This is a genomic window from Embleya sp. NPDC059237 (assembly GCF_042754105.1).
Classification (GTDB): domain Bacteria; phylum Actinomycetota; class Actinomycetes; order Streptomycetales; family Streptomycetaceae; genus Embleya.
Genome location: NZ_JBHZAE010000018.1, coordinates 1 through 57,671, shown reverse-complemented (window position 1 = coordinate 57,671; position 57,671 = coordinate 1). Strand labels below are relative to the sequence as shown.

Genomic DNA, 57,671 nt, shown 5'->3' with positions numbered 1-57,671 from the left:
ACCGGAGCAAGATCACCTCGCCGCTGCACCTCGAGGGCGACCGGGTGTACTGGTGTGCCGGGCACCTCGACGACGAGTTGGGCCGGCAGGTCCTGGACGTCACCGACACGATGCCGTGGACCAAGCCGCTGAAGTCGCTGTGGCTGGGCAACGAACTCACCTCGGTGAGTTCGGTGGACGGCGTGGTGCGGATGTCCGGCGTGATCGTCAATCCGGTCGAACGCATCGGCCCCGACGCGAAGTTGTCCGCGCACTTCGAGTTCCTGCCCCGGCGCAAGAAGCTCGCCCCGCTCGCGGTGCGGCGCCCGGTGCAATCGATCCGGTACACCCCTGAGGGAATCGTGTGGGAGGCCGAGGTCGACCTCGCCGACACCATCCATCCCATCGGGCTGATCGACCCGGTCTGGGACGTCCGGCTGATCATGTCGGTGGACGGCGAGAAGGTCACCACCCGGATCTTCGGCACCTCGATCCCCGAGCACGTGCAGTCGTTGCCCGCCCGACCCCGGCTGAGCCGACTCGCCGGGGACCAGTTCTCCCTGCACATCACGTCCAAGGGGCACCTGGCCTTCGAGCTGATCGCCGAGGGTTCGGCCGCACGGCGCAGCGACGAGTTGTTGACCAGGGCGGTGCAGAGCCGGGCCGGCGTCAAGGCCCGGGGCATCCTGCGCACCCAGTTGCGCCAGACCGGCGCGCGCAAGCGCAAGCTGCTGCGGATGGGCCGCGAGGTGCTGGGGCAGTTGCCGGTGCGCAAGGGCACCGCGGTGTTCGAGAGCCACCTGGGCAAGCAGTATGGCGACAGTCCGCGCCACATCTACGAGGAGTTGCGCCGCTCGGGCGCGCCGATCAAGGTGACCTGGGTCTACGCGGAGAGCAAGGCCGGGTTCCCGGCCGACGCAACGCTCGTCAAGCGCGGTTCGTGGGCTTACTACAAGGCGCTCGCGCAGGCCGAGTTCTGGGTCGACAACCAGGGCTTTCCCGGGGACGCGGTGAAGAATCGCGGCACCACCTACATCCAGACCTGGCACGGTTCGGCGCTCAAGCGCATGGGCTTCGACATGCCCTCGGTGAAGCACTCGGGCGAGGCCGAGCAGCGGCGTCTGCAGGAGATGGTCGATCGGTTCGACCACTTCGTGGTGCGCTCGGAGCACGACGTGCGCACGCTGGTCCGGGGCTACCGGCTCAAGTGCGAGATCCTGCGGATCGGGTATCCGCGCAACGACGCGCTGATCGACGGCGAGGCGAACCGCGCACAGGTCGCGGCGCTGCGCGAGCAGTTGGGCCTGGCGGGCGACGAGCGTCGGGTGGTGCTGTACGCGCCGACGTTTCGGCAGGAGGAGGACGGTTCGATCACGCCGTTCACGCTGCCGTTCGATCCGGCCCGGTTCGTCGAGGAGTTCGGCGATCGTTTCGTGTTGCTCGTGCGTACGCACTATCTGAACACGGTGATGTTGCCGCCGTCGCTGGCCGACCACGTCAAGGACGCCTCGACGGTGCCCGACGTGACCCAACTGCTGCAGCTGACCGACGTGTTGATCACGGACTACTCGTCGCTGATGTTCGACTACGCGTTGCTCGACCGGCCGATGGTGTTCTTCACCTACGACTACGACGCGTACACCCGCCAGTCCCGGGGCGCGTACTTCGACCTCGCCGAGACGGCTCCCGGGCCGCTGGCGTACGACGAGGACCAGCTCTTCGGGCATCTTCGCGAACTCGACGCCGCCGCCCCGGAGTACGCGGAGCGTCGGCGGGACTTCGTGGAGTCCTACGGCGAATACGACCACGGCACCGCGGCGAAGACCATCGTCGAACGTTTCTTTCTCGGCAAGGAATCACAGTGAGCGACGTCGAGACCGTGCGAGCGCACCCGTCGCGGGACGTCTTCATCGTCTGCAACAACATCGAGGAACTCGGCGGGTTGCAACGTTGGGCGCACCACACCGCCGCGATGTTGACCGAGGCCGGGCACACCGTCACGCTGATCGGCGTGGTGCACCCGGAGCAGATCCACGACTACGGCCGGGACCTGCCGTACCGCACGATGTACCTGCACGAGGAGCATCCGCCGTCGGCGTGGAGCCCGCGCACGGTGCGCGACCGGTTGAACGTGGGCGCGCAACGCCGTGAGGCGCTGCGCAAGGCGTCGGTGCAGCAGGCCGCGGACCGGCTGACCGGGCTGTTCCGCCGGGCCCGGCCGGGCGGCATCGTGATCGTGCCGCAGGTGTGGGCGATGGAGTGGGTCGGCCTCAGCGACACCGCCGGGCTGCGGGTGATCGGGATGAGCCACGAGTCGTTCGAGGCGTCCGCCGCCTCCTCCCGGCACCGGCGGGTCAAGAAGTACTTCGCCGGGGTCGACCGGCTGCTGCTGCTGACCGCCGAGGACGCCGACGCGTGGAGCCGGGACGGGCTCAACAACACCGACTTCATGCCCAACCCGCTGCCGATAGAGCCTCGGGAGTTCACCCCCCGGTCGAGCCGGGTGGTGGTGAGCCTGGGTCGGTTCTCCTTCGAGAAGGGCTACGACCTGCTCTTGGAGGCGTGGGCGCTGGTCGCGCCGCGGCATCCGGACTGGACACTGCGGCTGTACGGCGCCGGTCCCGAGGACGCCCGGCTGCGGGCGCAGACCTGGACGCTGGGCGTGCACGACAGCGTGGAGTTCCCCGGGCGCACCTCGGACATCGAGGGCGCGTTGGCCGACACCTCGGTGTTCGCGCTGTCCTCCCGGGCGGAGGGGTTCCCGATCTCGCTGCTCGAGGCGATGGCGATGGGTGTGCCCAGTGTCGGCTTCGACTGCGCGCCGGGTGTGCGGGAGATCATCACCGACGACGGCAACGGCCTGCTGATCCCGCGTGGGAACACCGAGGAGTTCGCGCGCGGCCTCGACCGGCTGATGAGCGACCAGAGCCTGCGGGATCGGCTGGGCAAGCAGGGCCTGGCGGACGTCCTGCGGTTCTCCCCCGAGGCGATCCTGGAGCGCTGGGAACAGCTGTTCGTCTACGTCTATCGCTGAGCCGGATCCGCCGCGGACCTCAGGGTGAGGCCCGGCGGCGCCGGATCCGGGCGTCCAGCACCTCGCGCACCCCGCCCACGCCGCCCGCGAAGCGGATCGCGAGCGAACCGCTCGCGGTGGCGTAGAACTGGGCGAGCGCGAGCCCGTGCCGCAGGTCCGGCTGGACCCGGCGGCCGAGCCCGGCACCGGCGGCGACCTTGGTCTCCAGGTGGGTGCCGTCGCGCAGGTGGACCACGGCCCACACGTCCCACACGGTGAACGGCTCGCCCGTGGACAGCAGCGTGTTGTCCAGGCCGATGGTCGTGCTCCAGGAGCCGCCGTCGGGATCGACCGACTCCTCGTGGAGCACGCCCGTGCCGGCGCCGGCGACCCGCACGGCCTCGCCGTGTCGGTCGCGCAGTTCCAGCTCGATCCGGTGCGGACGTCCCGGACGCAGGCGCTCGTACAGGTCGCGCACGCTCACGTCGAGCACGCTGCGGCGGCCGGCGTGCACCGTGGCCCGTACCTCGACGGGCAGTTCGGCGGTCGGGATCGCGGCGAGGCCGTCCAGTTCCACCGCGGGAGCGCGGTCGTCCCACACCGGCACGCCGTCGCGCTCGCGCAGCGGACCGGTGAGCCGGGGCGGGTCGGCCGCGAGCCGGGACAAACGCAGCAGGTCGACCGGCTCCTCCCGCGCGCGCACCACCGCCGCCGCCCAGCGCGCGGCCGGCCGGGCGAGGGCGAGCGCGCGCGGGTCGAACCCGGCCAGGTGGGCGCGGGTGGAGGACCACCACTCGGCGCGATACGCCTCGTCGCGCGCGTGCAGGTCGCGCAGGTAGAGCGGCAGATCGTGGTCGACGAACTTGGTCTCCGCGACGAGCCGCAACTCCGGAACGGGGTCCAGGATTTCGAGCACCTGGCGGTGTGCGTCCAGCCGGTCGAGCCAGTTGCGCACCCGGTCCCGGCGCAGCGAGATCGACGGGTCGCCCGCCGCGCGTCGCACATGCCAGGTGTAGACGTCGTCGGTGATCACCACGAAGCGCGGCCCGGCCGCGTACACCCGGGCGGTGAAGACGAAGTCCTCGTAGTGCGCGGCGCCGTCGGGGAAGCGGATGTCGTGCTCGATCAGGAACGCGCGGCGGTACGCCTTGTTGACGGAGAGCGTGTCCCACACCGTCCGCGGTCGGCCCGCCAGGCCGTCGAACACGCCGGGGCGGGCGAACAGGTCCGGCTGCCACGGCACGTCGCGCACCCGCGGCAACTCGCGGCGTACGCACCGGCCGGCGACCACGTCGGCACCCTCCCGGACACCGGCGTCCACCAACGCGGACACCGCGCCGGGCGGCAGTACGTCGTCGCTGTCCAGGAAGACGATCCAGTCGGCCCGTGAGGCGTCGACGCCGTCGTTGCGCGGGGTGCCGCAGCCGCCGCTGTTGACGCTCCGTCGGATCACCCGGACCCGGGAGTCCTCGGCGGCCAGGCGGTCGGCGACGGCCGCCGAGGCGTCGGTGGAGGCGTCGTCGACGATGGTCACCTCGGTGACCGCCGGGCCCTGGGCCAGCGCCGAGCGCACCGCGTCGGACAACAGGGCCGCGTCGTCGTAGACGATCACCACGACGCCGACCCGGACCTGCTCGACCATGGTGCTACTCCCTGTCCGGGTTGTTCGTCGGGTTGGTCACCGGCACCTGTACCGGGGCCGGGGACTTGGCCTTGGACTTGCACCCGTTCGCGGGGAACGGGATCACCGGCACCGGGGCGGGCTCCTTGCCGGGCGCGGGCGCGGCCACCGGCTCGAAGCGGTAGCCGCATCGGGTCGGGTTGCTGAACAGCACGTCCAGGCCCAGCTCCGGCCGGTCCCGGCGGATCCGCTGCACGGTGTCGAGGGTGACCGGGTCGTTGGTCATCACCCGGATCGGGGTGCCCGGGAACTGCCGGGTGATCCGGTCCTTGAGCGCCGCCGGGCTCTCCTGGGTGCCCAGCGGCGGCTTGACCGGCCAGGCGACGCCGAGGTTGCGCTGCATCACGTCGACCCACAGGGTGCCGTAGTAGTTGGCCTCCCAGTCGTTGCGCATCTGCAGGATGGTGGCCTTGCCGTCGGGATCGGGCTGGGCCTGGACGGCGGCGAGCACGGCCCGGGCGAGCTTGGGGTGGTCCATGCCCTTGAGGAAGTAGCTCACGCCCCAGCTGTAGTCCTTGCCCGGCTTGCGCCACACGTAGCGGTCGGGGTTGGCGTTGCAGGCGATGGTCACGGTGACCGCCAGGGCGAGTGGGACGGCGGTCCACGCGTTGGCGAACGCCGGCCTCGGCCGCCGGCCCGGGCGGAAATATCCGGGCTGGTAGCGCGGCACCACCAGCCAGGTGGCGCCGAGGCACACCAGCGCGACCACGAACAGCTGGTGGAGCAGCTTCTCGTAGTAGTAGGAGGTCTCGCCGATCACCGCGGTCTGGTACAGGAACATCAGCGCGACTATCCCGACGGCCCCGAGCATCCACAGGATCACCCGCCGGCGCACCGGGTGCCGCCACGCGTACCTCGACGCCAGGCCGAGTCCGACCAGGAAGACCAGCAACATCAGCAGGTGCCGGTTGGTGGGGCTGATCCCGCCCGCGGCGTTGACCGCCTCCGACTTGCTCGCGTACTTCCAGTTGACCACCGGCACGATGAGCGCGCCCACGGCGGTGATCACGGCGACCACCGCGGTGAGCAGCCGGCGCTCCAGCAGCTGCTTGCGGTAGCCGATCAGCCAGACCAGGAGCATGGCCCCGGCCAGCGGCAGGAACAGGTAGTAGGTGAACGACAGCGCGATGGTCAGCGAGGCGAGCACGCACAGTTGCTCGCGCAACCGCGACAGCGGGCGGGCGACCACCGCGACCAGGATGGCGAGCAGCGCGAGCCCGGCGAACTCGCTCGGGAAGCCACGCAGGAACATCGCCATGCCGTCGCCGAAGTACAGGTAGGCGGCGGCGGCCGAGGCAAGCACGAGGTAGCGCCACGGGGACAGCGCGGTGCCGGCGACCCAGCGCATCGACCACATGACCGCGAAGATCATCAGGACGAAGGTGGCCGCGTAGAAGTAGACGAAGTGGTTCATCGCCTCCTGGCCGGAGCCCGCCCCGGTGCCCGCCCGCCAGAAGTTGTCGAACAGGCCCATCGCGAAGTGGCTGCCCTGCGGGTACGCGGTGAGGTCGTCGGTCAGGCCCGCCTTGAGGTCCGGGCGGTGCATGAACGTGTAGCCGCCGGCGGTGCGGATGCCGTCGTAGAGCGCGAAGTGCCGGCCCAGGTCCTCGGCGACCGCGATCAGCGAGATCCTGCCGACCAGACCGCGGCCCAGGTAGGGCCACAGGGTCAGGAAGGTGATCACCCCGGTCAGCCCGACGGTGAGCAGGTCGGGCAGGGTGCCCAGACGCGGCAGCTCGGGACGGCGCCGCAGCAGTGCGGCGACCAGCACCAGGACGCTGAAGCCGAGCCCGGAGACCGGCACCGGGTGCAGCCCCCACGGCCATGCCGAGAAGAGCAGGCCGGCCACGCACATCGCGCCCGCGGTCAGCGCGAACGCGAGCACCAGGCGGTCCAGGACGGTACGTCCGGCCCGCAGCAGCGAGGCGACCAGCGCGAGGAAGACGAACGGCAGGACGATGGTGGCGTGCGCGGCGTACGCCGCGAGCGGGATCAGCCAGGACAGGGCCAGTGCGACGAGCACACCGATCGCCAGGCGCCCGCCGCCCACCGGGGACGCACCGCGCGGCGCGGCCGGTGCAGGCGTCGACAGGCTCGTCCTCGCGCTCTCTGAGACGGTCACGGATCCTCATTCAGGGCTTGCGGAAGATGACGGCTGGGCTGGGCACAGCGTATCGAGTGGGGCACGCCGCACCGAATTCACACCGGGATGAAATCCCATTTCTGCAACGGACTCTTGTCGCTCGGCGCCTGGACCACGTCCGCGCCGCCCTGTCGGGAAGCGGTCAACGCCATACCGGAATGCGCGAAGAGAAGTTCGAATCCGTCGGCGACATCACCGTGTACACGCAGCGCCTGGGCGGCGTCGAGACTGCGTTCCACCAGGCGCGCCGGGTGATTGACCTCCTTATCCGAATCGGGCATCCCGACGATCAGCTCCCCGCCGATCGGCGCCAGTCCCCAGCCGAACCTGATACCGAGCAGTTTGAAGACATTGCCCGGGGTCGACTTGGCCGGTGTCAGGGTCAACGGCGCGTTCTTCCCGTCGGCCCGTACGGCGAGTTCGAGCCGGGTCGCACGATTGACGATGCGAAAGCCGGTTCCGACATAGGGTCGACCGGCAACCTTTTCCCGGCGATCGGGCACGGGCAGCGGAATGACGAGATCCCCGCGCCATGCGTCGTTCACCTGGTAGGTCTTTCGCAGCCATGGTCCGTACACTTTGCTGCGCTTGGCGTCCGGGTCGTATTCGGTATACGTCCGAAACGCCTTCGACTTCGCCTCGATCCCGGCCGGCGTGAGGTTCGCGGGCTCCGACTCGATGGTGTAGTCGCGGAAATAGTGGACGGGCGTGGGCACGGTGTCCTGCTCGAGCGCGTACATCACCATCCGCGACACGGCCACGTGGTCCTGGTGGAAACCGCCCTCGGGCTCGGGCCTGCCGTGCAGGTCGGCAAGCGGGTCCAGGGTGTTGACCCGGTCGGGCCGGACCTCGTCGCGCACCGCGCGCAGGAACGCCACCAGCGCGTCCCGATTGAATTCCTGGACCGGAAACGTGTCCCCGGGACGGGTCTTGATCTGCATGTTCTCGGAATACAGTCCCCACATGCGCTTCGCGCCGAGCGGAGTCTTCATGAAACCGTCCGGGATCCGGGTCTCCAGCATCGAGACCCGGTCGCCGAGCGTCCACAAGGTGGCCTGTACGCCGCCGTGCTCGTAGGGCTGTTTCTTCCACTGCCCCGGCTTCATGCCCAACGCGTCGGCATAGACCCGGCGCAGGCCGGTCTCCCGATCCTGCATGAACTTCGGATAATTCGAATAATCCGAGGCCATGAAATAGATGGTGCGCACCGCGGCGCCGGCCCGCAGGTTGTCCAGGAGTTCGGGGCTCAGGAAAAGCAGGTCGTCGTCGTGATGGGCGACGACATTGAGCACCCGCTCCGCCGAGGAGGCAGGCGGCGGGGACGCCGGATGCGACGCGCCCTCATCGTCGTCCCGAAAGAATTCATAGGCGCCGCCCACACCCACGACGGCGACCAGGCCGCATCCCGAGGCGAGCACCGCCCTGCGCGAAACCGACGGCCGGGAATCCGAGTTTGTTCCCATATGAGAGAATTGTCGACCCTTCTCAATAGATCCCGTCGGGGCGTCGGTGAGTGTTCCTTCGCACACGCAGGCGGATCATGGATACCACGATCCGGCGAAAGGATTCGATTCACGCGACGTGCATCGGATCCATGGGCGCCGGCCACCTTCCGGACAGGCGATAGCGCTATTGTATGTGGCGCCCGACGGCGGCCGACTCCGTCCCCCGATGGTTCGGTTCCCCATACCTGTCGGCCAAACGGATTTACCGACATCCGGTCGACTTCGAAGGTCGCGGATGTCGCGAGAGACCATCCGGGGCGAACCCGACGATTCCGTCCGGTAAACAGGGAGAACAATCCCCATGCCAGGGTCGATCCGCGCGGGTGCACCGGCCCGCACGCGCTCGGGGCCGGGCGATCGCACTCGGGTGCACCACGCCGAATCCGCGCCGGACGCGGACGGCGAAGTCGACGACCTCCTCCGCCGGATTCGTCCAACCGGTCGATTCGCGTGCCCGCTCCCGCCCGTCGGCCGACCGTTCGACTCCTCCGACGATTCCATAGGATCCGCATTGAGCCCAGGTATCGGAAGCCCGCCCTCACGCCCCGGCGCCGGCATGGCGGCGACCGCGACGACGCACGGAATCAGCGAGAGAGAGCCCTCATGAGCAGCACCTTGAAAACGGACACGGAGGAGCGGCCGACCGAGCCCGTGCCGACTCCGCGTGCCGGCCGGCCGCCGAATTCCAAAGCCGTGCCGATGTTCGCGGGGCTCTTCGTGGGCGCCTGGGCACTGCCCGCGCTGTTCCATGTGGCCCGCCTCGACTGGTTGTCGCTGTTGCTGCTGTTCCTGGGCACCGCGTCGCTGGTGCGCGCGGGGGTCGCGCTGTTCGACCGGCTGATGATCGCGGCGCTGTTGCTGATGGGCGAATTCATCGTCGCGGGGCTGCTGTTCTCGGTCTGGCCGTGGGGCCTGAACCCGTTCGCGATGTCGGGCACCCTCCTGTCGGTGACGCTCGTGGTGGCCCTGGTCACCGGCCGCCGGCCGGTGCTGCCGCGCCGCGCGGCCTGGACCGACCTGATCGCCCCCGGCGCGGCCCTGTACGCCATGTACGAGCTGTACAAGCCGCTCTCGGGCAAGTCGCTGACCCAGCGCCTGGCCATCACCGTGATGACCGAGGACAAGCCCAGCCACTTCTCCCTGTTCGACGCGATCCACCGGGTCGGCGGTTACACCTACTTCCACGCCGACAAGGCGAGCACCTCGATGGACCCGGAGATGGCCCGGGTCTACCCGCCGGGAACCCACTTCCTGTACACGGTGCTCGACACGTTCCTGCGCTCGACCACCGACGCCGGCACCGGCACCGCCGCGTACAACCGGTACTTCCTCTACACCATCCTCGGCTACGGCTTCCTGGTCCTGGCCCTGGTCTGGGCGGCCCGCTGGATCGCCGGACCCAACCTCGCCGGCTGGCGCATCGCACTGGTGTGCTCGACGGTCGGCGGGCTCGCGGCGACCGGGCAGATGATCAGCGTGTTCACCCTCGGCCACGACTCCGCCGCGCTCGGCGTGGCCGTGCTGGTGATGACGGTAGCGGTGCTGGTGCGGCCCGCCGGGAAGGTGCGCGAACAGGTTCTCGTCGCCGCGGCGGGACTGATCACCCTGGCCTTCGTCTACAACCTGTTCGTGGTGCTCGCCGCCTGCGCGGTCCTGGCCGCCGCGGTCGTCTACTGGTCGCGCATCCGCGAGGCCCTGCTGTTCACCTCGATCGTCGCGGCGATCACCGGCGTGATCGTGCTGATCCCGATCATCGGCCCGCAGCTCACCGGCTTCAGCCAGACCAAGCAGCTCCAGGCGGCCGGCGGCATCTACCCGATGAGCCGCAACCTCGTCATCGTGTGCGTCGTGCTCGTGCTCGCCTCCCTGCTCACCCGCGCCGGCCGGCGGTCGCCGGTGTGGCGCGCGATGTCGGCGCAGATCGTGCTCGCCGCGGTCGGTGTGGCCGCGTTCGGCGCCTACCAGGTGCACACCCTCGGAGAGACCTCGTACTACTACGAGAAGGCCGTCCAGGGCCTGTACGGCCTCGGTCTGGTCGGCATCGGGGCGATCGGCCTGCTGCTGCGGCCCAACCTCGCGCCGATCCCCGCCCCGCCCCGGCTGCGTCCGCTCGCCCGCATGGTGCCGATCCTCGCCGCGGTCCTGGCCGGCGTCACGCTCGCGGGCGCCGTGCAGTTCGGCAAGATCAACGCCCGGGCCAACGCCACCGCCCCGGACACGCCCTACTCCGCCGCCTGGGCACACGGGGTCTACCGCCACGACATCGGCGTGGTCGCCCGCAAACTGCAGTCCCAGGGACTGCTGGCCAAGGGCCCCTCGACGCTCTACCTGTTCACCGACAGCAGCACCGACAACTGGCGGGTCACCTTCCTCGACTCGATCCTGCGGCGCGAACTCGGCGGACAGATCAAGACCGTCTTCGGCATCCAGTGGTTGCGCGGACTCGCCTCGTACAACGAACTCAACGCTCGCGAACGCGTGGACACCCTCAAGGAGTTGGAGAAGGTGATCGCCGACAGCCCCAAGCCGCTGCGCGTGGTGGTCACCAGCCCCTGGCTCGCCAGGGATCTGCGCCAGTTCGCCGCGAGCGACCCGAAGCTCGGCCTGCAGGTGGTGCTGATCGAGCCCGTCGAGTAGTCGATTCACGCCGACCGCCACGACCACGAAGCCGGCCACCGACGGATGTCGGTGGCCGGCTTCGGACGCGGACTCGGCCCCCGGACCCGGGGGCGGCGGCGCTCAGGCCACCGGCACGTCCTGCGGCTTGCCGCGGAAGACCCACATGCGGTACGCGAAGTAGTTGACCACGGCGTTGAAGACGACCGTGACCAGCTTCGCCACCATGTAGAACACGCCCATCCAGGCCAACACGCTCACGAAGATCACCGTGATCGCCCAGTTGACCCCGGCCAGGATGAGGTAGCGCACCATCTGGCCGCCGACCGGGGACACCGTGCTGCCGAAGGACCAGAAGCGGTTCATCGTGAAGTTGACCGCGAAGGAGGTCGCCGTGGCCAGGAACGTGGCCGCGGGCAACCAAAGGCCCCATATCCCGTGCAGGAGATACAGCAGCCCCATGTCGATCACGACACTCGCGGCGCCCGAGACCAGGAACCGAGGAAGACTATGGGTCAACAGAGCGGCCCACCGGCTCTGCGGCTCAGGGATGTTGCCCTCGGTGGAACGCTCGGTAGCTGTCACGAAGCCAGAGTATAGAGACCTCTACGCCCGTCGAAACTCCGCCCGCAGACCAACAGGTAAGGTCTTGCCGTGACAACCGATGCCGCCCCGGTGCACACCCCGGGACCGACGCAGGACCCCCACCACGAACGAAGGTCGACCGTCTCCCGGCGCTTGTCGGGACCCGTCCGGCATTGGCTGCTCGCCTTCGTGGGCTTCCTTCTCCTGGGCAGCGCCTGGGCGCTGGCCGCACCGTACGACGGCACCCCGGACGAGATGCAGCACATCATCCGGGCGGCGGGGGTCGCGCAGGGCGAGTTCGCCCCCACTCCCACCGACGCCGACACCGGCACCGGCGCCTTCCAGAACGTACCGCGCAGCCTGGTCCGCAAGAACTGCTGGGCATTCAAGGAGGAGCAGCCCGCCTCCTGCGCCCGGGAGCCCGGCGGCGACAAGAGCCTGGAGCGCACCGCGACCCGGGCCGGCCGCTACAACCCGGTCTACTACGCCGCAGTCGGCTGGCCGCTGCGGGTGTCGCCGGACTGGACCGGCATCCTGCTCGCCCGACTGATCAGCACCACGATGGTCGCGGCACTGCTGGCCACCGCCGCCTACAGCGTCGTGCACTGGACCCGGCACCGACTGCTGCTCGCGGGCGTGCTGGCGGCCACCACCCCGATGACCCTGCACCTGTCGGGCGCGATCAACCCCAACGCGCTCGAAATCGCGGCGGGCACCGCGCTGTTCTGCGCGCTGGTGCCACTGCTCCTGGAACCGGGCGCGAAGCTGCGGCGATCGGCGCTGGTGGTGGCCGGGATCTCGGGGGTGATCCTGTGCACGCTGCGGTCGGTGGGCCCGCTGTGGCTGGTGGTGGCGCTGGCCGCCCTGGTGATCCCGACCCGCCGCACGCTGCTGAACTCGCTGCGCCGCTCGAAGCCCGCCCTGTGGGCCGGCGGCGCGATCGTACTCGCCGCCGTCGCCGGTGCCGCGTGGACGGTGGGGATGAAGGCGAGCCAGCTCGGCAGCGTGGGCGACCACACCCACATCACCTTCCGCCAAGCGGTGCGCTTCGAGATCGTCGGACGATCGGGCGACTACCTCAAGGAGATGGTGGGCGTCACCTCGTGGCTGGACATGTCCGCGCCGCAACCGGCCTACACGGTGTGGTACATGGTGCTGGGCGTGCTGGTGGTCGCCGGTGTCGCGTTCGGCTCCTGGACCGACCGCTGGCGGATGTTCGTCCTGGTGGCCGTGGTCTTCGGCTTCCCCACGCTGACCGACGCGATGGGCGTGAACAAGTACGGCTTCGTGGCGCAGGGCCGCTACATGCTGCCGATCGCCGTCGGGGTCCCGATCCTGGCCGCGTTCGCGCTCTCGCGCCGCGAGGTGTTCGGGGCCCGGCGCGACGCCACGCTGATCCGGACCTTCGCGATCGTGCTGATGCCGCTCCAGTTGGTGTTCCTGTGGTTCACCATGATCCGGTGGCAGCACGGCTGGACGAGCACCCCGCGCGGGATGACCCTGAACGCGTTCGCGGGCCCGTGGCATCCGCAGGTCGGCTCGGTGGTACCGGTGGTGTTCGCGCTCCTCGGCGGCGCCGCGATGATCGCCTACTGCTGGACGGTCACCCGGGACCGGAACCTGCCCCGCGAGGTCGCGGCCGGCTGAACGGCCGCGACCCGCAAGCGAGTTCGGCCCGTCACGCGGTGTGGCGGGCCGAACCGAAGGTGTGTCGGGCCAACTTGCGCACGCCCTCGCGGTTACCGCTGCGCACCATCATCGGCATCATCGTGAGCGCGTGCAGCCGGGACGACATGTGCTTGCGGGCGACCCGGGCCGCCTCGTGCCAGCCGTGCCGCTCCATGCGCTCCGCGACGTCCAGGAAGAAGCCCCGCTCCTCGACGAACCGGCGCCCGTCGAACGCCTGGAGGGCCGACTCGCTGACCGCGTGCCGGCGATACTGGAAGCAGACCGCGTCGGTCGCCACCAGGTCCTCGCCGCGCTGCAACAGGTCCAGGACCAGCGCGAGATCCTGGATCACGTGCAGGTCCTCGCGGAAGTTGATCGCCTTGACCGCCTCGGTGCGCCAGCACACCGACGGGAAGTAGAGCCAGTTGCCGCGCAGCAGGCTGACCGCCAGGCGTTCGCCGCCCAGGCGCCGGCTGCCCTCGATCTTCGGCGCGTACAACCGCCGCTTGGTCTGGTCGACCAGGGTCTTGGTGGGCAACCCCCGGCCGTCGATCACCTGTACGCCGGGCTGGACCATGCCCGCCTCGGGGTAGCGCCGCAGCACGTCACGGATGGTGGCGATGTAGTTCGGCAGGAAGACGTCGTCACAGCCCATCATGACCATGTGGTCCTGCTCGGCGAGCTCCACGCACTTGCGGAAGTTGCCGGTGACGCCGAGGTTCTTCTCGTTGCGCAGGTAGACGATCCGGTCGTCGTCGAGCGCGGCGAACCACTCCGGCACGCCCTTCTCCCGACCGTCGTCCACCACGGTCAGCCGCCAGTTGCGGTCGGTCTGCGCGAGCACGCTGCGCACCGCGTGCTGCATCAGCCCCACGTCGCCGTAGTACGGCATCATCACGTCGATCGTGTGGACCTGCCGTTCGTCGGCCCCTCCCTCGAGTGTCGTCTCGGCGAGACGGACGGTTTCAGAAGGGCCATCGGCGCACTCGCGCACCCTGAACTCCCGGCTATCGATCCCAACGGGCACGAGACGTCCTCGTAGGCCACCCACACGACGCGATCGATCCTACTCACCCCGCGGCGCGCCCCCGACGGGGTTCGCCACCGCCCGCACCGGCGACGCGGTACGCGCCGGCGCCGGAAAGCGCCGAGCGCCGGACCGCAACATCAGCGCCATCAGCAGGGCGGTGGCGGCGGTGGCCGCGGCGAAGGCGATCTCCACCCGGACCCGGATGTCCCCGGGCAGGCAGGTGATCGCCACCAGCACCGCGGTGCCACCGATCCAGGCGACGAGTTGGGCCCGATGGCGGTTCATCGCCATCACGCCTTGGCCCAGCACCATGGCCAGCATGTAACACAGCGTGCCCGCCGAGAACCACGCGAAGTCCAGCGGGCCCAGGACGTCCTTCGGGGCGTTGAAGAACACCCGGATGATCCACGGGCCGAGCACCGTGGCGCCCAGCCCACCGGCCACGCCCAGCGCGCTCACCACGAGGCAGGCCCGGGTGATCAGTCCGCGGAACGCGCCACGATCGCCGTCGGTGAAGGTCCGGGACAGGCCCGGCAACAACGACGCCTGGAGCGAGCCGAAGACGAACAGCGGCACCCGGGCCAGGATCAGCGCGCTGAGCAGCGCGGTGACCAGCGCGGTCTGCTCGGGTTCGAGCAGCTTGACGCTGAGCACCGCGGTGTTGACCATCAGCTGCGCGAGCAGCGTCGAGACGATCAGCAGGCCGAGGCCGCGGTACAACTCCCGCCACGCGAGCACCGCGCCGGGCCGGGCGGCACGCAGCACCGGCCGCAGCGTGGCCAGCGTGGCCAGGATCGGGGCGACGGTCAGGATCAGCGAGAACAGCAGCGGCGAGTGGCTGCCAGCCGCGCCGAGCGCGATCGCGAATACGATCCGCAGCCCGCCGTCCAGGGCCAGCTGCGTGCCGTAGGCGGTGAACGCGCCGTGTCCGGCGAGCACGCCGCGGGTGACCGAGACCACGGCCAGACCGACGAACGCGCCGCCCAGCGCCACCAGCAGCTGCCGGTCGCCGTCGAAGAGCCGGTCGGCCATCGGGCCGGACGCGGCGGCGAGCAGCACCAGCACGGCGAGCAACAGCCCGCCGGCCAGCACGGCGCCGCGCCGCAGTACCGGCGCGGTGCCCGAGCCCTCGGCGGCCCGGGCAGCGACGATCCTGGTGATCTCCTGTTCGACCGGGAAGAACAGGCCGAGCCCGATCGAGAAGATGATGGTCCACAACACCGAGACCCCGGACATGTCGTCCGGGTTCAGCGAGTGGCCCGCGATCGCCAGATGTACATAGGAAGCGCCACCGAGGACGACCATGCCGGCGCCCACGAGGAGGGTGCCCTGGGGCAGCGCGCGGATCGCCCGCAGCAGCAGCGTCTTCATCGGCGGGCGATCGCCAACAGCAGGGTGATGAACGCGCGGCCGAGGTAGATCATCGCCTTGGCGGGGGAATGGCTGGGCGTGCCGGCCTGGCGGGCCCGCATCGCCACCGGGACCTGCATCACCTTGTGCTTGAGGCGGATCACCCGGACCGTGGTCTCGACCGTGTCGCCCAGGTACTCGACCGGATACCACTCGGCGAACAGCCGGATGATGTCGCGGTTGCAGGCGCGAAAGCCCGACGTGGTGTCGGTGAGCTTGGTCTTGGCCATCCTCGACAACACGCCCGAGAGCATGACCATGGTCCACTTGCGCGGGCCGCGTACGGTGTAGTCGCCCTCGCCGGCGAAGCGCGCGCCGATGACCAGCGACGCCTCGTCGAGGTGATCCACCAGCTTGGGGACGTAGCGGGGGTCGTGCTGACCGTCCGCGTCGATCTGGATCGCCACGTCGTAGTCGTTCTCGTACGCGTAGCGGTAGCCCAGCCGCATCGCGCCGCCGACGCCGAGGTTGTACGGCAGTCGGGACACCGTGGCGCCGGCCGCGCGGGCGACCTTCGCGGTGTCGTCGGTCGAGCCGTCGTCGACGACGAGGAGGTCGACCTCGGGCAGTTCGCCGCGGACCTCGCGGATCACGTCCGCGATCGACGCGGACTCGTTCCACGCGGGGATGATGATCAGGACCCGCTTGTTGTTAATCATTTGCGCGTTCCCGCTCGGCCGACTCGGTACGGATGAGGGCGATGGCTGCCGTGCGTTCCTGCTCGGCCAGTTGGGTCCGGATCAGGGCCACCTCTTCGGCGAGCGAACGGGTTTCCTCCTCCAACCGACTCGATTCCCAGCTCAGGTGAATACACACGAGGAGCAGGAAGACGAAGCCGAGGAAGAGGACGAGGCTGACACCCGATCGCACACCCGCGGTGGTGGCCACCGAGTCGAGCATCTTCGGGAACGCGCCGAGCGGTACCACGATCAAGCCGACGACGAGCCACAACACCGCGTACTTTTCACGCAGTTGGCGTCGCCTCAGCAGTTCAAGGATGACGACGACCACCAGCAAGCCGGCAATCGCGGTGACAATCGTAAGTTTCATGACACGCTCGATTTTTGATCAGTCGGGCCGCAGGGCGACGAACCCCGGGCGATCCAATGCCTGTGCAAGCATGTCCCGCCAGTCGGCCATGGGCGACAGTCCGGCATCGGCCCACCGGTCGTGGGCGAGCACACTGTAGGAAGGACGCTTGGCGGGGCGCGTGAAGTTCTCGGATGTTGTCGGACGAACGCGGTCGGCGTCCAGCCCCGCCCCGGCGAATGTGGCCCGCGCGAGGTCGTACCAGGTCGCCTGCCCCGAAGCCGTGCCGTGATAGATCCCCGCCGGCGCGCGGCCGGACAGCGCGGCCTCGCCGAGACGGACCACCCGCTCCGCCAGCGCGGCCGACCAGGTCGGCTGACCGAGTTGATCGTCGACGACGTCCAGGGTGTCGCGGTCGGCCGCCAGTGTCAGCATGGTGGAGACGAAATTCCGCCCGTGTTCGCCGTACAGCCACGCGGTGCGGACGATGTAGCCGTCGGTGGGCAGCACGTCGGCGACGAGTCGCTCGCCGACCAGCTTGCCCCGTCCGTACGCGTTCAGCGGTGCGGTGGGCGCGTCCTCGGGATACGGCGCGGTGCCGTCGCCGCCGAAGACGTAGTCGGTGGAGATCTGGATCAGCCGTGCGCCGTGTACGGCGCAGGCCCGGGCCAGGTGACCCACCGCGGTGCCGTTGACCTCGGTCGCGGCCGGCTCGGCCGTCTCCGCGCCGTCCACATCGGTCCACGCCGCGGCGTTGACGACGATGTCGTGTCCGGCCGTCGCGGCCAGGACCGCGGCGGCGTCGGTGATGTCGAGGTCCTTGCGGGCGACGGCGGTGACCACCGCGCCGGGGACCTCGTCCAGGACGGCGAGCAGATCGCGTCCGAGCATTCCGTGTGCTCCGGTGACGAGCCAGCGCCGGCCGTCCACCGAGGTGGTCAAAGCGCCGCCTTGAGCTGCAGTGGCTCCCACCACGCACGGTTGTCGCGGTACCACGCGACGGTCGATTCGAGACCTTCTTCAAAGGACACGCGTGGAGTGTAGCCAAGCTCGTCGCGCAGCTTGTCGATGCTCAGCGAGTAGCGCCGATCGTGGCCCTTGCGGTCCTCGACGTGGTCGACGCTGTCCCAGTCCGCGCCGCACGCGGCGAGCAGACGGCCCGTCAGTTCCTTGTTGGTGACCTCGGTGCCACCACCGATGTGGTAGACCTCGCCGGCGCGCCCGGAGCGCATCACCAGGTCGATGCCCCGGCAGTGGTCCGAGACGTGCAGCCAGTCCCGGATGTTGCCGCCGTCGCCGTACAGCGGCACCCGCTTGCCGTCGAGCAGGTTCGTCACGAACAGCGGGATCATCTTCTCCGGGAACTGGAAGTGACCGTAGTTGTTCGAGCAGCGCGTCACCACGACGTCCATGCCGTGGGTGCGGTGGTACGCCAGCGCCAGCAGGTCGGACGCGGCCTTGCTGGCCGAGTACGGGGAGTTGGGCGCCAGCGGCCAGTCCTCGGTCCACGAGCCGACCTCGATCGAGCCGTAGACCTCGTCGGTCGAGACGTGCACGAAGCGGCCGACGCCGTGCTTGCGGGCAGCGTCCAGCAACACCTGGGTGCCCAGCACGTTGGTGACGACGAACGGTCCCGAGCCCGCGATCGAGCGGTCGACGTGCGACTCGGCGGCGAAGTGCACCACGACGTCGTGTCCGGGCATCAGCTGGTCCACCAGGTCGGCGTCGCAGATGTCGCCCTCGACGAACGTGTAGAGCGGGTCGGCGGCCACGGACGCCAGATTTGCCACGTTGCCCGAGTAGGTGAGCTTGTCCAGGATGGTCACCCGGGGTTTGTCCTGCGAGGTTGCGTCACCGGACAACAGATTTCGAACGAACTCGGAGCCGATGAATCCGGCTCCACCGGTGATCAGGATCCTCATGGACACGGGAGTCTACCGATCCCCGAACGCGCAGAGCCTATGGTGTTCGCATGCGCGGCATCCTTCTCGCGGGCGGCACCGGCTCCCGACTCTGGCCCATCACCCAAGCGGTATCGAAGCAACTGATGCCGGTCTTCGACAAGCCGATGATCTACTATCCGCTGTCGACGTTGATCATGGCCGGCATCCGTGAGGTGCTGGTCATCACGACCCCCGAGGACCAACCCCAGTTCCGTCGCCTGCTCGGTGACGGCTCGCGAATCGGCATGCGGCTCGAATACGTCGAGCAGGCCAGCCCCGACGGCATCGCCCAGGCGTTCCTGCTGGGCGAGGAGTTCATCGGCGGCGAGCCGGTGGCGCTGATCCTGGGCGACAACATTTTCCACGGCGTGGGCCTGGGCCGGCAGCTGCGCCAGGGGGTGGACCCGGTCGGCGGTCGGGTCTTCGCCTACCCGGTCGCCGACCCCAAGGCGTACGGCGTGGTCGAGTTCGACGCCGAGGGTGTGGTCCGCTCGATCGAGGAGAAGCCCACCCAGCCGAAGTCGCGCTACGCGGTGCCCGGGTTGTACTTCTACGACGCGCGGGTGGTCGAGATCGCCAAGACGCTCAAGCCGAGCGATCGCGGCGAGCTGGAGATCACCGGCGTCAACGCGGCCTACCTGGAGCGCGGCGAGCTGATGGTGAGCGTGCTGGACCGGGGCACCGCGTGGCTGGACACCGGCACCTTCTCCTCGCTGGTGCACGCGGCGGAGTTCGTCCGGGTCATCGAGGAGCGGCAGGGGCTCAAGATCGGCTGCATCGAGGAGGCGGCCTGGCGGGCCGGCTTCATCGACGACGCGCAGTTGGCCGCGCTCGCGCAACCGCTGCTCAAGAGCGGCTACGGCAAGTATCTGATCGACCTGCTCGCCTACGGCGGCGGCATCGCGCCGCTGCCGGACCCCGCCTGAGGCACCGGCGCTCGGCTCGGTTCGACGCGGGTCGCCGACGACCACGGCATTGCCTTCATGCTCCACCCATGTCAACCCATCCGGACCCGGCCGCCCGGGTCCGCCGGACAAGGACACGACAGATGAAGTTCCGCCCCCTCTCGATCGAGGGCGCCTGGGAGATCAACTTCCGGCAACACGGGGACGCTCGCGGCATGTTCATGGAGTGGTACCGCTTCGATCTGCTGTCCGAGGAGGTGGGACACCCCCTCCGGCTCGCGCAGGCCAACATGTCGGTGTCGGCGCGCGACGTGGTGCGCGGGATCCACTTCGCGGACGTGCCCCCGGGGCAGGCGAAGTACGTGACCTGCGTGCGCGGCGCGGTCCTGGACGTGGTGGTCGACCTGCGCGTGGGCTCGCCGACGTTCGGCACCTGGGAGGGCGTCCGGCTGGACGACACCGAGCGGCAGGCGGTGTACATCTCCGAGGGCCTGGGACACGGCTTCTGCGCGTTGACCGACGACGCGACGCTCAGCTACCTGTGCTCGGAGACCTACGCGCCCACGCGTGAGCACGCCGTGCACCCGCTCGACCCGGACCTGGCCATCGCCTGGCCGACGGTGGGCGCCGCGCAATTGTCCGAGCGGGATCTGGCCGCGCCCACGCTGGCCGAGGCCCTGCGCGACGGGTTGCTGCCCGACTACGAGCAATGCCGCCGATTCACCGAGTCGTTGGGCGAGGTTTCCCCGTAGTCGCCCTCCCGGTGGGAGCGCGCAGAGGTGGGCGTCGGGGCCCCGTCTAAACGTCTGGTGGGTGTCGTCGCGCGGCGATAGTGTCTGCGCGACGACGACCCGATGCCGCGGGGGGGGTACCCGGCCCGGATTCGTCGTTCCATCGTTGGTGATCCGACTCGACCACACCACGCGCGGAACTCGTGTCCCCGCCGGAAGTACCCGCGTGGAGATGTCGGATCACCCTCCTCGGGAGGACCTTTTTTGAAGATCCGCACGCTCCGCGGTTCCATGGCACTGCTGTCGGCGAGCGCGCTCGCCGGCGGCATGCTGGTGGCGCTGGTACCGACGTCCGCCCAGGCCGCGCTCAGCGGTGGGGACGGCGTCATCGCCGGCACCACGACATCCACGAATCACCTCGAGGCCCGTCGGGTCGACGGCACCTCGGTCGATCTCGGGCTCGGTGACGGCCTGTTCCCGTCGTACTCGCCCGACGGCAGTCACGTGACGTTCGTCCGAGGCGACCGGCTCCAGGTCGCCCGGGTCGGTGGGGCCCACCCGATCGAACTCACCGGGGCCTCCGTCCAGCAGGTCGTGATGCCTCGGTTCTCGCCCGACGGGCGCTACATCCACTTCACCGCGTCCCTCAACGGCTCCGCGCCCAAGGCGTATCGGGTGCTCTCGGACGGCAACGGCACCCCGGTGCCGGCGTTCGAGGGGCAAGCCTCCTGCGACCGCTACGTGTCGGCGAACTCGCAGTGGATGTACGTCTTCCAGCGCGGGTGCGGCACGGACACCTCGGTCTGGTCGTACAACGCGACGAACGGCGCGACCGCCAAGATCGCCGACGACGCGGGCGCTCCCGACATCTCACCCGACGGCAAGACGGTCGTCTTCGTCCGCGTCGTGGCCAACACGGGCCGGTTGTACAGCGTCGACACGACCGGTGGTCAGCCCAAGCAGCTCAGCGCCGACACCGACGCCTCCGTCTCGCTGCCCAGCTTCTCCCCGTCGGGTACCAGGATCGCCTACGGCAAGGGCAGCGACACCTGGGTGATGGACAAGAACGGCGACAACGCGAAGCGGGTCGCCGCGAACTTCTGGCAGGCCTCGTGGCAGCCCCTGCGCAAGGAGGGCGTCTATCGGGTCTGGGGCGACACCGCCCACGACACCGCGATCGCCAACTCGAAGTTCAAGTGGGCCTCGGTCGGCGACACCTCCTCGGGGCTGCGGCAGGCCGACTCGGCGGTCATCAGCCGGACGGACTACTTCTACGACGGCCTGTCCGGCGCTGCCCTCGCGGGCGCCAAGAACGGTCCGCTGCTGCTCGGCAGTTGGGGCGGACCGGGCAGTCTGTACGAGGAGCTGACGCGCACCCTGCGTCCCGGCTCCAACGTCTACATCCTCGGCGGGATCAACGCGCTGAGCACCAACTACGAGGACGATCTGCGGCAGTGGGGCTTCACGCCCAAGCGGCTTGCCGGTGCCACCATGTACGACACCGGGATCGCGATCGCCCGCGAGACCAACCCGGCCCCGAAGAACGTGTTCGTGGTCACCGGTGAGGACTACTACGACGGCCTCTCGGCGGGTGCCGCGGCCGGCGGCACCAAGGACAGCGTGGTCGTCTACAGCGCGGGCGACAACATGCCCGCCGTGACCGAGTCCTACCTGAACGCGATCAACCCCGCCACCACGAACGTGATCACCGTCGGCGGGCCGGCCGACCGCGCGCTGCTGTCGGCGAACCTGCCGTCCTGGCCGGACGGCGCGGAGTACTACGCGGTCGCCGGGAACACCGCGGCCGACACCGCGGCCAAGCTCGGCCGGTTCTGGTTCGCCGCCCCGCGCACCGTGGGTCTGGCCACCACCATGACCTGGCAGGACGCCCTCACCGGCGGCGCGATGATGGCCGGGCTCGGCCCCATCCTGCTCACCGACGAGGACAGCCTGGCTCCGGCCAGCTCCTGGTACCTCTACGACAACGGCGCCTCGCTCTCCTCCGTGGTCCTGGTCGGCGGCGAGTCGGCGCTCAACGCGCCGATCGTGGACCAGGCCGGCAACCAGATCGGGCTCCCCGGTCAGTACACCTACGTACCGATGTACAACGGCGTCGAGCCGCCCGCGGGCAAGGCGCTGCGCGCCGCGCCGGCGGACAAGCCCGGCAGCCCGGCCGTGAACGGCCCGGCGAGCGGCACCGGTCCGCAGGCCGGTTCGGACGTCGAGCGGCACACCAAGCGCTGACCGCACGACACCACGGCAACACCGCGACACACCGAGGGCCCTCGGCGGGACACGACATGTCCCGTCGGGGGCCCTCGGCCCGTCCCGGCGGCGGTGAGGCACGGGCGAAACGCCCCCGAAGCGGTCCATCCGGTTAGGGTCTCGACATGAAGTGGCTTGTCACCGGCGGTGCCGGATACATCGGAACGCATGTCGTACGCGGGCTCGTCGCGGCCGGGGACGAGGTCGTCGTGGTCGACGACCTCTCCTCCGGGGTCCGCGAGCTGGTGCCGGACACGATCCCGGTGGTGATCGGCTCCGTGCTGGACCGGGCGCTGCTCGACGAGCTGTTCGGCGCGCACATCTTCGACGGCGTGGTGCACATCGCGGGCAAGAAGCGGGTGCCCGAGTCGGTCGCGCGTCCCCTCTACTACTACGAGGAGAACGTGGAGGGTCTGCGCACGCTGCTCGCGGCGATGGTCGCGGCCGAGGTGCCCCGGATCGTGTTCTCCTCCAGCGCCGCCGTGTACGGCATGCCCGACGTGGACCTGGTCGACGAGGACACCCCGTGTCTGCCGATCAACCCGTACGGCGAGAGCAAGCTGGTCGGCGAGTGGCTGATCGCGGCCACCGCGCGGGCGCACGGGATCTCCTACGCCTGCCTGCGCTACTTCAACGTCGCGGGCGCCGGCGCGCCGGAGCTCGCGGACGCGGGTGTGTCCAACCTCGTGCCGATGGTGCTGGAGAAGTTGACGGCCGGCCGCGCACCGGTGATCTACGGGGACGACTACGACACCCCCGACGGCACCTGTGTGCGCGACTTCATCCACGTGGTGGACCTGGCCGAGGCGCACGTGGCCGCCGCCCGCCGGCTCGCCGCCGACCCGGACACCCGCCTGGTGCTCAACGTCGGCCGCGGTCGGGGCACCTCGGTCCGCGAGATGGTCGAACTCATCCGCGAGGTCACCGGTTTGCGCGAGTTCGCGCCCCAGACGCTGCCCCGGCGCGCCGGCGACCCGGCCCGGGTGGTCGCGAGCGCCGAGCGGATCGCGGCCGAACTGGGCTGGAAGGCTCGCCTGGACGTCTCCGACATGGTGGAGAGCGCGTGGACCGGGTGGCGGGCGCGGCGCGGGTGACGGGCGCGGGACGCGCCACGTGGTGAACGCCGGGCCGGCCGAACGTGTGCCGCGCGTCCTGTGCTCCCGAATCACCCCGAGTGCTTTCGTGTGCTCCGAACGCCTCGATGCGACGCCGGCCGGCGAGTCGGCGTCGCGGGGAGTGCGTGGGGTGAAGTGCGCCGGGATGAATCGGACTTGGGGCTTTTGTCCTGTGGGCCGAATCACTCCGGCTCCGAGTGCAGACGGGTGCGCCGATGGGTAATGGCGCGATTCCGGGCCCGAGACGCGCGATGCGCCTGTGACGAACGGGACTTCGGTGATCATTTTCGGGTGATCCATATGAGGCTCGATCAAGGTTCTCTGTCACCCGATCCGGCCGAATCCACCACGGAACGCCAACTACGGTCCTTTCCGTAAGGGATCATCTACATTGCGCTCAACCGCAAAACGGATAATCGGCTTCTATCCGACACAGACTTGTGATCTTCGGCGGGGCCTGCTTAGCGTTCGATCCGTCCGTATCCCACACGGACCCCGATCGCCGGTACGCCGAATCCTGTCGCCGGCCGTTCGGGAGGCTGACGAGCACCACACGACAGGAGCGGGGGAACCACAGGTGAACCGCCGCACACGGCACCGATCGAGACGGTCGGCGGCCGTGAACGGCTTGGGGTGAAGCCACGTTCTTCGGGACGTGGCCGGGCTATCGATCTCCGGCCCGAATCCGACAGCTCACCTCGTAGGCGTGGGAGAGGATCCAGCCATGCTGTCCGGAACCGGGCGTCATCGCCGTCGCAGCACCAGCAGGACCACGCGTCTGATCGCCGCGGCCGGCGTCGCCGGTGTCGGCGTCGCCATGCCGATCATCGGGGCGGGCACGGCTCAGGCCGCGTCCGTGAGCACCTGGGACAAGGTCGCCCAGTGCGAGAGCACGGGCAACTGGAAGATCAACACCGGTAATGGCTTCTACGGCGGCCTCCAGTTCACCCAGAGCACCTGGAACGAGTTCGGCGGCTCGCAGTACGCCGCCCGCGCCGACCAGGCGACCAAGAGCCAGCAGATCGCGATCGCCGAGAAGGTGCTCAAGAGCCAGGGCCCCGGCGCCTGGCCGGTCTGCTCCGTCAAGGCGGGCCTGACCCGCGGCGGTGCCGCTCCGGACCTCGACACGGGCTCGGCGGGTGGCAAGACCGCGCCGAAGACGGCCCCGAAGACGGAGAGCGCCAAGCCGGCGCCGAAGACCGAGACTGCCAAGCCGAAGATCGAGGTCAAGAGCGAGGCGCCGAAGACCGAGGCGCCCAAGGACGAGACTCCCAAGACCGAGGCGCCCAAGGCCGAGACGACCGCCAAGACGGACGCGGCCGGCGACTCCTACGTCGTGGTCGCCGGCGACACGCTGTCGCAGATCGCGAACGCCCGGAACGTGCCCGGCGGTTGGCCGAAGCTGTACGAGGCCAACAAGAGCGTGGTCGGCGAGAACCCGGACCTGATCTTCCCGGGCCAGCAGCTGAAGGTCGACGGCAAGGCCGCGCCGGCCGCCGAGACCAAGACCGAAACCAAGGACGAGCCCAAGGCCGAGGCGCCGAAGGCGGAGACGCCCAAGGCCGAGGCCAAGACCGAGGTCAAGCCGGCCGCCGCGCCGAAGACCACGGTCAAGACCGAGAGCACCAAGGCCGACTCCCCGGCCAAGGGCTCCGAGCAGGCCTCCGGTTCGTATGTCGCCCCGGTCTCCGGCGCCACCTTGACCGCGAGCTTCGGCTCGGGCGGGTCGCGCTGGTCCAGCGGCCACCACACCGGCCAGGACTTCGCCGTCTCGACCGGCACCACGGTGCGCGCGGTCACCTCCGGCACGGTCGTCTCGGCCGGCTGGGGCGGCGCGTACGGCAACGAGGTCGTGATCCGCCACGCGGACGGCAAGTACACCCAGTACGCGCACCTGTCCTCGATCTCGGTCAAGGCCGGGATGAAGGTGCAGACCGGCCAGAAGATCGCGCTCTCCGGCGCGACCGGCAACGTCACCGGCCCGCACCTGCACTTCGAGGTCCGCACCACGCCGAACTACGGCTCCGCGGTCAACCCGATGACGTGGCTGCGCAGCCACGGCGTGAACGTCTGATCCACCGCACTCCCGCGCCGAACGGCGGGCGTCCCCTTCGGGGGGCGCCCGCCGTTCGCGTGTGCGGGCCGCGCGGGCGCGGGGCGGGCGGCGGCGGGGGCAGGGGGACGCGCGGGGCGGGTGGATGGCAGTCCCGGGGCGTAGGACGACTCCGGCGCCGAGGTTCGGGTGCCGGGGGTTCAGGCGCGGGGGTTCGAGTGCCGGAGGTTCAGGCGCCGAGGTTCGGGTGCCGGGGGTTGGGGTGCCGGGGGTTGGGGTGCCGGGGGTTGGGGTGCCGGGGGTTCAGGGCAGGCGGGCCGTGTGAAGGGTGGCGGTCGGGTCGAGCCACAGGGCGAGCGGTCGGCCCGCGCCGTCGAGGGTGGTGGTCGGGCCGTTCGGGGTCGGGCGGTCGTCGAGCACGAGCGGCGTGGGGGTCGCGCCGAGCACCACCGGGCGGCCCTCGGCGTCCCGGGTCGAGGTGAGCAGCGTGCCGTCGGGGCGGGGCAGTTGCCACAGCGGCTCGTAGCCGGCCCCGGCCGTGCGCGTGGCCGTGGGCACCCACGTGTCGGGACCGGCCTCGGTCGTGCCCGCGATCTCCGCCGTCCCGGCCCGCCGGTAGCCGACCGTGACCCGGCCGTCGGCGCCCACCGACGCGGCGGGCGGCCCGACCGGGTGATCCGCCGCGATCGTGCGCGGCGAGCCGGGCCGGTCGCCGACCACGTCCCAGGCGCGGATGCCCTCGCGGGCCGTGCCGAACACGGTGACCCGGCCGTCGGGGCGGGTGACCGCGGTCGGGCCCTCGACGATCTCGGCGCCGCCGAGGTCGCGCCACGGCGACCACACCGTGCTCCCGGCGGGCAGGTACCGCGTGCCGATGCCCTTGGCCCGATCGCGCGCGAACAGGTGCAGCCCGCCCGCGCCGTCGGCTTGCACCACCGGTGGGCCCAGGCCCGTCGCGCCGCCGTCCGGGCCACCCAGGTCCTGCCAAGGGCCCAGGTCGCCGCCGGGCGCCGACTCGATCGCGGTGACGATCGCGAGCCGGTCCCGATCGGCCCGGTCCGCGCCGCCGATCCGCAGCGCGAACACCCGGATCCGCCCGTCCGCCGTGCGCACCACCGCCGGGGCCGGGGCGAGTTCGCCGTCGCCGGGGGCGCCGAGGTCGCGCGCGGCGGACCAGACGCCCGTGCCGTCCTCGGCCCAGCGGGTGATCCGGCCGCCGAGCACCGACCAGGCGCTCGATCGGCCGTCCGCGCCGAGCACGGGTCTGGGGCCCGGGTCGGGGAAGCGGTAGGTGGTGCTCTGCGGCCAGTTGCTGCGGGACGCGGTGTCGCGCACCTTGAGGTCGCCGCAGTCCGCCCGGCCCGGGCAGTGGTGCTCGCGGTCGGTCCAGCCGTAGACCCGGGTGATCGCGTCCTTGCGCTCGCGGGCGGCCGGTTCCAGGTTGTGCGGCCAACGCTCGTTGTAGTAGCCGCGATACGCGATCGCCGCGGCGGCCCCGGCGGGCCGGTCGGTGTTGTAGCGGCGCAGCGCCTCCCAGGTGAACCGCGCGGCGGCGGTGTGGTCCTGATGGTCGGAGACGCCGTGGTTGTCGGCGTGCGCCGGGTGCTTGTCGTCGTGCTTTTGGCGATCGGGGTCCGGGTCGAGCGTGCGCACCACGGTCGGCGCCTGGGCCCGCATCAGGTCGGTCAGGGACCCGATCAGCCCGTCGCGGGTGTACGCGTACGGTCCGCCCGCCGGCTCGTCGAGCGGGGCCAGCGTGTCGAGTTCGCGCTCCTGTCCGTTCCACAGGGTGCGCAGCCGCCCGTTCGCGCCGATGCCCTCCTCCTTGCGGGTGTTGAGGAACACCAGTTTGATGTTGGGCGCGTCGACGAGGCGGTCGAATTCGGCGTGCGCGCCGTCGCGCAGGCGGATGCTGTGGCGTTCCCAGCGCGCCGTGCGGTCCCCGAGCGCCATGAACGCGTAGGCGGCGCGCGAGCCGTTGTTGCGCGCCGCCGCGTACGCCCGCACATCCGGACGGCTTCCGGGGCCGTTGCGGCCGTCGGCCTCCCCCGCGGTGAGGAAGACGGTCACGTTGTCCGTGCCGGCGCGCACCGCGTGGTCGATGTCGGGGTTCATGAAGTACAGGTCGTCGTCCTGGTGGGCCACCACCTGCATCACCGCGCCGCCGACACCGGGCGCCGGGGCCAGCGCCTCGATCCCGATCGGCAGGGTCGGCGCGTACCGGGTCGGCGATCCGTAGGGGCCGGTCAGCTGTACCACCGCGGCGGTGAACGCGGCGGCCAGCACGGCGGCCACGGCGGTGAATCTGCCGGTGCCGGGGATCATCGCCATCTCGGCCGGGCCTTTCTGCCGTCGGGGCCCGTCCCGCGCAGATCGGCGGATCGGGTCGCGTCGTCTGCCCCAGGGCGGACCGGCCCCATCATCGCCGCTCGCCCGTCCCCGGCCGCACCCGGCTCGACCGCGCGGCGCGGCGAGCCCCGCCCGTCAGCGCGCGCGGGTGTCGCCCGCGGTCGCCTCGCGCGGCCGGTCGGCGGCGGGCAGTCGCGGCTGCGTCCGGGCGCCGGCCGCGCTCCCCGCCTTGCCCGCGCCCGTCGAACTCGCGTTCCCGGTCGTGGTCTTGCCCGGGTCGGCGGCCGGACTGCCCGCGCCCGAGTCGTTGTTCGCCGAGCCGGGGCTGCGGTCGGGCAGCGACTTGGCACCCTCGGGGGTGACCCGGGTCGCGCCGATGTAGTCGGGCTTGTCTATCGGGCCGAACTTGATCACCGTGCCGGTGTACGGCGCGTGGATCATCTGGCCGTTGCCGACGTACATCCCCACGTGGTGGATGCTGCGCGGGTCGCGCAGGTCGGTGGCGAAGAACACCAGGTCGCCCGGCAGGAGTTGGTCGCGCGAGGGGTGCCGGCCGGCGTTCCACTGGTCGTTGGCCACCCGGGGCAGCGTGATGCCCACCGTCTCGTAGGCGGCCTGGGTCAGCCCCGAGCAGTCGAACCGGCCGCCGTCGGCGGCGGTGCCCTCGCCGCCCCACAGGTAGGGCGTGCCGAGCTTGGTCTGCGCCCAGTTGACCGCGCCGGCGGCAAGCGCCATCGGCTGCAGCGGCGTCTGGACCACGCCGAAACTCTGTTCCAGGGCCCGGATGTTCTTCACGTAGTCCTGGGTCTGCGTGTACGGCGGGATGCCCTTGTACTGCATCACCCGGTACGCGCCCGCGTTGTACGCGGCGAGCATGTTGTTGGTGCGATCCCCCGGCACGGAGGCGACGTACTTGGCGAGCGAGCAGTCGTAGCGCGCGGCGGCCGGGATGGCGTCGGCCGGATCCCACGGGCTCGCCTGGCCGTCACCGTTGCCGTCGGTGGCCCACTCCGGCCAGGTGGTGGGCATGAACTGGGCGATGCCCTGGGCCCCGACGTTGCTGACCGCCTTCGGGTCGAAGCCGCTCTCCTGGTACAGCTGCGCGGCGAGCAGCGCCGGCGAGATCTCCGGGCACAACCGCCCCCACTTGTCTATCGAGGACGCGTACGCGGCCGGCACCGTGCCGGGGGCGAGCGCCATCGTGCCACCGGCGCCGGTCTGGCTGCCGGAGGCGGACTGCATCGCGCCGACCCCCACCGTGAGCAGGCCGACCAGACCGAAGGGAATCGCGAATACGATGCCACCGGCGACCCAGGCTTTGCGCATCGCGGATACCCCCCGATTCTCCGCGGCCGGGCGGGGCCGCGACGGACACTCCGAAGCTCATTGTGCGCGCCGTGATTGCTCTGCGCAATCACCCGTGATACACACAGTGAGCAGACACACTTGCCGAGGTGGTAGCCCGATCGGCTTCCCCACAGCACAATAAACGAACGACCCACTCCTGCCGTCGAATGTGACGACAGGCAACCAAAGCCCGACCTCGGGGGCGGTGAAAAACGTGTTTCTTGCAGAAGGCAAAGGCAACGGCGGCAACGGCGACATCAATACGATCATCGGCGGGATAGCTCCGAACTGGGGCCCGTTCGCAAGGCTGGGCGGCGAGGCCCGGATCATGGTCGAGGTGATCATGGCCGTGGCGCTGCTGCTGTGCCTGGCGATCGCGATCTGGGGCGCGGCGAAGCAGCGCATAGGAGCGACCGCGATGCGCGACACGTTCAGCGCGGAGCAGGGCAAGGGCCTCATCATCGCCGGTCTGACCGGCGTGTTCATCATCGGATCGCTCGGGACGCTGTTCACGATTGTGTACGGAATGGCGATCTAGACCGGTTCGCACCCTGCCGTCCCCAAGGTGGCGAATCCCGTGGTGTTTCATCCCGGGCGCGGCGCACTTCGGCGCGTCGTGCGCCCCGAAAACGGAATGCCCCATTCCGCATTCGGGGCACAGCAGCAATTCCGGTTCCTTTCCCGGACAATCGAGCCTGTGTTCACGCAACAGCGCGGTGCCACCGGTATGACCGCCCATCTGGGAAGATCGTTCCGGCTGCAACCGAACCCCGCGGCGCTCGGCCGTCGGGGACTGTGTTGTGCGCGCAGGTCGTCCGCAACGTCCGGCCTGCCGCGGTAAGGGGGGACAGGCCATGAGCGACGAGGAACCCGCCACGCGTACCCGCCTGCCCAGACCCACCACCTCACCGGAGGGTCCGGAGCCCAGGCGCAACCCCATACTGTCCGGGATCGGCGTCGTGGTGGTGATCGCCGTGGTCATCCTGTCCCTGCTCTTCGCCGCGAATCGCTCCGACGACGGCGACAAGGGCGGCGCGGACGACACCGCGAAAAGTTCCTCCGCCGCGCCCGAAGCCCCGGCGGGCGGACCGCCGTTGTCCGCCGCGCAGGTGCCGGAACGCACCGAGTCGGGTGTGCCCGTCGGCTATCCGCAGACCGCCGAGGGCGCCCAGTCCGCCGCGGCCAACTTCGTTGTCGCTTACGGTTCGGCGCGGATGTTCCGCGCCCAGCCGCGCACGGCGATCATCACCACCATCACCGATCCGGCCGTGCGCGACGGCCTGCTTGCCCGGGCCGACCAGGCGTTCCGGGCGCAGACCACCGTGTTCGGCCTCCAACCCGACGGCACCGCACCCAAGGGGCGCACGTTCGTCTGCCGGGCCGTGCCGATGGGTACCAAGTCCATTGCCTACACCCCCGCTTCGGCCACCGTCGAGGTGTGGAGCGTAGGCGTGGTGGGGTTGGCGGGGGCCGACTCCACCAAGCCCGTGGCCGAGGCGTGGAACACCACCACGATGCGTCTGTCGTGGGTGAACGGGGACTGGAAACTGACCGAGTTCAGCCAGAAGGAGGGTCCGACGCCGGTGGCCGGACTGCAGGATCCGTCCGGCGCCAACGACATCGCCAAGGCCGACGGGGAGTTCGGGGAATTGCGCCATGCACGCTGACCGGGAACGCCGCAGCCTTCGCACCCGATTCCTGACCGCAGGCGGGGTGTTCGCCACCCTCCAGGCCCTCCTCGTGCTCGGCGCCACCCGCGTGTGGGCCGACCCCACACCCGGCGCCACCACCTCTCCCGGCGCCTCTCCCGGCGCCTCCACGAGCCCCAGCGCGCCGGCGAGCAAGCCGGAGTGCGACCTGCTCACCGGCCCCGCCAAGGACATCTGCAACAACGGCGGCCCGGGCGCGCCGGGTTCGGGCCCGCTCGGCACGGTCACCGACCCGCTCGGCTCGATCGCCAAGGGCTGCGCCGACGCGGCCACCTGGATCATCGACAAGCTGGCCGGGGCGGTCAACGACACCACCCAGGTCGACTTCACCAACCCGGGCTTCCTGCGCCAGTACGCGGTGGTGTTCGCCGCGTCCACCTTCCTCACCCTGATCCTGTGGATCCTGGCGGTGGCCAAGCGCGCCGTGCGCGGCGTCCCGATAGGCACCGCGATCAGCGAGGCGATCGGCTACCTGTGGCTGGCGGTGATCGCCTCCGCGTTCACCCCGCTGGTGCTGTACCTGGCCGTCTCGATGACCGACGCGATCACCGCGGCCATCGCAACCGGCACCCAACAGGACACCAACAAGTTCCTCGGCGGCTTCTCCAAGGCCCTCGATCCGGCGAGCGATCTGGGCGGCGGCCCGGTCATGCTGATCTTCGTGTCGCTGCTGTCGATGGCGGCGGCGGCCGTGTTGTGGGTCGAACTCCTGGTCCGCGCCGCGATGTTGTACGTCGGCGCGATCCTGGGCACCGCGGTGTACTCGGGCCTGGTGGACAAGGCGATGTGGCACCACGTGCGGCGCTGGGCCGGGATCATGATCGCGGTGCTGCTGGCCAAGCCGGTGATCGTGATAGTCCTCGGCCTGGCCACCGCGGTCTCCACGGGCGGCAAGGACGACGCGTTCTCCGCGGTGCTCTCGGGCCTGGCGATCCTGTTCCTCTCCATTTTCGCGAGTGTGCTCATCTACCGGTTCGTGCCCAGCATCGGCGACGACATGGCCGCGCTGCACAGCAGTCGCAAGGCGATGCAGTCGTCCGGACCGGCCTCGGCGGTCAACGGACCGGCCACGTACGTGAAGCAGGGCATCCAGGCACACGCCTCGCGCGGATCGACCGGTTCCGGCGCAGGCTCTGCCCCGGTGACCGCGAACGCCGTATCGTCGGGCATTGCGGCCCATGGCACCAGGGGCGGGGGATCGGGCGGCGCTCCGGCTCCGACGCCGACCCAACCGCCCACGGCCAGTCCCGCGGCAACGCCTCACGCGAGGAACGGTAAAGAGTAATGACAACGCAACCGGTCGCCCGACGCCGGACCTTCCTGATCGGCAAGGCCAAACCCACCGCGGTCATCGGCAAGAACCGCGAGCCCGGCGAGATCTTCCTGATCATCGCGGCCGGCGGCCTCGCGCTGCTCTGGGGCCTGGTGGTGCCGATCCTGGTGCTGCGCATCGCGGGTCTGGTCGGCTTCCCGTTGCTCGCCTTCGCCGCGGTGTACATGCCGTACAAGAAGCGCACGTTCTACCGATGGTGGGAGATCAACCGGACGTACAAGCGCACCATCAAGCGGGGCGCGAAGTATCGTTCGGCGGTCACCGAGGCGGGCACCAAGCTGACGGGTCAGGGCGTCGCGGTGGGCGCACCGCCCGGGGTCGGCCGGGTGGCCTGGGCGAGTGTGCCGTTCGGTCCCGACGATCTGACCGTGCTGATGCACCTGGAGCGGCGTACCGTCACCGCCGCGATCGAGATCGAGGGCCCGGGCGTGGGGCTGCGCGACTCGGAGGACCAGGAGGCGCTGGTCGAGCGGTTCGGCACGCTGCTCAAGCACGTGGCCAACGGCGACGGCTTCGTCACCCGCCTCCAGGTGCTGGCCCGCACGCTGCCGGCCGACCCCGACGCGCACGCCAAGGACGTGGCCCGGCGCGGCGATCACCGGGCGCCGGCGTGGGTGCAGGACTCGTACGAGCAGTTGCAGTCGATGGTGTCCACCTCCTCCGAGCAGCACCGCGCCTACCTGATCGCGTGCATGCACTACACGCGCGAGCTGGCCGCCGAGGCGAACGTGATGGGCAAGGGCGACAAGGGCATCGGCGTGGTGATGGCGCGCGAACTCACCGACGTGTGCGCCCGGTTGACCGAGGCCGACATCCGGGTGCGGCAGCCGCTGAACGAGGCCAGGCTGGCCTCGCTGATCCACTCGATGTACGACCCCGAGCACCAGATCGACGCGTTCGAGGGCATGCAGGCCCGCTACGCGTGGCCCGCCGAGTTGGACGCGACGCATCCGAACTACCTGGAGGCCAAGACCCGCGAGTCGGACTCGGCCGAACCGTGGTGCCACGCCACGGCTTGGATCAAGGAATGGCCGCTGACCCCGGTCGGGGTCAACTTCCTCGCCCCGCTGCTGGTGCACACCCCCGATGTGATCCGTACCGTCGCGGTGACGATGGACCTGGAGCCGACCGACGTCGCGATCGAGCGCATGCTCACCGAGAAGACCAACGACGACGCCGACGCGGCGCGCGCGGCCAAGATGAACCGGGTGGTCGACCCGCGCGACATGGCCCACACGGGCCGGGTCGACCAGCGCGGCGAGGACCTGGCGGGGGGCGCGGCGGGGGTGAACATCGTCGGCTACATCACGGTGTCCTCGCGCAATCCGGACCAGCTCTCCCGGGACAAGCGCACGATCCGGGCCTCGGCGGGCAAGTGTTTCCTCAAGCTGGAGTGGTGCGACCGCGAGCAACACCGCGCGTTCGTCAACACGCTGCCGTTCGCGACGGGTATCCGCAAGTGAGCGCGGGCGGTTCGGCCGCGGCGAGTGCGGGCGGTTCGGCCGCCCGGGACGGGAAGGGGTGAGCGCATGCCGGGTCTGATCTCCACGTTGACCCAGGGCTTCTCCGGCATGATCTTCGGCCGGGGCGAGACCCAGCGCCTGCCGGTGCGCACGTCCACCGGCCAGGCCCAGGCGATCTACCTGCCGACCGCCGCGCCCGGGCTCGGCGACTCGGGCGTGATCATCGGGCGCGAGGTGTACTCGGGCAAGGGCTACATCTACGACCCGTTCCAGCTGTACGGCCAGCAACTGCCCGCGCCGCACTGGCTGGTGCTCGGCGAGTCGGGCAACGGCAAGTCGGCTCTGGAGAAGACGTACGTACTGCGCCAGTTGCGCTTTCGCGACCGCCAAGTGGTGGTCCTGGACGCCCAGGGCGAGGACGGCGTCGGCGAGTGGAACCTGATCGCCGAGGCGCTGGGGGTCAAGCCGATCCGGCTCGACCCGAACGACCTCTCCGGCGACGCGGTGCGGCTGAACCCGCTGGACCCGGCGATCGCGGTGACCGGCCAGCTGGCCCTGCTGCGCACGATCATCGAGGTGGCGATGGGCCACGCGCTCCAGGAGCGGGCGGGCTACGCGCTCAAGGCCGCGCACACGCACGTGATGCGCACCGTGTCGGGACGCCAGCCGATTCTCCCGGACATCGTCGAGGCGCTGCGCAATCCGACGCCGGAGTCGTGCGAATTGCTCAGCCTGGACGTCAAGGACGTCCGAGTCTGGGGCCTCGACGTGGCACTCGTGCTCGACCGCCTCACCGACGGCGACCTCAAGGGCATGTTCGAGGGCCCGACCACGGACGGCATCGACCTCGACTCGCCACTGATCATCTTCGACCTCTCACACATCGACCGGAACTCGATCGCGATGCCGATCCTGATGGCGATCGTGGGGGTGTGGCTGGAGCACACCTGGATCCGGCCGGACCGGGTCAAGCGCATCTTCCTGGTGGAAGAGGCCTGGCACATCATCAACAGCCCGTTCGTGGCCCAACTCTTCCAGCGCCTGCTCAAGTTCGGCCGACGACTCGGCCTGTCCTTCGTGGCGGTCGTACACCACCTCTCCGACGTGGTCGACGGGGCGGCGGCCAAGGAGGCGTCGGCGATCCTGAAGATGGCCTCGACCCGCACCGTCTACATGCAGAAGGCGGACGAGGCGCGCGCCACGGGCAAGGTGCTCGGCCTGCCCAGATGGGCGGTGGAGATCATCCCGACGCTGACCCCGGGCATCGCGGTCTGGGACGTGAACGGCAACGTACAGGTGGTCAAGCACCTGATCACCGACACCGAACGCCCGATGGTCTACACGGACCGGGCGATGACCGAGGACGCGGTGGAGGAACGGGTACGGGCCGAGGCGGCGTTGGCCGACGATCCGGCGGCGTAGATGGCGGGGTCGGGACGGCTGCCGGTACCGCGCGAGCCCACCCCGGGGCGGGTGCCGTCGCGGGGCGTACCGGACGGCCTGCTGCTCGCGGGGCTGCTGCTGCTCGTGGCCGGCACCACGGTGATATGGCTGTCCACGGGGCTGGCCGCGCTCGGATCCGGCAAGGACTGGCCGGACCGGGTCACGTACCACGGCTCGGCGCTGGCGGTACACCCGCTCTTCACCCACCCGGACGACCTCGCCCAAGCCTGGCCGGACACCCCACCGAGCCAACTCCCCTCCCCCACCGCATTCTGGGTGGCATTCGGCCTGCTGTGGCTGCTCCTGCTGACCGCGGCGGCGTGGGTATTGCGGTGGTGGCTACGCCGATTGCAACGGCGAGCAGAGGCACCGGCAGCCGCAAGGACGGAGAGGGCTGCGGATCCAACCCCCACGCAGCCCGCCAACACCCCACCGGAATCCCCGAATTCCCCCACCCCAAAGCGGAATCACCAGCTCCCGAACGGGGAATGATGCACCCGCACGCCCCACACGGGAAGCGCCCTTATTCGTGGCCGGGCCTGGTCGCCGCGTGGCCGTAGGGTCACCCGACGATCGGCCCGACCCACCATGCTCGCGGCCACATGGCCCCGCCGACGACTCCGGCGAGCCGCCCCCTCGGCCCCCGCCGGTTGGCCTCAAGCGCCGGCCGGGCTGAGGGGTAGGTCCCGTTCACGTTTCGACGTGCGCCCGTCTTCGCCCACGTCGGTTGGCCTCAAACGCCGGCCGGGCTGAAGGGCTAGATCCCGTCGGCTCGCGCCCGTTCTCACCTGCGCCGGGTGGCCTCAAACGCCGGCCGGGCTGAAGGGCTAAGTCCCGTCCGCGTTTCGCCGTGCGCCCGTTCTCGCCTGCGTCGATTGGCCTCAAACGCCGGCCGGGCTGGAGTTGGTCCCGTCCACGTTTGGCTTGTGCCCAGCCTCCCTCACACCGGCCGGGCCGAGACTCGCGGCCGATCTCGCTTACTCCGGGTGGCTTCAAACGCCGTTGGGCTGGGCTTGGTGCCGTTCGCGCTCTGGTGTGTGCCTGGTCTTACGCCTGCTGCGTAGCCTTGAGCGTCCTCCAGGCTGGAGATGGTGCCGTTCGTGTTTCGGGGCCGGCGCTTAAGGCCACCCGACGGGAGCGAGAACGAACGCACGCCGAAACGCGGAGGCACCCCATCCCAGCCCGGCCGGCGTTTGAGGCCACCCCACGGGAACAAAAACGGGCGCCCGCCCAAGCGCGGACGGGACCCAACCCTCCAGCCCGGCCGGCGCTTGAGGCCAACCGACGCAGGCAAGAACGGACGCACCCCAAAACGCGGACGGCACCTAGCCCTTCAGCCCAGCCGGCGCTTGAGGCCAACCGACGCAGGCGAAGACGGGCGCACGCCGAAACGCGGACGGGACCCAACCCTCCAGCCCGGCCGGCGCTTGAGGCCAACCGACGCAGGCAAGAACGGGCGCACCCCAAAACGCGGACGGCACCTAGCCCTTCAGCCCGGCCGGCGTTTGAGGCCAACCGACGCAGGCGAGAACGGGCGCAGCCCGAAACGCGGACGGCACCTACCCCCCAGCCCGGCCGGCGCTTGAGGCCAACCGACGCAGGCGAGAACGGGCGCACGGCGAAACGCGGACGGCACCTACCCCCCAGCCCGGCCGGCGCTTGAGGCCAACCGGCGGGGCCCGCCCAAGGGCCCGGCGAAGACCCCTCAGGGCCGGCCATGCGGCCACGAGCATGTCAGTCCGTCCATGTCATGCATTCCTCGCACCGATACGCCCGTGGGCCGGACTTGTATTCGACCTTGTCGGACTTTCGGTAGTACTTGCACGCGCGGTTCTTGCACACCACCGGATGCCCGTCGACCGCGTCCAAGGGCAACGGCGCCGTCTCATATGTGCAAGGCGTCGGTGGCAACTTCTTGTAGTAACCCCCCGTCGCCGGCAACGCCGTCGGGTCGAACGGGGCGTACGCGGCCCCGTCGGACACACCCTCGGATACGGCCATCCACACGCCTCCCGTGACTCCCCGCGCCTCAACGTGTCCTGGGGACGCTAGCCGAGAAACCGCCCCGGTACGGGGCCTTCGGGAGGGTTCACCCCGAAGGGTTCACGCCCGCTCGGGCCGGATCCAGTCCAACAGCCGCGCCGCGTGCGCCCGCACCGGACACGGCGAGGGCACCCCGCACACACAGGTCCCCTCCCCCGTGGGCCGATGCCGCCCCAGGGTCCGGGCAACCACCAGCCGGTAGTCCAGCAGCGCGTCCTCTGCCGACCGCGCACCACGAGGCCGCGGCGCGCGCAACACCCGCGGTGCCGGTCGCGGCAACCCCGCCGGCAGCGGGCGGTCCAGCCGCTCGATGTCCGTACGCTGTCTCGGAATACGCACTCGCATCTGCCCAGGTCCTCTTCTCGTCCGCCGGCCCGCCGCAGGCGAACCGCATCACTCCGTGTCGAGCCGCCCACCGGCGTCCGGCTGGGATTCCTCGACCCGCGCCAACATCCCGCGCAACCCCGCGGCCAGCGCGTGCCGCTCGGCCGGGCCCAGGTCCTGGAGCAGACCCGCCTCGAAGACCGCGGCCTCGCGGACCACCCGCAGCCACACGTCACGCCCCGTACCGGTCAGCTCGACGATCACCCGCACCCGGTTCTGCTCGTCGCGGGTCCGGGTGACCAACTCCTCGGCGACCATCCGGTCCAGCCGGTGGGTCATCGCCGCGGGGGTCAGCCCGAGCCGACGGGCCAGGTCGCCGGGGCTGAGCCGGTAGGGCCGGCCGACCAGGACCAGGGCCTTGAGCACCTCCCACTCGGCGTTGGTGATGCCGAGGGCGGTGAGCTGGCGACCGTAGGCCACGCTCATCCGGCGGTTGAGTTTGGACAGTGCCGCCACGATCGTCTCGACCTGCGGATCCACCTCGGGGAATTCGCGCTGGAAGACGGCGAGGTATTCCTCGATGTCGCCTTCGTCCGGCGTTGCCTGCTCGGCCCCCTCTGTCATGCGGGGAAGTATCCCACCTCCACACCCCCGGTCCGTCGCGCGCGGACCCGGTCGGCGGTAGGCGCTCGGGTCCACGCGGTCGGCGCTCGGCGGAGATTGCCGGCGCCGGGCAGTCCCCGGTAATGCATTGGACGCGAACGCTATAGATCCGTATAGTTTAGCTCTGAAGTCTTCAGGCTTGAGGACTCGGACCATCGGATCAGGCACGGCGGCACCGCCGGCGCGGGCCCGGGACACCCCCGGCTGCCCCCGGCGCGCCCGCCTCGACGCGGACCAGGCGATCCCCCTCGCCGGACACGGGCATGCCCCCGTGCCGGCACGGGCCGGATCGGTTGCCCCGTCACGCCCCCGTACCGCCGAGACCCGCCTGCGGGCCGATCCCCGCGGGCCGGAACGGCCGGGCCGCGCGACCGACAGTCGGGAGGTGTGTGGTGGCAACCCGGGGCGCTCTGCGTCGAATCCAGCTCGGTAACGCGCTCAGCGCGTTCGGCAGCGGCTTCACGGTGCCGTTCCTGTTCGTATACGTGACGCGGGTGCGAGACCTGTCCGCCGGTCAGGCCGGACTGATGTTCAGCGTGCTCGCCGTCGCCGCGCTGTGCGTGCTCCCGATGGTCGGTCCGGCGATCGACCGGCGCGGTCCGCGTCCGGTGCTCGCGGTCGGCGCGACGGTCGCCGCGCTCGGCTCGCTCACCCTGGGCCTGGCGCGCACCGGCGTGTTCGTCATGCTCGGCGCCGCGCTGCTCGGTGCGGGTATCGCCGCGATCCAGCCCGCCCTGGCCACGATGATCGTGCGGCTGACGACGGCGCCGACCCGCGCCCGGGCGTTCGCGCTGCAGTTCACCTTCAACAACCTGGGCCTGGGCATCGGCGGGTTGATCGGCGGCCTGATCGTCGACGAGTCGCGGCCCGCCAGCTTCACCCTGCTGTTCGCCATCGAGACCGCGATGTTCCTGGTCCTCGGCGCGGTGTGCGGCACGGTCCGGCTGCCCGCGGTCCCGCCGATGCCGGCCGGCACCACGCCGGGCGCGGGCTTTCGGCATCTGCTGCGCAACCGGGCGATGGTTCGGCTGTGCGTGGTGAGCGCGGTGATCTTCTTCACCTGCTATGGCCAGTTCGAGTCGGGCCTGACCGCCTTCGCGACGGAGGTCAGCCGGATCTCGCCGCGCATGCTGGGCGTGGCGCTCGCGGCCAACACCGCGGTGATCGTGCTCGGCCAGCTGACCGTACTGCGCATCACCCAGCGCCGCCGCCGCAGCACGGTGATCGCGGCGACCGGCCTGGTCTGGCTGCTCGCGTGGATCGTGACGGCGGTGTCGGGCCTGGTACACGACAACTCGGTCGCCGCCGCGAGCACGATCGTGGTCACCTTCGCGCTGCTGGGTGTGGGCGAGTCGCTGCTGGCGCCGACCCTCGGCCCGATGGTCGCCGACCTGGCCCCGGCGCACCTGCTGGGCCAGTACAACGCGGCCCAGTCGCTGGTGAAGCAACTGGCCATGGCGGCGGGCCCGGCCTTCGCGGGCGTGATGGTCGGCGCGGGCCTGTACGCCCCGTACCTGGGCGTGTTGATGGCCTGCTCGATCCTGATCACGGTCCTGGCGCTGCGCATGCGCCACAGCCTCAACCCGACCCAGAACGGCACGGTGGTCGCGGAGTCGACGATCACCCGTCAGCCGGCCACCCCGCAGGCGCTGACGGCGTAGCCGGGCCCGCCGCGCTCCCGTCCCCCGTCCCGGGATCGGGATCGCGGCGGCCCTCGCTCCGCCACCGTCCGGGCGGCGCGTAAACGGGTCGTCCGGTCCATCCGACGGGGCCGACGTGCGCGGCCTCGTCGGCCCGGTCGCCGGTCGGGGCGAGCCGTGTCCGGAGGCCGTTCGGCGTGAGGTGGCCCTCGCGTCGCAGGATCATCCGTACGTAGCCGGCGGAGAACCCGACGGTGCGGGCGATGGCGTCGACGGGTACGCCGTCGCGGTGAGCACGGGCGACCGCGACGCGGATCGCGGCGCCGGCGGCTCGGCAGTGGCTGCGGTACGCGCGCTGCTCGTGGTGCGACGTGGTCCGGGGATCCGGGTGCCGGCCGTCGAGCCGGCCGCGCTCGGCGGCGGTTGCGGCAAGCCGCGCGAGGGCGGCGCCGGGGCGGTTCACCGGCTCCTGTCCGGTGCGTGGATGTGGCGGGCGACGACGCGGTCGGCGATCGCCGCGCGGATGCCCTCGGCGGACAACCATCGGTCGAGGCGGTCGTGCAGGTCGGCGACCTGGTCGATGGTGAGCCCGGTGACGGGCATCGGGTCCAGGCACAACCGCGGTTCGGGCGTGCCGGCGGTCGGGATCAGGTCCGGTCTGTGCCGCTTGATGTCGTCGAGGAGGACCTGGCGATGGTGTTCCTGGAGGTGGACCACCGCACGCGGCTCGGGCCGCTCCCCGTCGACGGATTCGACGAAAACCCGCAACCGCAAACCGATTCCGTCCCGGATCAATACGACCCGACCGGACCCCCGATCCTGCGGACGCGGCGGTCGCAACAAGGTCTCGGCAAAGCCCGCCACATCCGTGTCGGTCAGATGAAACGCCACCCGCTGGAGCGCGTCGGGAGCGGTGAAGCACGACGACGCGATGGAAAGCCGCCACGACCGGGGATGATCGGTGGGATTCAGGTGAATGGTCCGCGCGGGCATGAACACAATCTGCCCACCCGCCTCAAAATCGATCATGTGCGCTCCAACGAGTATGTGAACGTGGACAGTTGGCAAGGGGCTGGTCCGAAACCGCCCGAGTGGCGCGTCACCTGGGCATCGCGAATCCGGCCACGAATGCCTGGTAGCCACCGCGCCGACGTTCGCACCGGAACGTGGTCGTCAGCGCGCGCGTGATCAGCAGCCCCCGCCCGGACTCGGCATCGGGATCCTCGACGGACGGCGGCAACTCCACCGGAGCCTGCCGGGCGAACACGGTCACCCAGAACACGCCGTCGGCGATGTGCGTGGACACCACGACCGGACTCGTCGGATTCCCGTGCACGAACGCGTTGGTGGCCAACTCGCCGACCACCTGGGCAACATCATCGGCGTCGACACCGGCGATCCGAGCCCCGGCGGCGGCGTGTTCGCGGGCGGTCCGCACGGGCCGAGGGCCCCGCAACCGCAGGACGGAAGGAACTTCGCAAGCGTTGGCAGCAGGCACGACTGTCCCCTGACTCTGCGGGGTGCGGGCTGACGATCCTGTGCGCCGTCCGTGAGTCTGCGACCTCATCGGGTGACTGATTCGATGAAACACAAGCGAAATCGCATATGCAAGTAGCTTTGCCAAAGATCCTCCCGACGAGTGCAAGACGGCCCCCGGAGTGATCGGTTGGTGCAGACTGACCCGCAGAAAGGAGGCCCATGGCGTCCCACACGCGAAAGCGCATCCGCCTCGGCCGCAGGCTGCGGGAGTTGCGCGAGGCGCGCGGCATCACACTCGCGACCGCAGGCGCGGCCATCCAAGGCGACGGCCCGAAGGTGAGTCGTCAGGAGCACGCGAAGGCATACGTCAGCCCGCACGATCTGGCGACGTACTTCCAGCTCTACGAGGTCCCGCCGGAAGCACAACCGGAGCTGCTCGACCTTCTCGTGCAAAAGCGCATCCGCCACTGGTGGCAGGAGTTCGCGAACGACGTCAACGCGAACCTGGCCGAGGTGATCGCTCTGGAGGACGACGCCGAAGAGGAGTGGGAGTATCACCCGAACCTGATCCCGGGACTTCTCCAGACCAAGAACTACGCGAGCGCGATCATCACGACCGGCTTCAACGCCTATGGCGTCGATCAGGTGGAAGCGTTGGTCACCGTCCGGGAAATGCGACAGCGCCTCCTCCGCGACGAAGAACCACTGACGTACCACGCAATCACCACCGAGGCTGCCTTGCATTTCGACATCGGCGGGCCAAGCGTCATGCAGGAGCAGATGCATCACCTGATCGCGGAAATGGCCCTGCCGAACGTCACGTTCCAGATCTGCCCGTTCTCGGCCGGACGGATGGCGATCCAGGCAGCAGGCTTCACCATCCTGAAGTTCGAGGACACCGACGATCCCGACGCTGCTTGGATGGAGGGTGTCGGCGGTATGATTTCACTTGACTCGAAACGCGAACTCCGCTTGTGCAACAGGCTGTTCAGCGAGATCGCAGCAGCCGCGTTGACGCCGGACGAGACCGCCGCGCTACTACGGGAACGAGCAAAGAGTCTGTGATGGACAAGAACGAGCTATACGAAGCCGACTTGACGAATGCCGTCTGGATCAAGGCAAGCGCTTCCGACCAGAACGGCACCTGCGTCGAACTCGCGGGTGTGGCTGGAGGGGTCGCAATGCGTGACTCCAAGAACCCCGACCTCCCCGCGCTGCGCTACACACGCGACGAGCTCGCGGCCTTCATCGCCGGCGCCAAGGCCGGGGAGTTCGATCACCTGATCTGAGAGCCGCGCGTCCGCGTCTCGATCACCCGACGAATCCAATGGGTGATCGAGACACCGAAGACGCATCGCCCGGCCGGTCCGCCCGGCTCCGTGCGGAACTTCGGGACTTCTGGCGGGGCTTGGTTTCGTCGGTCAGCCATGCCAGATACGCCGCCGATCCGGCGGTGATGGGCAGCTGAATTACCTCGGGCGTGTCGTACGTGTGCGCGCCCCAGGATGTAGTCCCGGATGTCCTCGAAGCGGTCGGCCGGCGCCTTGAACCACACTTGATATTCGGGGTCGTCCTGCACCCGCCCGTCCCACCAGTAGACGCTGCGGATCGGCCCGACGATCTGCGCACAAGCCGCCACCCGCGCCTCCACGCCGCCACGTGCGAGCGCTTCCGCCGCCTCGCTGCCGTCCGTCGTGGTGATCACGACCATGTAGTCCGTCACATGCCCCTCGCGGCGGCCAGCGAATGTCGCAACCGCGTCGGTGTCGGTCCTGCCATCAGAGTATGTCTCCGCATCGCGACCTGTCCGGGTGCCGGGCGGCGAGGACCGACGCCGTACGCCTGTGGCGGTGGGGTTCGGCTGTTCCCGGGACAGGCCCCCTCGGGCCCGAAGGGTTGATCCCCCTTGCCGGCGCGCCTAGCATGCGTGCACGTGGAACCTACCGACCGGTAGGAATGTTCGAACCGGCGTGGTCCGTCGCGGGACCGCAGGGGGAGTGGACACATGAGGGACCGGCACCTCGAACCCGAGCACATCGCGTTTCGGGAGAGCGTTCGGGAGTTTTTTCAGCGCGAAGTCGTGCCCTTCCACGATCAGTGGGAGAAGGACGGGATCGTCGACCGGTCGCTCTGGCTGAAGGCCGGCAAGCAGGGGCTGCTCGGGATCGATGTGGACGAGCGCTTCGGCGGCGGCGGGGTGGCCGATTTCCGCTACCTGGCCATCGCGTCCGAGGAACTGACCCGGGTGGGCGCCTCGGGGGTGGGCTTCGGGCTGCACAACGAGGTGGTCGCGCCGTACCTGATCGACCTCGCCACCGAGGAGCAGAAGCAGCGCTGGCTCCCGGGCTTTTGCTCGGGCGAGATCATCACCGCGATCGCGATGACCGAACCCGGCGCGGGCAGCGACCTCCAAGGGGTGCGCACCACCGCGATCCGTGACGGCGACCACTACGTCCTCAACGGCGCCAAGACCTTCATCACCAACGGCATCCACGCCGACCTGGTGGTCGTGGTCGCCAAGACCGATCCCTCGGCCAAGGGCAGCAAGGGCATCAGTCTGATCGTGGTCGAACGGGGCATGCCCGGCTTCGAACGCGGGCGCAACCTCGACAAGATCGGGATGAAGGCGCAGGACACCGCCGAGTTGTTCTTCTCCGACGTCCGGGTCCCGGCGGCCAACCTGCTCGGCGAGGAGAACCGCGGCTTCTACCACCTGATGCACAACCTGCCCCAGGAGCGGTTGGGCATCGCGTGCAGCGCGGTGGCGGGCGCCGAGCGGGTGTTCGCGCATACCCTCGAATACGTCAAGACCCGTACCGCGTTCGGCCGCACGATCGGCTCGTTCCAGAACACTCGGTTCGAACTCGCCGAGATGGACACCGAGTTGGATATCGCTCGGACCTATCTCGACGACTGCATCATGAAGCACATCGCCGGCGAACTGGACGCCGTGGCGGCCTCGAAGGCCAAGTGGTGGACCACCGCGCTGCAGAGCCGGGTGGTCGACCGCTGCCTCCAACTGCACGGCGGCTACGGGTACATGCTCGAATACCCGGTCGCCAAGGCGTTCGTCGACACCCGCGTGCAGTCGATCTACGGCGGGACCAACGAGATCATGAAGGAGATCATCGGTCGTTCCCTCGGCATCTGACGCACCCCGGCCCGCCGGCCGCACCACCTTGACCCCGAGCAGCACCGAAGCGGAGAGTCCACCATGCCGCAGAGTTCCCCGTCCGAGGCGCTGCGCCCCGAGGCGATCACGACCTGGCTCGCGGAGCGTACGGCCGTGCGACCGCCGCTCGACTTCGAGTTGGTGCTGGGCGGGCGGTCGAACCTGACCTACATGGTCGCCGACGCCGACGCGCGGCGGTGGGTGTTGCGACGACCTCCGCTCGGGCATGTGCTTGCCACGGCCCACGACATGGGCCGCGAGTACCGGATCCTGGCCGCGCTCGGGGCGGGGCGCACCGATGTGCCGGTGCCGCCGGTGCTCGGGTACTGCGCGGACGACGCGGTCATCGGCGCGCCGTTCTTCGTGATGGACTTCGTCGACGGGCACGTGATCCGCAGCGTCGAGGACGCGAACCGGCTGCTCACCCCGCAGGCCCGCCGGCGGGCGGGGGAACAACTGGCGGACGTGCTGGCCGCGATCCACGCGGTGGACGTGGACGCGGTGGGCCTGGGCGAACTGGGTCGCCGCGAGGACTACATCGGCCGCCAACTGCGGCGCTGGCAACGCCAGTGGGAGGCCACCCGGGTGCCCGGGATGGACACGATCGACGAGGTGCACCGGGCGCTCGCGGGGTCCGTGCCGGAGCAGCAGGGCGCGACGATCGTGCACGGCGACTTCCGGCTGGACAACGTGATCCTGGGTCCCGACGGCACCGTGCGCGCGGTCCTGGACTGGGAGTTGTGCACCCTCGGCGACCCGCTCGCCGACGTCGGCACCACGCTCATGTACTGGGTCGAGGCGGGCGAGGACGGCACGCTGCTGCCGGCGGACGGCACCGCGAGCGAGGGGTTCGTCGACCGGGCCGCGTTCGCCGCGCGCTATGCGGCGGCCACCGGTCGGGACCTGAGCCACATCCGCTGGTACCAGGCGTTCGCGTGCTGGCGGCTGGCCTGCATCCTCGCCGGCGTGCTCGACCGCTACACGGCCGGCGCGATGGGCGACCAGGACACATCCGGCCGCTTCACCCCCGACGGCCTGCGGGCCTTGGCGGAGCGGGCGAAGGAGATCCTGGCCGCCGCCTGACCGGCCGGGGACCGGGCATTGGGCGCCTGAGCCTGCCGGACACCGGACACCGAGCGCCGAGCGCCGAGCGCCGAGCCTGCCGACGGCCGGACCCGCCGGACCCGCCGGGCCTGTGGCCACCCGGCGCCCGAAGCGGTCGACGCCCGAGCCTGCCGGCGTCATGGTTGCCTGACGCCCGAGTCGGTCGGCCCCGGTTGCCCGAGCCGCGCCCCCGACGAAGCGCGCTCGAACCGCTGACGCCCGAGCCTGCTGCCGGCGCCCGCACCACGCAACGCCCGCACCACCCCACGCCCGCACCACCCCACGCCCGAGCCGCTCGATGCCTGGGCCTGCCGGCGTCAAGGCCACCCGCGCCCGCGCTCGCGCCGGCCCGCCCTCCCGCGCCGAAACGACGTCCGCCCGAGCCGCCCGGCGCCGTGGCCACCCGCGCCCGCGCCGGTTCGCGCTCTGCCCACCGCTTGCGCCGCGTCGACGTGTGGGTGTGTCCGCCCGGCGCGCCCCGCCGTCCGGGTGGCATTCCGGTGTGGAAGTGAGCACGCGACGTCCCGGTGGTATTGGGCCCTCCACATCCGGTTCCGGTGGACGAGGAGGGCCCATGACCGACGCTGAGCCGAAAGGCGTCGTGGTCGGCGTCGACGGATCGGAACCGTCCCGGCGGGCGCTGGACTGGGCGATGACCGAGGCCGAACTGCGCGAGTTGCCGCTCTACGTGGTGACCGCGCAGCCCGCGACGCCCGGCTACGTGGTGATCGCGCCCGGCCCGCACTACCAGGAGGACCTGGAACGGACGCTCACCGAACTGCGGACCCGGACCGAGGCCACGGTCGGCGAGGTGAACGGCGAGCGCGAACACACGTTTCGCGGCCACACGGTGGTCCAGGTCCACGCGGGTACGGCGACCGAGGTACTGCTCGGCATGTCCGAACGCCACGAACTGGTCGTGGTGGGCTCGCGCGGCTCCGGCGGATTCGCCCGCCTGCTGCTCGGCTCGGTCAGCACGGCGGTGGTACACCATGCCGCGTGCCCGGTCCTCGTGGTGCGCGGCTGAGGCTCTGTACGGTCGGTGGTGGCGGCGGCGGTTTGCGCCGGCGCCGAGTGACGGTCCGGTCCGGACCACGAGGCGCCCGCACTCCGAGGCTCCGCCTCAACTCAGGAACAACGTGTCCAACTCGTCCTGCGTGAACGGTTTCCCGGGCAGCGGCGAGGAATGTCCCGCGTGCAGCCCGTCGAGCAGGATCTCCAGATAACGACCGGCAATGGTCAACCGTTGTGGATGCGGCAGCCCCGACGGAGGCAACAGACACGACATCATCAGCGAGATGTCGGCGTCGGACACATCGGCCCGAAGCAGGCCGCCGGCCTTGGCCCGGTCGACCAACATGCCCACCGCGTCGTTGAGTTCGGCGCGCGAGGTGCTCATTTCCTCGGTGACCGGGACCCGCCCGCTGAGCGCGGGGAACAATCGGCCGGCACCCGAGCCGACCGCGCGACGTAAGTAGCGGGCCAGGGCGGACCACGCGTCGGGTTCCTCGTCCAGGGCGTTGACCGCCTCGGCCGTCAGCCGGTTGGTCTCGGCGATCATGATCCGCTGGACCAGTGCCTCCTTGCCGGTGAAGCGGCGGTAGATGGTGCCCACCCCCACGCCGGCGCGGCGGGCTATCTCCTCCATCGGAGCGTCGTAGCCCAACTCGCCGAACACCTCACGGGCGGCGCGCAGCACCTGCTCCAGATTGCGCCGGGCGTCGGTGCGCAGCTGTGGTGACGGCTCGGCCGGCCTGCTGCGCTGCGGCTTGCGTGCCGATGGAATCGTCGTTGTGTGCCGACCTCCGATGCCGTCGGCTCCGGTGTCCTGCATCTTGGTGGTCCGCGTGCGCGAAGCGCCGCTCATAGCGTCTCCCCCGGAAGGCAAGTGTGTCGATTCCCCCACCAGACCCCGCTTTGCCCAGGGCGTCGAGACTACCCGAACCGACCCCGACCCAGAAGCGGAATCCGACAGCACGGTTGTGAAGATATCGCTGAACGCTGACGTCTCGTCACCACCAGTACGGACGGTGGAAAGCCGTCGAACACCTGGATGCGTCCCCCGGAAAGGGGCAGAGTGGGACGCATGACGACCTCGACTCGGCCCGAGCGCATCCTGATCGTCGGCGGCGGCTATGTCGGCCTGTACACCGCTCTGCGCCTGCAACGAAAACTCAAAACGGGAGAGGCGACGGTGACCGTCGTCGAACCGCAGTCCTACATGACCTACCAGCCCTTCCTCCCGGAGGCCGCGGCCGGCGCCATCTCGCCGCGACACGTGGTCGTCCCCCTCCGGTCGGTGCTGCCCAAGTGCCGCATCGTCACCGGGACCGTCGAGCACGTCGACCACGCGAACAAGACCGCGACCGTCGAACTGCTCGGCGGGGAGACCTACGCCGAGCCCTACGACCTGCTCGTGGTCGCGCCCGGCTCGGTGGCGCGCACGCTGCCCATCCCCGGTCTGGCCGAGTGGGGCATCGGCTTCAAGACCGTGGAGGAGGCCATCGCGCTGCGCAACCACGTGCTGGAGCAGTTGGACACCGCCTCCTCGACCCGCGACCCGTCGATCCGCGACCACGCGCTGACGTTCGTCTTCGTCGGCGGCGGCTACGCGGGCGTCGAGGCGCTGGCGGAGTTGGAGGACATGGCGCGCTACGCCTGCCGCTACTACCACAACATCACCCCCGCGGACATGCGCTGGATCCTGGTCGAGGCATCTCCCCGGATCCTGCCGGAAGTCGGCGAGGACATGGGCCGGTACACGGTTGCCGAATTGCGCCGACGCGGCATCGACGTACGCCTGAACACCCGCCTGGAGTCGGCGGTGAACCGGCACGTGGTGCTCTCCGACGGCACCGAACTCGACGCGAGCACGCTGGTGTGGACCGCGGGCGTCAAGCCCAGTCCGATGTTGCTCTCCACCGATCTGCCGCTGGACGACAAGGGCCGGCTCCGGGCCCGGGCGACGCTGGAGGTGGACGGTGTACCGGGGGTGTGGACCGCCGGGGACTGCGCGGCGGTGCCCGACCTGACCAAGCCGGGCGAGGAGTTCACCGGGCCCAGCGCGCAGCACGCGGTGCGCCAGGCGCGGGTGTTGGCCGACAACATCGTGGCCAGGCTGCGCCGCCAACCGCAGCGGCAGTATCGGCACAAGTACGCCGGCTCGGTCGCGTCCCTCGGTCTGCACAAGGGTGTCGCGCAGGTCTACGGGATCAAGACCAAGGGCCTGCCGGCCTGGTTCATGCACCGCACCTACCACCTCAGCCGGGTGCCCACGGTGAACCGCAAGATGCGCATCATGGCGGAATGGACACTGTCCCTGATGTTCCGGCGCGAGATCGTCTCGCTGGGGTCGATCGAGCACCCGCGCGCCGAATTCGAGTACGCCACCCGAGGCGACCGCAGGCGTACCGGGTAGGCACGTGCGACCGCGCGGCTCGTAGGCTGCCGTGTTGTCCGAGGGTTGAGTGTGTCGCGACCGGGTCCCGTACATTGCCACAGCGCACTGCTGCGGTACCCCGAACGGGGGCCCGGTCACGGGACGTGATTCCCTCACGGCCGACTTTCGCCCACACTGGGGATGTCACCTGCGGTATATCTCCATGCGCTTTGCGTGAACGAACTCTCCAGGAAGCGAGCGGTTGAACATCACTCGGTGGGGCGCCCGGCTGGCCGGTGACCGGCGGCGCTCGGTGCCGGCGGCACGCAGCCAGGAATCGAACGACACCTTCCCGCTGCGCGACGTGCTGGCCCACGCGCCCGCGCTGATCGCGGTCACCCGGGGGTCGAACCACGAGCTGTGTTACGTCAACGACGCCTACCGGGCGGTCTTCGGCGCACGCAGGTCGGGGGTGCCGGCGCGGGACGCGCTGCCCGAACTCGCCGAGCACGGGCTGCTGACCCTGATGGACCAGGTCTATCGGACCGGGCGCGGGCGTACGGTGCGGGCGCGACGGGTGGATCACCGCGGCGAGACGTACCCGGGCATGCCGGAGAGCGAGCGCAGGCACGGCTACTACACGTTCGTCTGCACGCCGGTGCGCCCCGAGGCGGCCGGGCGGGGCGGGGACACGCGCGGTGTGCTGGTGTTCGCGGTCGACGTCACCGACCAGGTCCAGGCCACCGACCGGTTGCGCGAGAGCGAGCGGCGACACCGGCAGGCCGCGGTCACCCTGCAGCGAAGCCTGCTGCCGCAGCGGTTGGAGAACCCCGACGACCTGATCGTGGCCGCGAAGTATCTGCCCGGCGGCACCGACGCGGCGGTGGGCGGCGATTGGTACGACGTGATCACCCTGGGCGCGGGGCGTACCGCGCTGGTGATCGGCGACGTGATGGGCCGCGGGGTGCGGGCGGCGGCGGTGATGGGCCAACTGCGCACGGCGGTGCGGGCGTACGCGCGGCTGGATCTGCCGCCGCACGAGATCCTGCAGTTGCTGGACGAGACCGCGATGGAGATCGACGCCACCCAGATCGCCACCTGCGCGTATGCGGTCTACGACCCGGGCGAGGGCGTGCTGACCTACTCCACGGCGGGCCATCTGCCGCCGCTGGTGCGCGACGGTGACGACGTGATCCACAAGCTCGACGACGCCAACGGACCGCCGCTGGGCACCGGGGCGAGTTGGCCGCACACCTCGGGACGGATCACCCTGGATCCTGGCTCGACGGTGGTGCTGTACACCGACGGTCTGGTCGAGCGTCGGGGCGAGGACCTGGACGAGGGCATCGACACGCTCGGCGCCGCGCTGCTGTCCTCGGTGGGCGAGCCGGAGGCGGTGCGCGACCACCTGATCGCGCACATGCAGTTGCCCGAGGAGCACGACGACGACATGGCCATGCTGGTGCTGCAGCTGCCGCGGCGGGAGGGGGCGCAGGCGCGGCTGTTCCGGACCGCGTCGCTCGACCTGCTCGGGGGCAGTGAGGTGGCCGCTCGGGGGCGGGCGTTCACGTCCGGGGTGCTGGCGAGTTGGCAGGTGGGCGAGGAGCTGCGCGAGCTGGGGGTGTTGGCGGTGAGCGAGTTCGTGGCGAATGCGCTCACGCATGGCGCGGCCCCGATGCGGTTGCGCCTTCGGCGCACGGATCGGCGGTTGATCGTCGAGGTGTCCGACGCGGACGACCACGTGCCGCGGCGGCGGCGGGCGGCGGCCGATGACGAGAGCGGGCGGGGCGTGGCGATCGTGGCGACGATCGCGAAGTCGTGGGGGAGTCGGTTGACGGACGAGGGCAAGACGGTCTGGTGCGAGTTCCCGTTGGGTTGACCGGGGTTTGGCCTCAAACGCCGGCCGGGCTGCTTCGCCTCAAACGCCGGCGAGGCTGATCTGGCCTCAAACGCCGGCCCGGCTGCTTGGCCTCAAACGCCGGCCGGGCTGGTTCGCCTCAAACGCCGGCGAGGCTGATCTGGCCTCAAACGCCGGCCCGGCTGCTTGGCCTCAAGCGCCGGCCGGGCTGGTTCGCCTCAAACGCCGGCGAGGCTGATTTGTGCTCGCCTGGTGACGCGGTTGGGGCGCCTCGCGCTGTCGGTGGGTTAGGCGGACTCCGGTGATGGCCGGCCTGGGGCGCCTCCTGTGCTGGGCGGGCTGCCTGGTGGCTGGGACGGAGCCGGACTGCGCTCCGCCACTCTGGTCCCGACAGCCCGGCCGGCGTATGAGGCCAAAGAGCCTCGCCGGCGCTTGAGGCGAAACAGCCCGGCCGGCGCATGAGGCCACCCAGCCCCGCCGACGCTTGAGGCCAAACAGCCCCGCCGGCGTTTGAGGCGAAACAGCCCGGCCGGCGTATGAGGCCAAAGAGCCTCGCCGGCGTTTGAGGCGAAACAGCCCGGCCGGCGCTTGAGGCCACCCAGCCCCGCCGACGCTTGAGGCCAAGCAGCCCCGCCGGCGTTTGAGGCGAAACAGCCCGGCCGGCGCTTGAGGCCAAAGAGCCTCGCCGGCGTTTGAGGCGAAACAGCCCGGCCGGCGCATGAGGCCACCCAGCCCCGCCGGCGTTTGAGGCGAAACAGCCCGGCCGGCCTCAAGCGCCCGCCGGGCCCGACGGTGTTACGCCACGGCGGCGGCGATTCGGATGCCTGGGGCGGAGCTGGGCGTGGCGTCCCAGCGCATTACTCGGCCCTCCCAGACGCCGCGCAGCCATAGTTCGGCCGAGACGATGTCGGCCAGTGGGCCCAGGGGCAGGTCGGGGCGTACGGCCTGGTCGCCCTTGGCGAGGCTGGGGCCGCCGATGGCCAGGTCGAGGGCGTTTCGGACTTCGACCGGGTTCAGTACGCCCAGTTCGCCGAGCAGCGGGTCGGCGAACAGCTCCCGCAGCGTGCGTGCGTTGATCCGCAGTCCGCGCCGTTCGGCCTCGGTGTAGTCGGCCCGGTGCACGGTGCCGAGCGCGTGCGGGGGGATCAGCCCATGTACGGCCGCGGTGAGCAGCGCCCTGGGGCCGTCGTCCCGATCCCGCGCCCAGGCCGGCAGGGCGAGTCCGGCGCGCACCACGGCGGTGTCCAGGTACGGCGCCTGGACCCGCACCCCGACCCGCTCGGCGAGTTGCTGGTAGGCCCGTTGCCGTTCGGCCGCCCGGCGGACCGCGACCCATGCGGCGCGGTCCCCCGGACGGCCGTGGACAGCCGGATCCGCGGCGACTACGGATCCGGCCGAGACCACCGACTCGCCCGCGAGCCGACGCAGCGATACGGCGAGGCGGTGGCGCATCTCCGGCGTCGTCCAGACCGCCGTGGGGGCCGCGGAGCACCACGCGATGGCGGCGGCCGGCCCCGTGTCCACCCGACCCGAGCCCGCGAACACCTCGGCGAGCCGGTCGAGTGCCTGGGGGAAGGTGGTGCGGGCGACCCGACTTGCGGTACTCGCCAACTCGAAGCCGCTCATCCCCAGGTTGCGCGCCCAGGTGCGGGCGTGCCGGGCGGTGGTGACCCGGCGGCGGTCCATCGCGAGGTCGGCCAGGTAGGCGAGCGGGGTGCCCAGTACGGCGTCGCCGCCGTAGCCGGTGATGTGCATGTCGATGCCGGCGTCGCGAACGGCCTCCAGGGTGCGGCCGGTTCGGGCCATCCCGATCAGCGAGAAGCCGGGCTCGTCGGGCATCACCGTGCCGTCGAGCACGTCGGTGAGGCCGGTGTAGGGCAGGTGGTCCACCCCGCCCGGGATCACCAGGTGGCGCAGCCGCGCCGAGCGGGCCACGATGTCGGCCGCCGAGGCCGGGTCGCCGGGGGCGCACGGCTCGGCCCAGGTGACCGCGACCAGGTCGCGCGCGGTGCCCTTGGTGAGCGAGCGCGCGCCGAGCAGCGCGAGCACCGCGGAGTCGCGCCCGCCGGACAGATCGGCGCCCGGCCGCTCGGATTTGGCCACGCGCCGACCCACCGCGTCGGTGAGCGCGCGCCCGAGCGCGTCGGCCGCGCCGGGGAAGTCCAGGGGAGAGCGGTGTTGTTCGTAGAGCCGCACCCGGGGCACGCCGTGGGTGAGTTCGAGCGCATGGCCTGGTTCCAGCCGGCTCACGCCGGTGAACATCGAGCGCCCGGCCACCAGTTCGGGCACATCGGGGCAGGCGAGGCGGGCCGCGAACGCCTCGGTGTCCAGGCCCGCCCGGGTCAGGTCGGCGAGCGGGAGCGCGTGCGAGGCGTAGACCACGCCGTCGCCCGGGTCGGCGTGGAACACCTGGCGGACACCGGCGAGATCGCCCAACACCACGGTACGCCGACCGTTGCGCAGCACCACGTGGTAGCTGCCCGCCCAGCCGGTCAGGTGCCGCAGCGCCCCACCGCGGGCCACCGCGAGGCCGACCTCGAGTTCGGCGTCGGTGGCGCCGCAGACGCCGAGCACGGCCATCTGCAACCTGCCCCGACTGACCACCCGCACCTCGTCGGCGGGCCAATTGCCCACCAGCCACAGCGGATCGGAGCCATCCCACAGCGTCCTGGCCCCGGTCGGCCGGGCCACGCTCGGGCTCTCGGACGTCCCTGCGAACCAGCGCATCTCGACCCCCTTCGGGTAAACGGCACCGCGCAAACCCACCATGGATGCCGGCCGTACAGGTTCCGACGGTTCCATGGAACCAAGGTTAGGCAAGCCTGAGTAGAGCGCATTCGACGGCGCACGGGGACACGCACCCGGCGCATGGTTCCTTTTGACCGTGCCTGCGTACTGACGTGTCGTCAAGTACGGTCTGTCAATGATTGCCCCCACGGCTTGGTGATTGCTTGGCCGAGGGTTGCCCCGCGGGCGGCCCGGAGAGCCGGGTCGGGGGCAACACCTCGGACGACTCCCCGGATTGGCGAATATCTCCCTTACCGAGGGTGGCCGGTCCGGTTACGCTGAGGCGGACGGAGGGTTGCCTTTGGGGGCAAACTATGCGCGGCAGTCCCAAGCAGGATCAGTCGGGGCGTTCGGGCTCCGGCGTCGAGGACCGGGAGGTCCCGGATCCGGGGGTGGTAGGCGGAGGCGTCGGGGCCGGGGCCGACGACTCCTTCGGCGATTCCCCGGCAGGCGTCGGCGTGAGACCCCTCCTCGATTCCCCGGCGTCGCGACCCGCGACCTCCGACCCCGTCGACGCCCGTCCCCGGGTCTCGCGCGAGCGCGGGCCCAACGGCCGACTCGGCGACCTGCTCGGCGTCGCCGGGGTCAGCAACGCCGGACTCGCCCGTCGGGTCAACGACCTGGGCGCCCGGCGCGGCCTGTCCCTCCGCTACGACAAGACCTCCGTGGCCCGCTGGGTCGGCAAGGGCATGACTCCGCAGGGCCCGGTGCCGCACCTGATCGCGGCCGTGCTCGCGGAGCGGCTCGGCCGCCCGGTGCCGCTGGAGGAGATCGGCCTCGACGACAGTCGGCCGGTGGATCCCGATCTCGGCCTGGCCTTCCCACGCGATGTCGGGGAGGCAGTTCGCACCGCCACCGACCTGTGGAGGCACGACCACGTGAATCGACGCGAGTTGCTGGCCGGGACGTTCGCCGTCACCGCCTACGGCACCCCCATGGCCCGGTGGTTGATCACCCCGGCCGACGCCCGCGCCGAGCATCGCGGAAGTGGCCCGCACGTCGGACACAGCGACGTGACCAAGCTGCGCGAGGCGGCCGAGGAGGCCCGCCGCTGGGACAGCAAGTACGGGGGCGGCGACTGGCGGGCGTCGATGGTGCCGGAGTGCCTGCGCTGCGATGCCACGCCGCTGCTGCGCGGGAGCTACCACGACGACGTGGGCCGTCGGCTGTTCGGCGCGACGGCCGAACTGTCCCGGCTGGCGGGGTGGATGGCCTTCGACACCGGGCAGCACGAGGTGGCGCAGCGCTACTACATCCAGGCGCTGCGGCTGGCCCGGGCGGCGGCCGACGTGCCGCTGGGCGGGTACGTCCTGGCCTCGATGAGCCTGCAGGCCACGTATCGCGGCAACCCCGACATCGCGGTCGACCTGGCCCAGGCGGCCATCGAGCGCAACAAGGGCATCGCGACCTCGCGGGTGACCGGTTTCCTGCACCTGGTCGAGGCCCGCGCGCACGCTCGCGGGGGTGACGCGGCCGGGTGCGGGCGGGCGCTGAACGCGGCCGAGGCGCACCTGGAGCGGGCCCGCTCCGGCGACGACGACCCGGAGTGGATCGACTTCTTCACCTGGGACCGGCTGTGTGCCGACGGCGCCGAGTGTTACCGCGACCTCGGCGTGCCCGAGCGCACCCGGCACTTCACCGTGCAGGCGCTGGCCGGGCTGCGCGGCGAGGCGTACCAGCGCTCGCACGGGTTGCGGCTCGCGGTGGGCGCCCAGGCCGAGCTGCGCGCGGGCGAGGTCGAGGCGGCGTGCGCGGCGGGCCGGCAGGCGCTGGAGATCGCCGACCGCGTGCACTCGTCCCGCAACGCCGCCTACCTCAACAACCTGCTGGTCGGCCTCAAGCCCTACGCCGACGTCCGAGCGGTCAAGGACTTCACCGACCGCGCCCGCTTGGTCGCCGGCATCACCGCCTGACCCGACGGTGGCGGATCCGTTCCCAAAAACGCCACAGGCCCGACATTTTCATGTCGGGCCTGCGATCCAAGTAGCGGGGACAGGATTTGAACCTGCGACCTCTGGGTTATGAGCCCAGCGAGCTACCGAGCTGCTCCACCCCGCGTCGGTGAACCCAACTGTACGCCATCGCGGACGCGCCCGTGACCAATATCCGCGACGCCCGGCCCGGCCGGCCGCGCGCGGCCGCCGCCGAGCACCGACTCCCTTGCGGGAAAAGGCCGTTCCCGCCCGATTCGACCCGGTGGCAATCCGCGGCGGGCACGATATGGTTCCGGGCCGTAGAAGGCGGGTCGCCTACCGGGGGCGGGCCGATGTGCGCCGGCGACAGCCGCGGCAGCGGCGGAGCGGGGTGTGTCCCGAGATGACCGAGAGATCCGGTTGCCCGTACGTGGCCCTGTCCGGCCCACGCTTCGAGACCGACCCGGCCGGGCTGTACCGCGAGTTGCGCGAACAACACGGCGCGGTGGCGCCGGTCGTGCTGGAGGGCGGCGTGCGGGCGTGGCTGGTCCTGGGCTATGCCGAGGCGCTGGCCGTGCTGCGCGACCCGGAGCTGTTCGCGCACGACTCGCGGTTGTGGCGCGACCGGATCAAGGGTCTGGTCCCGGCCGACTGGCCGCTCGCGTCGATGGTCGAGTATCGCCCGTCGATCCTGTGCACCGACGGGGCCGAGCACCGCCGGCACAGCACGGCGGTTGCGCACAGCCTCGGCCGCATCGACCGGCGGGCCTTTCGCGGCGAGATCGAGCACATGGCCGACTCGCTGATCGACACGTTCGTCGCCCGGGGCGAGGCCGATCTGCTCACGGAGTACGCGCAGCGGTTGCCGCTGCTGGCGATGGGCCGGTTGATCGGCCTGTCCGCCTTGGAGGGACCGCACCTGGTCCGGGTGATCAACGGACTCTTCGACGGCGGCCCGGACGCGCCCGAACATCAGCGGGTCCTGCTGCGCATGCTGACCGACCTCGTCGAGGCCAGGCGCGTCACGCCGGGCGCGGACATCGCGTCCTGGCTGATCGAGCACCCCTCCGGGCTGACCGACGCCGAGGTGATCGAGGACCTGCTCGTGATCACCCCGACCGAGCCCACCGTCAACTGGATCGGCAACGCGCTGCGCATCCTGCTGACCGACCACACGCTGCACGCGTCCCTCACCGGTGGTCGGCGGACCACCGACGAGGCGCTCGACGAGGTGTTGTGGCTGGACCCGCCGATGCAGAACGTGGCAGGCCGCTGGGCGACCGAGGACACCCTGCTCGGCCGCACCGCGATCCGCGCCGGCGACTTCCTGGTCCTGGGCCTGGCGGGCGCCAACGCCGATCCCGCCGTGCGTCCGCCCGGCACCGAGCTGACCGGCAACCGGGCACACCTGGCCTGGGGCGGCGGCCCGCACACGTGTCCGTTCCAGGGGCCCGCGCGGCTGATCGCGCAGACCGCGGTGGACACCCTCCTGGACCGGCTGCCCGACATCCGCCTGGCCGTCCCGCCGCGCAAGCTGACCTGGCAGGCGTCGCCGTGGATCCGCGGCCTGACCGCGCTGCCGGTCGTCTTCACCCCGGATCAGCCCGTACACGGCGGCACCCCCTGGCCGGAGCCGGCCGCCGCCACGCCACCCAGGCTCGACCCGCCCCCGCCCCCGCCCCCGGCCCCCGCCGAGCCGACCCCCCAGCCCGCGCCCCAGCCCGCCGCACCCGCGGACCCGCCCCCGGCCGCCCCGACCACCTCCACCGCGTGGTGGAGCCCGTCCCGCTGGCTCCGCAACCGCTGACCCCCACCCCGCGCCCACCCCCGAGTCCACCCCCGAGTCCCCACATCCGCCCGCCCGCCGGCCAGCGACCGTCTAGCGCGTGTCTTCGAACCCCCGTCGGGCTCCGCGGCGTTCGGTGCCGTGCATCGGCGTGCCGGAGAAGCAGGTGCATAGTGGTTCTATTCGCCTGTTTCTCCGGGGCGGCGAG

The 57,671-nt window shown here is 70.7% G+C and carries 46 protein-coding genes, 1 tRNA gene, 1 pseudogene and 1 riboswitch (1 of these 49 running past the window's edge); of the genes and pseudogenes, 25 read left to right on the top strand and 23 right to left on the bottom strand.

The annotated features are described in order from the left end of the window. A protein-coding gene (locus ACFXKZ_RS39945; RefSeq protein ID WP_380008759.1) for a CDP-glycerol glycerophosphotransferase family protein crosses the window boundary here: on the top strand, positions 1–1,844 show its 3' portion. Its footprint begins 1,006 nt before the window's first position; the window shows 1,844 of its 2,850 coding nt (coding positions 1,007–2,850); its start codon lies off the left edge, out of view; the stop codon is at positions 1,842–1,844. After that, complete coding sequence (locus ACFXKZ_RS39940; protein ID WP_380008756.1) at positions 1,841–3,013, top strand: glycosyltransferase; 1,173 nt, start codon at positions 1,841–1,843, stop codon at positions 3,011–3,013. Before ACFXKZ_RS39945 ends, ACFXKZ_RS39940 begins: the two co-directional genes overlap by 4 nt. 19 nt (positions 3,014–3,032) lie before the next feature. Here the strand turns inward: ACFXKZ_RS39940 and ACFXKZ_RS39935 are convergent, their stop codons facing one another. The 3 genes from ACFXKZ_RS39935 to ACFXKZ_RS39925 all read right to left on the bottom strand — a co-directional run bounded on the left by ACFXKZ_RS39935 (position 3,033) and on the right by ACFXKZ_RS39925 (position 8,234). Beyond that, entirely contained in the window at positions 3,033–4,634 is a 1,602-nt protein-coding gene (locus ACFXKZ_RS39935) for a glycosyltransferase family 2 protein (protein ID WP_380008753.1), read from the bottom strand. 4 nt (positions 4,635–4,638) lie between these two features. Next, the gene (locus ACFXKZ_RS39930) at positions 4,639–6,795 is read right to left on the bottom strand and encodes a hypothetical protein (RefSeq protein ID WP_380008750.1); all 2,157 of its coding nucleotides are present in this window, start codon (positions 6,793–6,795) and stop codon (positions 4,639–4,641) included. A 77-nt stretch (positions 6,796–6,872) separates the two neighbouring features. Next, positions 6,873–8,234, bottom strand: a complete 1,362-nt coding sequence (locus ACFXKZ_RS39925; protein WP_380008747.1) for a PIG-L family deacetylase — start codon at positions 8,232–8,234, stop codon at positions 6,873–6,875. A gap of 690 nt (positions 8,235–8,924) precedes the next feature. Between ACFXKZ_RS39925 and ACFXKZ_RS39920 the strand changes: the two genes are divergently transcribed. Further along, the gene (locus ACFXKZ_RS39920; RefSeq protein ID WP_380008744.1) at positions 8,925–10,958 is read left to right on the top strand and encodes a hypothetical protein; all 2,034 of its coding nucleotides are present in this window, start codon (positions 8,925–8,927) and stop codon (positions 10,956–10,958) included. Between the two features lie 102 nt (positions 10,959–11,060). Here the strand turns inward: ACFXKZ_RS39920 and ACFXKZ_RS39915 are convergent, their stop codons facing one another. After that, positions 11,061–11,522, bottom strand: a complete 462-nt coding sequence (locus tag ACFXKZ_RS39915; protein ID WP_380008741.1) for a GtrA family protein — start codon at positions 11,520–11,522, stop codon at positions 11,061–11,063. Positions 11,523–11,591: 69 nt separating this feature from the next. Between ACFXKZ_RS39915 and ACFXKZ_RS39910 the strand changes: the two genes are divergently transcribed. Continuing rightward, entirely contained in the window at positions 11,592–13,169 is a 1,578-nt protein-coding gene (locus ACFXKZ_RS39910) for a DUF2142 domain-containing protein (protein WP_380008738.1), read from the top strand. Positions 13,170–13,200: 31 nt separating this feature from the next. Here ACFXKZ_RS39910 and ACFXKZ_RS39905 read toward each other — a convergent pair whose 3' ends face one another. From ACFXKZ_RS39905 to rfbB, 6 genes are all read right to left on the bottom strand, one after another. Further along, complete coding sequence (locus ACFXKZ_RS39905) at positions 13,201–14,085, bottom strand: glycosyltransferase family 2 protein (protein WP_380008735.1); 885 nt, start codon at positions 14,083–14,085, stop codon at positions 13,201–13,203. Between the two features lie 171 nt (positions 14,086–14,256). Then, positions 14,257–15,591 (bottom strand): lipopolysaccharide biosynthesis protein, encoded by a 1,335-nt coding sequence (locus tag ACFXKZ_RS39900; protein WP_380008732.1) that lies wholly within the window; start codon positions 15,589–15,591, stop codon positions 14,257–14,259. Continuing rightward, positions 15,588–16,289, bottom strand: coding sequence for a glycosyltransferase family 2 protein (locus tag ACFXKZ_RS39895; RefSeq protein WP_380008729.1), 702 nt, complete (start codon positions 16,287–16,289; stop codon positions 15,588–15,590). The genes ACFXKZ_RS39900 and ACFXKZ_RS39895 overlap by 4 nt, the downstream gene beginning before the upstream one ends. Then, positions 16,282–16,680 carry a DUF2304 domain-containing protein gene (locus ACFXKZ_RS39890; protein ID WP_078976024.1) on the bottom strand — a complete coding sequence of 133 codons (399 nt, stop codon included), beginning with the start codon at positions 16,678–16,680 and terminating at the stop codon, positions 16,282–16,284. Before ACFXKZ_RS39890 ends, ACFXKZ_RS39895 begins: the two co-directional genes overlap by 8 nt. Before the next feature lie 18 nt (positions 16,681–16,698). Then, positions 16,699–17,601 (bottom strand): dTDP-4-dehydrorhamnose reductase, encoded by a 903-nt coding sequence (rfbD, locus tag ACFXKZ_RS39885; RefSeq protein ID WP_380008725.1) that lies wholly within the window; start codon positions 17,599–17,601, stop codon positions 16,699–16,701. Further along, positions 17,598–18,581, bottom strand: coding sequence for a dTDP-glucose 4,6-dehydratase (gene rfbB, locus ACFXKZ_RS39880; protein WP_380008722.1), 984 nt, complete (start codon positions 18,579–18,581; stop codon positions 17,598–17,600). The genes rfbD and rfbB overlap by 4 nt, the downstream gene beginning before the upstream one ends. Before the next feature lie 50 nt (positions 18,582–18,631). Here rfbB and rfbA point away from each other — a divergent pair, with 50 nt between their 5' ends. The 5 genes from rfbA (at position 18,632) to ACFXKZ_RS39855 (ending at position 25,692) form a co-directional block, all read left to right on the top strand. Continuing rightward, positions 18,632–19,528, top strand: coding sequence for a glucose-1-phosphate thymidylyltransferase RfbA (gene rfbA, locus ACFXKZ_RS39875; RefSeq protein ID WP_380008715.1), 897 nt, complete (start codon positions 18,632–18,634; stop codon positions 19,526–19,528). 122 nt (positions 19,529–19,650) lie between these two features. After that, entirely contained in the window at positions 19,651–20,259 is a 609-nt protein-coding gene (gene rfbC, locus ACFXKZ_RS39870; RefSeq protein WP_380008712.1) for a dTDP-4-dehydrorhamnose 3,5-epimerase, read from the top strand. Positions 20,260–20,529: 270 nt separating this feature from the next. After that, positions 20,530–22,482, top strand: a complete 1,953-nt coding sequence (locus ACFXKZ_RS39865; protein ID WP_380008709.1) for a cell wall-binding repeat-containing protein — start codon at positions 20,530–20,532, stop codon at positions 22,480–22,482. A 146-nt stretch (positions 22,483–22,628) separates the two neighbouring features. After that, positions 22,629–23,597: a UDP-glucose 4-epimerase GalE gene (gene galE, locus ACFXKZ_RS39860; protein WP_380008706.1), complete on the top strand. Its 969-nt coding sequence runs from the start codon at positions 22,629–22,631 to the stop codon at positions 23,595–23,597. A 519-nt stretch (positions 23,598–24,116) separates the two neighbouring features. Continuing rightward, positions 24,117–24,338, top strand: a riboswitch (cyclic di-AMP (ydaO/yuaA leader). A 4-nt stretch (positions 24,339–24,342) separates the two neighbouring features. Further along, entirely contained in the window at positions 24,343–25,692 is a 1,350-nt protein-coding gene (locus ACFXKZ_RS39855) for a transglycosylase family protein (RefSeq protein ID WP_380008703.1), read from the top strand. A 282-nt stretch (positions 25,693–25,974) separates the two neighbouring features. Here the strand turns inward: ACFXKZ_RS39855 and ACFXKZ_RS39850 are convergent, their stop codons facing one another. Both ACFXKZ_RS39850 and ACFXKZ_RS39845 read right to left on the bottom strand, forming a co-directional pair. Further along, positions 25,975–28,002 (bottom strand): PIG-L family deacetylase, encoded by a 2,028-nt coding sequence (locus tag ACFXKZ_RS39850; RefSeq protein ID WP_380008700.1) that lies wholly within the window; start codon positions 28,000–28,002, stop codon positions 25,975–25,977. A gap of 153 nt (positions 28,003–28,155) precedes the next feature. Next, positions 28,156–29,346 (bottom strand): NlpC/P60 family protein, encoded by a 1,191-nt coding sequence (locus ACFXKZ_RS39845; RefSeq protein ID WP_380008697.1) that lies wholly within the window; start codon positions 29,344–29,346, stop codon positions 28,156–28,158. Between the two features lie 235 nt (positions 29,347–29,581). Between ACFXKZ_RS39845 and ACFXKZ_RS39840 the strand changes: the two genes are divergently transcribed. The 6 genes from ACFXKZ_RS39840 to ACFXKZ_RS39815 all read left to right on the top strand — a co-directional run bounded on the left by ACFXKZ_RS39840 (position 29,582) and on the right by ACFXKZ_RS39815 (position 35,807). Beyond that, a complete protein-coding gene (locus ACFXKZ_RS39840) occupies positions 29,582–29,905 on the top strand; it encodes a hypothetical protein (protein ID WP_078979333.1) in 324 nt (107 codons plus the stop codon). Between the two features lie 316 nt (positions 29,906–30,221). Further along, on the top strand, positions 30,222–31,034 hold the full coding sequence (locus tag ACFXKZ_RS39835) for a hypothetical protein (protein WP_380008694.1): 813 nt from the start codon (positions 30,222–30,224) through the stop codon (positions 31,032–31,034). Continuing rightward, positions 31,024–32,361, top strand: a complete 1,338-nt coding sequence (locus tag ACFXKZ_RS39830; protein ID WP_380008691.1) for a hypothetical protein — start codon at positions 31,024–31,026, stop codon at positions 32,359–32,361. Before ACFXKZ_RS39835 ends, ACFXKZ_RS39830 begins: the two co-directional genes overlap by 11 nt. Continuing rightward, the gene (locus ACFXKZ_RS39825) at positions 32,361–33,872 is read left to right on the top strand and encodes an SCO6880 family protein (RefSeq protein WP_380008688.1); all 1,512 of its coding nucleotides are present in this window, start codon (positions 32,361–32,363) and stop codon (positions 33,870–33,872) included. The genes ACFXKZ_RS39830 and ACFXKZ_RS39825 overlap by 1 nt, the downstream gene beginning before the upstream one ends. Before the next feature lie 66 nt (positions 33,873–33,938). Next, positions 33,939–35,294: an ATP-binding protein gene (locus ACFXKZ_RS39820; protein WP_380008685.1), complete on the top strand. Its 1,356-nt coding sequence runs from the start codon at positions 33,939–33,941 to the stop codon at positions 35,292–35,294. Then, positions 35,295–35,807 (top strand): hypothetical protein, encoded by a 513-nt coding sequence (locus ACFXKZ_RS39815; protein ID WP_380008682.1) that lies wholly within the window; start codon positions 35,295–35,297, stop codon positions 35,805–35,807. 1,242 nt (positions 35,808–37,049) lie between these two features. Here the strand turns inward: ACFXKZ_RS39815 and ACFXKZ_RS39810 are convergent. The 3 genes from ACFXKZ_RS39810 to ACFXKZ_RS39800 form a co-directional block, all read right to left on the bottom strand. Next, complete coding sequence (locus ACFXKZ_RS39810) at positions 37,050–37,316, bottom strand: hypothetical protein (protein WP_380008679.1); 267 nt, start codon at positions 37,314–37,316, stop codon at positions 37,050–37,052. Between the two features lie 102 nt (positions 37,317–37,418). Then, complete coding sequence (locus ACFXKZ_RS39805) at positions 37,419–37,703, bottom strand: hypothetical protein (protein ID WP_126636505.1); 285 nt, start codon at positions 37,701–37,703, stop codon at positions 37,419–37,421. Between the two features lie 48 nt (positions 37,704–37,751). Continuing rightward, positions 37,752–38,306, bottom strand: coding sequence for a MarR family winged helix-turn-helix transcriptional regulator (locus ACFXKZ_RS39800; RefSeq protein WP_078976038.1), 555 nt, complete (start codon positions 38,304–38,306; stop codon positions 37,752–37,754). A gap of 428 nt (positions 38,307–38,734) precedes the next feature. Here ACFXKZ_RS39800 and ACFXKZ_RS39795 point away from each other — a divergent pair, with 428 nt between their 5' ends. Then, positions 38,735–40,006: an MFS transporter gene (locus ACFXKZ_RS39795; RefSeq protein ID WP_380008676.1), complete on the top strand. Its 1,272-nt coding sequence runs from the start codon at positions 38,735–38,737 to the stop codon at positions 40,004–40,006. Here the strand turns inward: ACFXKZ_RS39795 and ACFXKZ_RS39790 are convergent. The 3 genes from ACFXKZ_RS39790 to ACFXKZ_RS39780 form a co-directional block, all read right to left on the bottom strand. Further along, positions 39,966–40,448, bottom strand: a complete 483-nt coding sequence (locus tag ACFXKZ_RS39790) for a hypothetical protein (RefSeq protein WP_380008673.1) — start codon at positions 40,446–40,448, stop codon at positions 39,966–39,968. The two genes, ACFXKZ_RS39795 and ACFXKZ_RS39790, sit on opposite strands and share 41 nt — an antisense overlap. Next, on the bottom strand, positions 40,445–41,014 hold the full coding sequence (locus ACFXKZ_RS39785; RefSeq protein WP_380008670.1) for a hypothetical protein: 570 nt from the start codon (positions 41,012–41,014) through the stop codon (positions 40,445–40,447). The genes ACFXKZ_RS39790 and ACFXKZ_RS39785 overlap by 4 nt, the downstream gene beginning before the upstream one ends. Positions 41,015–41,084: 70 nt before the next feature. Beyond that, positions 41,085–41,423 (bottom strand): ATP-binding protein, encoded by a 339-nt coding sequence (locus ACFXKZ_RS39780; protein WP_380008667.1) that lies wholly within the window; start codon positions 41,421–41,423, stop codon positions 41,085–41,087. Between the two features lie 260 nt (positions 41,424–41,683). Between ACFXKZ_RS39780 and ACFXKZ_RS39775 the strand changes: the two genes are divergently transcribed. Both ACFXKZ_RS39775 and ACFXKZ_RS39770 read left to right on the top strand, forming a co-directional pair. Next, positions 41,684–42,529, top strand: a complete 846-nt coding sequence (locus tag ACFXKZ_RS39775) for a DUF5753 domain-containing protein (protein WP_380008664.1) — start codon at positions 41,684–41,686, stop codon at positions 42,527–42,529. Further along, entirely contained in the window at positions 42,529–42,753 is a 225-nt protein-coding gene (locus tag ACFXKZ_RS39770) for a DUF397 domain-containing protein (protein WP_380008661.1), read from the top strand. Before ACFXKZ_RS39775 ends, ACFXKZ_RS39770 begins: the two co-directional genes overlap by 1 nt. 22 nt (positions 42,754–42,775) lie before the next feature. On the opposite strand, the gene cutA (ACFXKZ_RS39765) is transcribed toward ACFXKZ_RS39770, so the two are convergent. Further along, complete coding sequence (gene cutA, locus ACFXKZ_RS39765; RefSeq protein WP_380009205.1) at positions 42,776–43,093, bottom strand: divalent cation tolerance protein CutA; 318 nt, start codon at positions 43,091–43,093, stop codon at positions 42,776–42,778. Then, positions 43,026–43,175: pseudogene (cutA, locus tag ACFXKZ_RS39760) on the bottom strand (divalent cation tolerance protein CutA); the annotation flags it as partial. The gene cutA (ACFXKZ_RS39765) and the pseudogene cutA (ACFXKZ_RS39760), both read right to left, overlap by 68 nt. 294 nt (positions 43,176–43,469) lie before the next feature. Here cutA (ACFXKZ_RS39760) and ACFXKZ_RS39755 point away from each other — a divergent pair. The 3 genes from ACFXKZ_RS39755 (at position 43,470) to ACFXKZ_RS39745 (ending at position 46,767) form a co-directional block, all read left to right on the top strand. Next, positions 43,470–44,615 carry an acyl-CoA dehydrogenase family protein gene (locus ACFXKZ_RS39755; RefSeq protein WP_380008658.1) on the top strand — a complete coding sequence of 382 codons (1,146 nt, stop codon included), beginning with the start codon at positions 43,470–43,472 and terminating at the stop codon, positions 44,613–44,615. 63 nt (positions 44,616–44,678) lie between these two features. Beyond that, the gene (locus ACFXKZ_RS39750) at positions 44,679–45,719 is read left to right on the top strand and encodes a phosphotransferase family protein (RefSeq protein WP_380008655.1); all 1,041 of its coding nucleotides are present in this window, start codon (positions 44,679–44,681) and stop codon (positions 45,717–45,719) included. Between the two features lie 595 nt (positions 45,720–46,314). Then, on the top strand, positions 46,315–46,767 hold the full coding sequence (locus tag ACFXKZ_RS39745; RefSeq protein WP_380008651.1) for a universal stress protein: 453 nt from the start codon (positions 46,315–46,317) through the stop codon (positions 46,765–46,767). 96 nt (positions 46,768–46,863) lie between these two features. On the opposite strand, the gene ACFXKZ_RS39740 is transcribed toward ACFXKZ_RS39745, so the two are convergent. Next, positions 46,864–47,607: a TetR/AcrR family transcriptional regulator gene (locus ACFXKZ_RS39740; protein WP_235618601.1), complete on the bottom strand. Its 744-nt coding sequence runs from the start codon at positions 47,605–47,607 to the stop codon at positions 46,864–46,866. 219 nt (positions 47,608–47,826) lie between these two features. Here ACFXKZ_RS39740 and ACFXKZ_RS39735 point away from each other — a divergent pair, with 219 nt between their 5' ends. Together ACFXKZ_RS39735 and ACFXKZ_RS39730 are read left to right on the top strand one after the other, a co-directional pair. Next, a complete protein-coding gene (locus ACFXKZ_RS39735; RefSeq protein ID WP_380008648.1) occupies positions 47,827–49,158 on the top strand; it encodes an NAD(P)/FAD-dependent oxidoreductase in 1,332 nt (443 codons plus the stop codon). A gap of 223 nt (positions 49,159–49,381) precedes the next feature. After that, positions 49,382–50,998, top strand: a complete 1,617-nt coding sequence (locus tag ACFXKZ_RS39730) for a SpoIIE family protein phosphatase (RefSeq protein ID WP_078976044.1) — start codon at positions 49,382–49,384, stop codon at positions 50,996–50,998. Between the two features lie 774 nt (positions 50,999–51,772). On the opposite strand, the gene ACFXKZ_RS39725 is transcribed toward ACFXKZ_RS39730, so the two are convergent. Further along, positions 51,773–53,704 (bottom strand): asparagine synthase-related protein, encoded by a 1,932-nt coding sequence (locus tag ACFXKZ_RS39725; RefSeq protein ID WP_380008644.1) that lies wholly within the window; start codon positions 53,702–53,704, stop codon positions 51,773–51,775. 626 nt (positions 53,705–54,330) lie between these two features. Between ACFXKZ_RS39725 and ACFXKZ_RS39720 the strand changes: the two genes are divergently transcribed. Continuing rightward, positions 54,331–55,677 (top strand): MFS transporter, encoded by a 1,347-nt coding sequence (locus ACFXKZ_RS39720; RefSeq protein WP_380009202.1) that lies wholly within the window; start codon positions 54,331–54,333, stop codon positions 55,675–55,677. A gap of 71 nt (positions 55,678–55,748) precedes the next feature. Here the strand turns inward: ACFXKZ_RS39720 and ACFXKZ_RS39715 are convergent. Then, positions 55,749–55,822: transfer RNA gene (locus ACFXKZ_RS39715), tRNA-Met, on the bottom strand. Between the two features lie 258 nt (positions 55,823–56,080). Here ACFXKZ_RS39715 and ACFXKZ_RS39710 point away from each other — a divergent pair. Further along, on the top strand, positions 56,081–57,484 hold the full coding sequence (locus tag ACFXKZ_RS39710) for a cytochrome P450 (protein WP_380008641.1): 1,404 nt from the start codon (positions 56,081–56,083) through the stop codon (positions 57,482–57,484). The last annotated feature ends 187 nt before the right edge of the window (positions 57,485–57,671 follow it).

What these genes read in the sequence shown, in the direction of transcription:
- ACFXKZ_RS39830 (WP_380008691.1), top strand. Translation starts at nt 31,024, where the DNA reads ATGCACGCTGACCGGGAACGCCGCAGCCTTCGCACCCGATTCCTGACC.
- ACFXKZ_RS39815 (WP_380008682.1), top strand. Translation starts at nt 35,295, where the DNA reads ATGGCGGGGTCGGGACGGCTGCCGGTACCGCGCGAGCCCACCCCGGGG.
- ACFXKZ_RS39770 (WP_380008661.1), top strand. Translation starts at nt 42,529, where the DNA reads ATGGACAAGAACGAGCTATACGAAGCCGACTTGACGAATGCCGTCTGG.
- ACFXKZ_RS39755 (WP_380008658.1), top strand. Translation starts at nt 43,470, where the DNA reads ATGAGGGACCGGCACCTCGAACCCGAGCACATCGCGTTTCGGGAGAGC.
- ACFXKZ_RS39750 (WP_380008655.1), top strand. Translation starts at nt 44,679, where the DNA reads ATGCCGCAGAGTTCCCCGTCCGAGGCGCTGCGCCCCGAGGCGATCACG.
- ACFXKZ_RS39920 (WP_380008744.1), top strand. Translation starts at nt 8,925, where the DNA reads ATGAGCAGCACCTTGAAAACGGACACGGAGGAGCGGCCGACCGAGCCC.
- ACFXKZ_RS39850 (WP_380008700.1), bottom strand. Translation starts at nt 28,002, where the DNA reads ATGGCGATGATCCCCGGCACCGGCAGATTCACCGCCGTGGCCGCCGTG.
- ACFXKZ_RS39825 (WP_380008688.1), top strand. Translation starts at nt 32,361, where the DNA reads ATGACAACGCAACCGGTCGCCCGACGCCGGACCTTCCTGATCGGCAAG.
- ACFXKZ_RS39785 (WP_380008670.1), bottom strand. Translation starts at nt 41,014, where the DNA reads ATGATCGATTTTGAGGCGGGTGGGCAGATTGTGTTCATGCCCGCGCGG.
- ACFXKZ_RS39745 (WP_380008651.1), top strand. Translation starts at nt 46,315, where the DNA reads ATGACCGACGCTGAGCCGAAAGGCGTCGTGGTCGGCGTCGACGGATCG.
- ACFXKZ_RS39895 (WP_380008729.1), bottom strand. Translation starts at nt 16,289, where the DNA reads ATGATTAACAACAAGCGGGTCCTGATCATCATCCCCGCGTGGAACGAG.
- ACFXKZ_RS39800 (WP_078976038.1), bottom strand. Translation starts at nt 38,306, where the DNA reads ATGACAGAGGGGGCCGAGCAGGCAACGCCGGACGAAGGCGACATCGAG.
- ACFXKZ_RS39820 (WP_380008685.1), top strand. Translation starts at nt 33,939, where the DNA reads ATGCCGGGTCTGATCTCCACGTTGACCCAGGGCTTCTCCGGCATGATC.
- ACFXKZ_RS39810 (WP_380008679.1), bottom strand. Translation starts at nt 37,316, where the DNA reads ATGGCCGTATCCGAGGGTGTGTCCGACGGGGCCGCGTACGCCCCGTTC.
- ACFXKZ_RS39740 (WP_235618601.1), bottom strand. Translation starts at nt 47,607, where the DNA reads ATGAGCGGCGCTTCGCGCACGCGGACCACCAAGATGCAGGACACCGGA.
- ACFXKZ_RS39710 (WP_380008641.1), top strand. Translation starts at nt 56,081, where the DNA reads ATGACCGAGAGATCCGGTTGCCCGTACGTGGCCCTGTCCGGCCCACGC.
- rfbC (WP_380008712.1), top strand. Translation starts at nt 19,651, where the DNA reads ATGAAGTTCCGCCCCCTCTCGATCGAGGGCGCCTGGGAGATCAACTTC.
- ACFXKZ_RS39890 (WP_078976024.1), bottom strand. Translation starts at nt 16,680, where the DNA reads ATGAAACTTACGATTGTCACCGCGATTGCCGGCTTGCTGGTGGTCGTC.
- galE (WP_380008706.1), top strand. Translation starts at nt 22,629, where the DNA reads ATGAAGTGGCTTGTCACCGGCGGTGCCGGATACATCGGAACGCATGTC.
- ACFXKZ_RS39935 (WP_380008753.1), bottom strand. Translation starts at nt 4,634, where the DNA reads ATGGTCGAGCAGGTCCGGGTCGGCGTCGTGGTGATCGTCTACGACGAC.
- ACFXKZ_RS39725 (WP_380008644.1), bottom strand. Translation starts at nt 53,704, where the DNA reads ATGCGCTGGTTCGCAGGGACGTCCGAGAGCCCGAGCGTGGCCCGGCCG.
- ACFXKZ_RS39835 (WP_380008694.1), top strand. Translation starts at nt 30,222, where the DNA reads ATGAGCGACGAGGAACCCGCCACGCGTACCCGCCTGCCCAGACCCACC.
- ACFXKZ_RS39845 (WP_380008697.1), bottom strand. Translation starts at nt 29,346, where the DNA reads ATGCGCAAAGCCTGGGTCGCCGGTGGCATCGTATTCGCGATTCCCTTC.
- ACFXKZ_RS39805 (WP_126636505.1), bottom strand. Translation starts at nt 37,703, where the DNA reads ATGCGAGTGCGTATTCCGAGACAGCGTACGGACATCGAGCGGCTGGAC.
- rfbA (WP_380008715.1), top strand. Translation starts at nt 18,632, where the DNA reads ATGCGCGGCATCCTTCTCGCGGGCGGCACCGGCTCCCGACTCTGGCCC.
- ACFXKZ_RS39900 (WP_380008732.1), bottom strand. Translation starts at nt 15,591, where the DNA reads ATGAAGACGCTGCTGCTGCGGGCGATCCGCGCGCTGCCCCAGGGCACC.
- ACFXKZ_RS39775 (WP_380008664.1), top strand. Translation starts at nt 41,684, where the DNA reads ATGGCGTCCCACACGCGAAAGCGCATCCGCCTCGGCCGCAGGCTGCGG.
- ACFXKZ_RS39905 (WP_380008735.1), bottom strand. Translation starts at nt 14,085, where the DNA reads ATGATGCCGTACTACGGCGACGTGGGGCTGATGCAGCACGCGGTGCGC.
- rfbB (WP_380008722.1), bottom strand. Translation starts at nt 18,581, where the DNA reads ATGAGGATCCTGATCACCGGTGGAGCCGGATTCATCGGCTCCGAGTTC.
- ACFXKZ_RS39735 (WP_380008648.1), top strand. Translation starts at nt 47,827, where the DNA reads ATGACGACCTCGACTCGGCCCGAGCGCATCCTGATCGTCGGCGGCGGC.
- ACFXKZ_RS39855 (WP_380008703.1), top strand. Translation starts at nt 24,343, where the DNA reads ATGCTGTCCGGAACCGGGCGTCATCGCCGTCGCAGCACCAGCAGGACC.
- ACFXKZ_RS39865 (WP_380008709.1), top strand. Translation starts at nt 20,530, where the DNA reads ATGGCACTGCTGTCGGCGAGCGCGCTCGCCGGCGGCATGCTGGTGGCG.